Below are 57,671 nucleotides of genomic sequence, written 5' to 3'. Positions count from 1 at the left end.
CGGGACGAAACGTCTTCTACGCGCTGCCCGACTGTCACGTTCGTACCATGCTGACCAACATGATGGACCACGTGCTGGAACCCGAAGATCACGGACACGAGGACTGAAACATGAGCGTCAATGTCGAAATGGTGAAGTGCGCCTGCAATGACTGCGTCTGCGTCGTCAGCACCAGCAATGGTGTCGAGGCCGAGGGCCGCATCTTCTGCGGTGAGAATTGTGCCAATCATCACCAGCAGTCGGCGGGCTGCGACCATGCCGGTTGCCCCTGCCACGGCTGATCCGCGATATCCTTATCGCCTAGGAAGGGACCGGTGAAAGCCGGTCCCTTCTTCGTTGGCGAGGCCCGCACACCGCCGCGGCGATACTTGCGCGGGAGCAAGGCCCGTTGGTAGGACCAGAAAGCGGCTCATATAGATCGACCGGCTTGACGCGCAGGCCACCCTCTCGGACATAGAAACGATCACGTACCGAACTGGTCCGACCAGGCTGGTGTGCATCTTGAGTTACGAGCGCGGGGCATGATCGGTCGTACGACATCAGGGGGTTTGGCTTGCCGTCGCGATCACCATGCGTCCGATGGCCGCTGTCGCCTGCCGCGCGTGGTGATCCCGTGAACTTCCCGTCCGAACCAGCGCGCGCGTCGAAGCCGGTGGACGTCGCCCTTGAGGCATTGATCGCCCGCCGCAAGCTGTTGCCCGGCGCACGGCTGCCGTCCGAGCGGGCCCTGGCGGAAGCGCTGGGCGTATCGCGGAACAGCCTGCGCGAAGCGATGAACCGACTCGCGGCGCGGGGGCGGATCACCATTCGGCCCCGCGCCGGCGCCACCCTGGCCGAGCCCCCCGCGCAATGGACCGAGCGGATGATCGCGGCACCACTGGCGCCGCTGATGAAGGTCGATCCCGGCTATGACCATGATATCTTCGAAGTGCGCGAAGCGCTGGACGGCACCGCCGCCTATCATGCGGCGCGGCGCGCCGATGGGGTGGACAAGGACCGTATCCGCCGCCGGTTCGACGCCATGGAGAAGCTGCACGGTGAGGGGGATCTGCTGGCGGCGTCCCATGCCGATGCCGCCTTCCACCTCGCCATCGCGCATGCCTCGCACAACGCCGTGCTGACCCATGTGATGTCCAGCCTGTTCGGACTGTTGCACACCAGCATCTCGCAGAGCCGGCAGAAGATCTATGCGGTGCCGCTGACCTTCGACGCACTGTCGGTGCAGCACCGCACGATCATGGACCGCATCCTGGCCGGTGACGCCGATGGCGCGCGCGATGCGGCCGATGTCCATCTCGCCTTCGTGCGCGACACGGTGCGACGGGTCGAGGAGGACCTGGCCCGCGACGCGCGCGCCGCCGCCGCCCGTGATGTCGGCGACATGCTATAGCCCCTGGGGAACGTGCCGATGATCATTTCCGCTACCACCGACTATCGCGAAGCTGCCCGCCGCCGCCTGCCGCCGTTCCTGTTCCACTATATCGATGGCGGGGCCTATGCCGAACATACGCTGGGGCGCAACGTATCCGACCTCTCGGAGGTGGCCTTGCGCCAACGCGTGCTGCGCGATGTCGCGGACATCGACCTGACGACCACATTGTTCGGCCAGGCGGTCGACATGCCGGTGGTGCTGGCGCCGGTCGGTCTGACCGGGATGTATGCGCGGCGCGGCGAAGTGCAGGCGGCGCGCGCGGCGGCGACCAAGCGGGTGCCCTTCACCCTGTCGACGGTGTCGGTGTGCGCGATCGACGAGGTGCAGCGGCAATCGTCCGCGCCGATCTGGTTCCAGCTCTATGTGCTGAAGGATCGCGGTTTCATGCGCGACGCGCTGGAGCGCGCGCAGGCGGCGGGGGTGACCACATTGGTGTTCACCGTCGACATGCCGGTGTCCGGTGCGCGCTACCGCGATGCCCATTCGGGCATGTCGGGGCCCTATGCCCCATGGCGGCGCATGATCCAGGCGATGCTGCATCCGCGCTGGGCCTGGGATGTGGGCTTGCGCGGCCGCCCGCACGATCTGGGCAACATCTCGGCCTATCGCGGCGCGGCGACGGGCCTGAAGGATTATATCGGCTGGCTGGGCGCCAATTTCGATCCGTCGATCAGCTGGCGCGACCTTCAGTGGATTCGCGACGTCTGGAAAGGCGCGATCGTCATCAAGGGTATCCTGGATGTCGAGGACGCGCGCGAGGCGGTGCGGTTCGGTGCGCAGGGTATCGTCGTGTCCAACCATGGCGGGCGGCAGCTGGACGGCGTGCTGTCGTCGGCGCGGGCGTTGCCGGCCATCGCCGACGCGGTGAAGGGACAGATCGCGATCCTCGCCGACTCGGGTATCCGCTCGGGCCTGGACGTGGTGCGGATGCTGGCGCTGGGGGCCGACGCGACCCTGCTGGGGCGTGCGTTCATCTATGCGCTGGCGACCCATGGCGAGGCGGGCGTCGCCAACCTCCTCGACCTGTTCGCGCGCGAAATGCGCGTGGCGATGGCGCTGACCGGCGTAAGGAGGATCGCCGATATCGACGCCACCATCCTCGCAGGGTGAGCGCGCGGGTGAGTGCGGACGACCGATGGTCCGTACGAACGTTGGTGGCGGCGGCCGGAAACGGGGAAAGCTTTGACGCTTCGCACTGTCTTCCATAATATGGGCGTCAATTCCATAATAAGGAGAGTGCGCCGATGCCCGATTGGAGCCGCAGGACCTTCCTGATGTCGAGTTCGGCGGCATTGGTGATGCCGTCAACCGGTGCCCCGGCCGCCAAGCCCGTGATGTCTGCCGACCCTGATGCGGTGACCCCCGGAGCCGCGCATTGGCTCGAAGCGGTGCCCCCCGAAAGCCATGAGGGGGTGACATGGGGCCAGCCCTGGCCGCGTGGCACGCGGATGGCGCGCGAATATCGGCTGGCGGGGAGCGGCGACACGCAGGCGTTGCAAAGCTGGCCGCTGGCCTGGTGGCCGGACGGGTCGATCAAATGGACGGGCCACGCCGCCCCGGCCGACGCCGGCCGCACCGGCGGGTTGCGGGTGGAGGCGGGGCGCGGTCGGGCCGCACCTGGCGCCGTCCGGCTGCGCCAAACGGCCGATGCGATCAGCGTGTCGGTCGATGGGACCGTCTGGACGATCGGCCGTCAGGGTGGCGCCATCATCCGTACCGCGACGCGTGGGGGCAGGGTGGTGATGCGCGACGTCGGCCTGACCGCTACCGCGCTCGGCCATTCCCAGGACGATGACGACGGCCGGCAAGCGACGCGGCTGTTGCGCTATGCCGGGCGGATCGCGCGGACGGTCGTCGAGCAGGATGGGCCGATCCGCGCCGTCGTCCGGGTCGAAGGCATGCATCAGGGCGAGGGCGAACAATGGCTTCCCTTTTCGCTTCGTCTCTATTTCCATGCGGGATCGGATTCGGTCCGTATCGTTCACAGCCTGATATTCGATGGCGATCCGGCGCACCGCTTCGTCCGGGGGTTGGGGCTTGAGGGCGAGGTGCCGATGGTGGACGCGCTGCCCGATCGGCATGTGCGGTTCGCCGGCCAAGATGGCGGCCTTTGGGCGGAGGCGATCCGGCCTCTGACGGGCCTGCGTCGCGATCCCGGCAAGGCGTTCCGCCAGGCCCAGACCGAGGGCAGGGCGATCCCCCCGCTTGCGACCATGGCACCCGCCGTGCGTGACAAGCTGGACTATATCCCCGCCTGGGGCGATTTCCGTCTTCGGCAACCCAATGCCGGTGGCTTTGCGATCACCAAGCGGACAGGGCCCGGCCATGGCTGGATCGAGGTCGATGGTGGAGGCCGGGCGGCGGGGCTGGGCTATGTCGGTGGGGTGAGCGGGGGCGTCGCCTTCGCGATGCAGGATTTCTGGCAGCGTTGCCCCGTTGGGCTGGACGTCAGCGGCGCGGCGGGCGATGCGGCGCGCTTCAGCCTGTGGTATCACGCGCCCGACGCCCCCGCGATGGACCTGCGCTTCTATCACGATACCATGGGCATGGCCGATTATGCCCACCAGAATCTCGGCCTCGACATCACCTATGAGGATTTCGAGCCCGGCTGGGGCGAGGCGACCGGTATCGCCCGGACGACGGAATTCCGGCTCTGGGCCTTGCCCGCCACCCCGCCGCGCGCGCGCCTTGCCCGCATGGCCGCACAGACCGTCGCGCCGCCGCGCATCGTGCCGGCGAATGCGACGATCCATGCCGCCGGGGTTTTCGGCATCTGGAACCAGGCGGGCCCCTCGGGGCCCGGGCTGCGCGGCGCGATCGAGGCGCGGGCGACGCGCGAACTGGACTTCTATATCGGGCAGGTCGACCAGCGGCGTTGGTACGGCTTCTGGAACTACGGCGATGTCATGCACAGCTATGACGGGGACCGGCATGTCTGGCGCTACGACATCGGCGGCTACGCCTGGGACAATAGCGAGCTGTCGACCGATTTGTGGCTATGGTACGCCTATCTGCGCACCGGCCGGGCCGACGTGTTTCGCATGGCCGAGGCGATGACGCGCCATACCAGCGAGGTCGATGTCTATCATCTCGGCCGGTTCAAGGGATTCGGCACGCGCCACGGCGTGCAGCATTGGGGCGACAGCTCCAAGCAGCCCCGCATTTCCAACGCCGCCTTCAAGCGCATCTTCTATTATATCGCGGCCGATGAGCGCTGCGGCGACCTGATGCACGCGCTGGTCGATTGCGACCAGACGCTGCGCAATGTCGAGATCGGCCGAAAGGTCGAGGCGCGCCTGGACGGCTCGAGGCCGCCGGGGGGGACGGGTGCGGTGCTGCCCGACCAGCCGTTGCCGCCGGGCCAGGTCTTCGTGCAATTCGGAACGGTCTGGGGGCCGCTGGTGGCGGCGTGGATGACCGAGTGGGAGCGGACGCGGGATCCGCGCTGGCGCGACCGGATCGTGGCCGGCATGCAGTCGCTGGCGGCGTTGCCCAAACAATGGTTCGCGGGCGGCGCGCCGTTCGATCTTGCCACCAAACGGTTCGTCGGCGGCGGCGACCGCGTCAGCATGAGCCATTTGAACGGCGTTTTCGGCGTCTTCGAGACGATGGCCGAACTGCTCGATCTGCTCGACGTACCGGCCTATCGGGAGGCGTGGCTGGATTATTGCGCCTTCTATAATGCGTCCGAGACGGCCTTCGGCGCCAAGACGGGTGACGTCGGCAAGGGGCGGGGGCTGACCCAGGCGCATTCGCGCTTTACCGCCTATGCCGCGGTTCAGCGCGACGACCCGTTGCTGGCGAGACGCGCCTGGGCGGAGTTCAACGGCACCGGCGACCGGGCCGGACGCGATCAGAAGAAGGGCACGTACCGGATCATGCCGCCCGCCGTGCTCAATCCGGTCGATGAAATGGACGATGTGTCGACCAACGATGCCGCGCAATGGGGACTGGCGGCGACCGCCAACCTCGTACTGCTGGCACCCCTGCTCGATCGCGCTGGCGCATGATCGCCGTCATGCTGGCGGCGTTTGTGGCGGCGACGGCCGCGCCCGCTTCCCGGCTGGCGGACGAATTCAAGGCGAACGACCTTTCGCGCTGGCGGATCGAGGCGGAGCCGGGCGCGCATGTCACCGCGAAGGACGGTGTCCTCGACATCGAGGCGGCCGATGGCGTGACCTTGTGGTATCGCCATGCGCTGACGGGCGCGGTCGCGATCGAGTATGACGTGATGGCCGTGCGGGCGGGCGGCCCGTATGACGCGGTCAGCGACGTCAACGCCTTCTGGATGGCGCATGATCCGCATGTGCCCAGCGGATCGGTGCTGGCGCGGCGGCGGAACGGTGCCTTTGCCGCCTATGACGACCTGCGTACCTATTATGTCGGGATCGGCGGCAATCGAAACACCACCACCCGGATGCGGCGCTACGTCGGGCAAGCGGGCGTGCGCCCTCTGCTGCCCGAACATGATCGGCGCGATGCGGCGGCGATGCTCGTGCCCAATCGATGGACGCATATCCGCCTGATCGCGTGGGGGCAGGATATAGCGGTGGAGCGCGACGGCCGGCGATTGTTCACCCTGCACGACCCCGCGCCCTATCGGCGCGGCTGGTTCGGCCTGCGCACGACCCGGAGCCATTTGCGGGTGCGCAATGTGCGGATCAAGCAATTGGTTCGATAAAAATATGGGCCGGATCACAGTGATCCGGCCCGTCATAGTTGGAGGGAAAACGTCGCAGGGATACGGCTCAGAACTTGAGCTGGAACCCGGCGAAGAAGCGCTGGCCCGGATAGTAGAGATCAACCGGCATCGACTTGTTGATATAGAGTTGCGAATACTCCTTGGTGATGTTCTGCATCTCCATGAACAGCTGATAGTGCCATTCCGGGAAGCGGAACACGACCTTCGCATCCAGATATCCTTCACCCCGGCGATAGAGCGGATTGTTGCCGTTGGGCGCACTGACGACCGTATCCAGCCAATCGGACCGGTAATTGTAGCTCAGTCGCGCGTTCAACCAGCCCTTGTCGTAGAAAACGCTGGCGTTCCAGGTCCATTTCGACAGGCCCGGATATTCGCGCAATTCGGCATTGGTCGCATTGTTGATCAGGTTGGTTCGGATGGCACGCGCGAAGGTGGCGTTGGCACTCGCGCCGAAGCCGTCAAAGGGTTGGGGCAGGAAGGTGAACGCCGTCTGCGCCGTGGCCTCAATCCCATCCAGCAACGCGCCCGCGCCGTTCGTCGGCTGACGCACGGTATAGGTGATGCCATCCCGGAACAGATCGACGCCGCTGCGCGTGATGTTCTGGATGACGAAGCTGGAAATATCCTTCTTGAAATAGCCCAGGCTGACCATCGTATCCTTGTTGGGATACCAGGCCAGGTTGGCCTCCCACTGATTGACGCGATAGGGTTTCAGGTCGGGGTTGCCGGCGGTGCATACGTCGTCGGTGCCCGTGACCGTCTGGTCGTCGAGGCAGTTGATGTTGGGTACCAAGTCGAGCGGGCGGGGACGTGCCATGTTCTTGGCCCAGTTGCCCCGCAGAACAAGGTCCGGCGTGATTTCCAGCAAGGCATTGAATGTCGGCAGGATGTCGACATAGCTGTTGCTGAGCGAGAGTTGCTGTGCAGCGAGAACAACCTGCTCGGTTCCGCCCGTGGCGGTACGACGGTTGACGCGGCTGACATTGGTGCCGGTCCCGACATCGCGGGTATAGACATAGCGTACACCGGCATTGCCGCTCAGCCGCATGCCGAGAACGGTGGTCTCCACGTCCGCCTGTAGATAGCCGGCCGCAATCGTTTCCTTGATCTTGGCGCTGGGTATCTGGGGCAGGCCATCGGCGGTCAGCACCAGATCCTGATCGAAGCCCGACAGATCATAATATTGCGACAGCGCGCCCGAATTGAATTCGGGAATGGCAAGCCGCGATGGAATGTTCGAGGGCGCTCCCTGCAGGCCGGTGAACAGCGGTGCGCCGCCGGTTTGCGTCGAATTGCCGTTGACCAGCGCGACATATTCGGTCGGGGTCAGGAAGAAGGTATTGCCGTTACGCCGCGTGGTGACGTTGTTGGTGATATTGGTGTTGAACGACACGTTTGCCGAGGACTGGTACTTCGCCGGCGTCGATCCGCTGGCCGGGGTCAACAGGCGCGACCCGCCGCCACGATAGCTCACGAAATCCAGCCAGCGTAGCTGCGCGCCATATTCGATGGTCTTGAGGAAGGGCAGCCCGGTATCCCAACGGGCGTCCAGCTTCAGCTGGTCTTCGCTATTGGAATCCTGGCCAGGGCGATATTGCAATGTGGGGCCGACTGGCACGAGCAATTGCCCGTTGGCTCCACGCCGCGTCAAGTCGGTGTAGATGCTGGGGTCGGCCGGGTTGACGTTGGTCGGGAAGTTGAAGACCGGAATGCCTTGCGCGTTGCGGCGGTCCACGGTCACGCCGGCGACGCCGGTGCCGTAGGCGAGAAGGTTGGTATCCAGGACGCCCGACGCGGTGGCACGCGATGCCAGGAACTTCAGATTCAGGCGATCCAGCTTCCAGTCGAAACCAGTCGTGTAGTATTTCGAATCCAGGTCGTAGCTGAAGTTGCGACGTTGGACGCCAAGAATACCGCTCGCCCCGTTATAGACCGGCGCGGCCGCTGTCCCGATATTCACCGCGTTGTCAGCCGTGCGGAAACTGGTGACGACGTGATCCGCGCCAACGGTGGCGGTACCGGCCGTGATCTGGGGCCGCGACGTCGCGCCATTCAGTCCTGGCGACAACGGCGCATCATAGTTGAACCGTTCGAAGCGGCCCATGTCGAGCGAGTAATTGGCATCCTGAAGTTTCTGATTGCGCTTATTGATCTGCGCGCCCGCAAAGGCACGGAAGTTGTTGGCGAATTCATATTGAAGCTGAAAGTCGCCGGAAATGCGCTTGTCGTTGCGGACCCAGTTGCGATAGCGCGGGACGGTCGGAGCCCAGTCGAAGAACTGCGTCTCACACGCCAGACGGCGTGCCGTTGCAGCGGCGGTCGTGGCGCCGCCGACATTCGCGCAACTGGCATAGGTGTTGAAGTTCGCATAATTCGGGTCGGCGACCGTCTTCTGATCGGAGCGGTCGAAATCGGCGATGCGCTGCCAATTGGTGTTGCTGATATAATCCTGACGCGTCGTCTTGTCGTCATAGGTGACGTTGACCAATATGCCGAGCCCGTCGACCAGGAAATGGGGGGTGCCGGCAATGAGGGTCAGGCGCGGGCGCCAGTTCTGCGTCGTGTCGAGATGTTGCGCCGACCCGACCAGCGACGCCAGCGCCTTCTTCAGTTCCAGCGGCCGACGGGTTTCGATCGACACGGTGCCACCGAGACCGCCTTCGGTGAGGTTCGCGGCATAGCCCTTGTAGACATCGATCGATTTGACGAGTTCGGTTGCCAGTTCGCGAAAGTCGCCCGAGCGTTCGCCGGTGGCCGACATCTGGCTGACGCCGTTGATTTCGACGCAGTTGAGATCGGGCTCGACACCACGAATCGAGACTTTCACGCCTTCGCCGAAATCGCGGCTCAACTGAACGCCGGTAATCCGCGCCAGGCTGTCGCCGACATTCTTGTCGGGGAAGCTCGCAATGTCATCCGCGACGATCGAGTCGACAATGGTATCCGCCTTGCGCTTGCGGGCGATCGCCGATTGAAGCGACGCGCGTGTGCCGACAACGATGATGTCGGCGGGGCTGACGCCATCGATCGCGTCAGTGGTTTTGCCCCCTCGGGTGGACTGGCTGGCCCCCGATGACGATGCGCTGTCCTGGGCAAGAGCAGGCGAACCGAACATCAGTCCGGCCGCCAGCACGCTCCAGGCAGAAGTACGCAGCATCAGCCGGGCGAATCCCCGATCCTGCGCCTCCGATGATACAGTGGTCGCGGCGAAACCTGTCATGGCATCCTCCCTCTCACCCGACCGTCCTGCCGCTATTTTACGGCTCGTGACGGTGGGGCCCTCCAATGGAATAAACTGTATATAACCACATTGTGGAATGCAATCATATAGATTGGAATTATCTGAAGCGCTGCTATGATCGTCGGCGTCCGGCCAAGTCGGCGACAAGCAATTGAGAAAAGAAGAAATATTGGATGGGAGGGTGGTGTGATCGGTAAGCGGGCGTTCAATTCTGGGATGGCGCCGTGTGCATTGCTCATCGCAATCAATGGACCCGTGGCCGCGAGTCCGGCGCAGGAGCAGGCGCGGCGGGTAGAGCATCTGGACCGGGGAGTGGTCGCGGTTCCCGCGAAGGGGGGCGGGGTGCTAGTCAGTTGGCGTTCGCTCGCCACCGATCCTCGAAGCGTCGGCTTCGAGGTCTTTCGCGACGGCCGCAAGATCACGCGGCGGCCTGTCACCGCATCGACCAACTTCCGCGACGCTGACGGGACGGCCGCCAACCGCTATGCCGTGCGCATGATCGCATCCGGGGCGGCGGGCGCGACCAGCCCTGCGGTGTCGGTCTGGGCGAGGGGCTATGCCTCCATCCCGCTCGATCCGCCGCCCGGCGGTACGACGCCCGATGGCGAGGCTTATGGCTATACCGCGAACGATGCCGGGATGGGCGATCTGGATGGGGACGGGCAGCCCGATCTGGTGCTGAAATGGGATCCGACCAACAGCCACGACAACAGCCAGGCGGGCTATACCGGACCGGTCTATCTCGACGGCTATACGCTGGCGGGCAAGCGGCTGTGGCGGATCGACCTGGGCCGCAATATCCGCGCCGGCGCCCATTACACCCAGTTTCTGGTACAGGATTTCGACGGCGACGGCCGTGCCGAGGTGGCGGTCAAGACGGCCGACGGCACGGTCGATGGCACGGGCCAGGTCATCGGCGATGCAAAGGCCGACTGGCGCGAGCATGACGGCGAGGTACCGCAGGCGGACAGGACCGGCGCGCACATCACGGCCGATGGGCGCCGGGTCGCGAAGCTGGCGGGGCGCATCCTGACCGGGCCGGAATATCTGACGGTATTCGACGGGCGGACCGGCCGCGCGCTGGCGACTGCGCCCTATGATCCGCCGCGCGGGCCGCGCAACGACCCCGATTTCGCATGGATGGCGAAGCATTGGGGCGATGGCTATGGCAATCGCGTCGACCGGTTCCTGGCGGGTGTCGCCTATCTGGACGGCCGGCACCCCAGCATGATCTTCGGGCGCGGATATTATGGCCGGACCGCCATCGCCGCCTGGGACTATCGAGCGGGTAAGCTGACGAAGCGCTGGCTATTCGATACGGATCAGCCGGGCAATCAGGATTATGCCGCGCGGGGCAATCACCAGCTCAGTATTGCCGATGTGAATGGCGATGGCCGGGACGAGGTGATCTACGGCTCGATGGCGGTCGATGCGGACGGCAAGGGGCTATGGACGCAGCCGCTCTATCACGGCGATGCGATGCATGTCGGCGACCTCGACCCGACGCGTCCGGGACTGGAGAAATTCGGCGTGTTCGAGGAAATTCCGCGCAATGGCGGGATCGGCTCGGCCCTGCTCGACGCGCGGACCGGCGAGATTTTGTGGACCACGCCGGCGGCGCACGACACCGGGCGCGGCCTGTCCGCCGATATCGATCCGCGCCATGTCGGCGAGGAGATGTGGGGATCGAACCAACCCGACCTCTATGACGTCCATGGCAAGGCGATCGGGCCGCGTCCCCGCCAGACCAATTTCGCGATATGGTGGGACGGCGACCTGCTTCGCGAGCTGCTCGACGGCACGACCATCTCGAAGTGGAACTGGAAGATGGGCAAGGCCGAGCCGCTGCTGGTGGCCGAGGGCGCGGCGTCGAACAACGGGACCAAGGCCAATCCGGCGCTTCAGGCCGACCTGATCGGCGACTGGCGCGAAGAGGTGGTGTGGCGCAGCGCCGACAATCGCGAACTGCGCATCTACACCACGCCGTGGCCCACGACGCACCGGATCACGACCTTGTTGCAGGACCCGGTCTATCGTGCGGGCATCGCGTGGCAGAACACCGCCTATAACCAGCCGCCGCACACCGGCTTTTATCTGGGCATCACCAAGCCGTCCGACACGGCGGAGTGAATGGACGGGCGTGACCCGGTCAGAGGACCGGGTTACGTCCCCAAAGCTGATCGTAGCGCCAGCCCGACAGATCCTCGACCACCTCGCGGGTCATCGGGCTGGCGGGTTCGCGTTCCCCGGCGCGCAGTCGTTCGATCTCGTCCATCAGCACCGCATGGCTTGCCGGGTCGAGCCGGAAGCGCAGCGAGACCCACAGGCCAAAGGCGAGCAGCGCCAGCGTGCCGCCGACCATCACCGCGACGATGGCGTGGACGGTCGCCGAGGATTGGCTGGCCGCGCCGGTAACGAATCCCGAGGCTTGCAGGATCTGCCCCACCGCGATCAGGGCGGCGGCCTGCGACATCTTGCGCACGAAGGTCATGACGCCGGCAAAGGCGCCCTCGCGGCGACGGCCGGTGACGATCTCGTCGACATCGGCCATGTAGTTATAGGTCGCCCACGGGATATAGTTGAGCGCGCCGCGTCCCAGCCCCGCAAAGGCGACCGGCAGGACGAAAATCCAGCCGCTCGCCCCCTGGCCCGTCCACCACAGCCCCAGGAACAGCAGCACCCCCAGCGCGAAGCTGCCCACCGCGATCCGGTAGGCGCGGGCCGGCGAGGCGCGCAGCGCGAAATTGATCGCCAGCAGGACCGCCACGGTCTGCACGGCATAGGTCAGGCCCGCCAGGTTCGACACCGCCAGCGTCGTGCCGCCCAGCGCGAAGACCACGAAATAGGCGAAGGCGGCGTTGAAGATGTCCTGGCTGATATAGCCGCCCAGATACATGCCCAGATGCAGGCGGAACGCGCGGATGCGCAGCGTCGAGAACAGGTTGCGGTACAGGTCGCGGATCGCGGCCAGCGGCGTCATGCGCTCGCGGGCCAGCGCCATGGTCTCGGCCGAGCGCGGCCGCTCCCAGCTGAACAGATAGAGCATCGTCGCCGACAGCATGAACAGCGCGGAGAACAATATGCCCATATACAGATAGGTGTCGGGCGAATCCTTGCCCAGATGCTCGATCAGGCGGCCGGGCAGGATGGCGGCGAGGATCGCCGAAATCTGGCCGCACATGATCCGCCACCCGGCGAACTTGGCCTTGGTCCGGTAATCGCTCGCCATTTCGGCGGCCAGCGTCTCGAACGGAATGATCTCGAGCGCGTAGACGAGCTCGAACAGGACATAGGTTACGAGATAATACCAGAAGCTCTGGCCTGCGATCCACATGATCGCGAAGGACGGCAGCAGCGGGATGGCGGCGAGGATGAAGGCGCGCCGCCGCCCGAACTTCCGCCCCGCCCAGGTGTTGCCGAACCGATCGGAGATATAGCCGATCGTCGGGCTGGCCACCGCGTCGAGCACGCGGGCGATGCCGAAGATCAGCGTCGCCTGCGCCGCCGACAAGCCGCAAAAGGTCGTGTAGAAGAACAGCACCCATGTGCTGATGACCGCCATCGAGCCGGCGCCCAGAATGTCGTTCGATCCATAGGCGGCGAAATTATACCAGCGGACCGGGCGGGCCGGGGCGGGCGCGATGGCGGGGCCGGACATCAGATATAGGTCCGCAGGAATTCGCCCAGCGCACAGATCGCCAGGCTCTGACCATAGGGCATCGAGGTCAGCGCGATGTCCTTGTAGAACTGCATGGTGTCACCCATCGCCGTGCCGAAGCTGACCTGCTTCAACTCGCCTTGCTCGTCGATATTGGCGAGCACCGCGCGGATCGCCTTGATCCCCACCGCCTCATAGTGGCGCGGCAGATAGCCCTTCCGCACCGCCTTCAGGATGCCATAGGCGAAGCCGGCGGTGGCCGACGCCTCCAGATAGCTGGTCGGATCAACGATCAGCGTGTGCCACAAGCCGCTCTCGTCCTGATGCTCGGCCAGGGTCTTCACCTGCGCGGCCAGCGTATCGATCAGGAAGGTGCGGAACGCGTCGCCCGGCGGCAGATCGAGCATCTCGATGATCTCGGGGATCGCGATCGTGACCCAGCAATTGCCGCGCGCCCATAGCGCACCCGCGAAATTGTGGCGGCCGTCGAAGGTCCAGCCGTGATACCAAAGCCCGGTCTGGCGATCGAACAGATATTTGATGTGGATGAGGAACTGGCGCTTGGCCTCCTCGATATAATGCGGGCGGTCCAGGATCTGGCCGATGCGGGCGAGCGGCAGCACGCTCATCATCAGCGTGTCGTCCCACATTTCCTGCGGGTTCTCGTCATTGAAGACGATATGCTGGAAGCCGCCTTCCTCGGTCTTGGGCAGGCCGTCATCGGCCATCAGCCATTCGGCCCAGATGTCGAGATAGGGCAGATAGGTCTGGTCGCCGGTCTGCTCGTACAGGTTGGCGAGCGTCAGGAAGGGCGACATGGTGTTGATGTTCTTGGTCGGCGTGCCGGCGGCGAACCGGTCCTCGAACCATTTCAGCATGACGTCCCACGCCTGCTCGTCGCCGGTCTGCTCACAATAACGGTACAGGCCGAACAGGCCGATGCCGTGCGTCCATTCCCAGTCGTTCCACCCCTTGGTGTCGATGACGCGTCCGTCGTCCAGGCGGAGCAGGAACTCGCCCGTCTCGTCCTTGATGTTGACGAGGTTGTCGATCAGCTTGGTGATCTGCGCCGTCACCTCGGCGCGCGGGATGTCGTGATTAAGGGCTGCCACGGGAAATCGTCTCCGAAAGATCAGTGCGTTGGATAGAGGTCGCGATAAACGGGTGCGGCCAGGTCGGTGACCGGCACACCGCCGCGCGTGTGATGCAGGGTGACGAGGCGCACCGGCTCGATGGTGTTGCCGGCCGCGCCATCGCTGGTGACGGCGAGCGCCAGGGTGTTGCGGCCGCGATGATGCAGGACGCCTTCCGGGATGGGGAAGACCCGCTGCGGCCCGACATTGGCCACGAACTGGCCCATGTTCCATCCGTTGACGAAGATCAGCACGCGGTAGCGGGTCGGCGAGCGGGGCGTTGTGGCGTCCCCGATCTGAAGCCCGATGGTCGCATCCTCGCCCTTGGCAACGGAGAGGTCGAAGTCGGTGCGATACCAGCTGGTGCCGGCATGGGGCCGGGCTTCGCCCAGCGTCACCTGTTGCCAATCGGCGTCGGCGAAGCCCGGCAATGTCCAGCCCATCCGCTCGCCATACAGGCCGCCATTGTTGCTGGGGCCGCGCGCGACATCGCGCAGGTCCTCGCCACCCGCACGGCCCTGGATCTTCCAGGCGATCGGTACCGCGAAGCTCTCGCCCCCCGGCCGATCGAGCGAGACGGATATCAGGCCGCGTGGTTCCTTGTGCGCGTCATCGACGTCCAAGTCCCAGTTATGGCCGTTTACCCGCACCATCGCCGCCAGCACATGCTCGCCCGGCGCCTGGGCCGCGGCGGGCAGATCGAACGCCGCAACCCCGGTCGTAATCGGTCGGGGCAGGCCGCCCGCCAGCACATGCTGGCCGACCAGCTTTCCATCGAGGAAGAGTTGCAGCATGCCCGCGCCGCCCGCGCCGTAATGCATGGTGACGGTCCGTGCCTCGGCCGAGCCGGTGAAGCGCCCGCGATACCAGACATCGCCGTCGTGGAAGCCATAGGCATCGGCCCCCAGGTTGGGCTGTCCCGTCGGTGGTCGAATGGTGGCGACGTTGCGCGCGCGCCCGGCGACGGTCCAGCCGCTGTCGTCAAAATCCGCCCGCGCCTCGGGCGAGCCCGGCGCATAACGCCACGTCCCCGCCATCAGGTCGGGCAGGGGGAGATCGCCGGGGCCGGGCAGGGGGCGCCTGGCGACAAGGCTGCCGCTCGGTGTGGAGGTGACCGGCACCGCCTGCCCGTTCCAGCGTACCGAACGGATCGTCGCGGACCCCCAGATTTCGAGCGGTGCCGCGGCCTCGGTATCCCCGGTCAGGTCGAGCATGCCGCCGCGCACCGTGGCGCGGCGAACCAGCGCCGGTCCGCGCTCCAGCAGGCCGTCCTGCCGGAAGAAGGACTGGCCGGCGGCCACATCGCCGATCAGCAGCAGCAACGGCGCCCGGCCGCCGCCCTCTATGCGCACGCGGGCGAGGCCGCGATGCGTATAGGTCAGGCGAAGATCGCCCCGCGCGGCATCGAAGTCGCTGGCGACCTGTCCGTCGATCACCGTGACCTTGGGCGCGGTGGCATAGCGCAGCATCGTCTCACCCGGCTCTCCGCTACGGCCATAGAAGAGCGCGACATCCTCCGCGCCGTGACGGATCGAGGTTTGCAGTTCCGAGGTGGAATAGACCAGACGCTGGCGTTCGAGGTTCACCCCCGCCACCAACAGCTTGGCGTCGCGGCCATGCAGTTCGCTGGTAAAGCTGTAGCGCCCATCGGGCAGGTCGGCCGTGACCGTGAAACGTGCGTCGCCGGTCGCATTGGACGGCTTGGGCGCGACGAACAGCAGGCGCGCGTCGGTGTCGGGATTACGGTCGTGATAGACCTGCACCGCGTCGCTGCCCGCAATGGTGACGGGCGGCGCCTTCTCCAGCCGGGCCAGATCGGGCACGGCGGCGAGGAACTGGCCGATCTGCTTCAGCTCCAGCGCCTTGGGTCGCAGGTTGCGCGCCTCGTCGATCGCCGAGCCATAGTCGTAGGAGGTATAGACCACGGGCGCGGGCAGCCAGCCCCAGCTGGTGCCGCCATAGCCCATGTAAATGCTCTGGATGGCGATGCCGTTGGCGATGTTGGTGCCGTAGAAGACCCGCTGATAGCCGCTGCCGCGCTGGATCGCGTTGCACGGATACATGCCGTTCGACCCCCAATAGTCGAACCAGCCGCCGCCGAATTCCGCGATGAAGCCGGGCGTCCTGGGCGAGGCGCTGGCACCGCCCTTCGCGCCGCCGGGGCCGTACAGGCCCCAATCGGGGGCGGGGGCGCCGCGCGTGGGCTTATTGTCGACACCGCACACGCCGCCGGGATAACCGTCGAACGCATAGAGTTCCTGCGGCCCCTCGACCGTCAGCGGCACGTTCGAGCTTTTGGGCACCCAGTAGCCGTTGCGCCCCTGATCGTTGTGGAACATGGGCACGGTGATGCCCTGGCCACGCGCCTTGTCGTACAGATGCCGCATATAGCGGCTCTGCGCGGGCGTGGTGAGCGCCAGTTCGTTTTCGATCTGGTGAAGGATGACGGTCCCACCGCGCCCCAGCTGGTGGCGCGCGATGATCGGATTGATGCGGCCCAACCACTCGTCGACCGCCGCCAGATATTCGGGATCGTCGGTGCGCGCCTTGCCCGACTGGTTGACCAGCCATCCCGGAAAGCCGCCCCGCGACAGCTCGGCGTTCACATAGGGCCCGGCGCGGGTGATGACATATAGCCCTTCCTCCTGCGCCATGGTCAGCAACCGGTCGATGTCGCGGATGCCGCTGAAGTCGTACACGCCCTGTTTCGGGCTGTGGAATCCCCAATCGATATAGATGGCGACGGTGTTGAAGCCGCTGGCCTTCATCTTCTGGAGGATGTCGCGCCACAAATCGGGCGAGGGCAGGCGGAAGGGGTGGAATTCGCTCGACCAGATCAGCGTCGGCTTGCCGTCGATGCGCAGCGAATGGCGGTCGAAGGTCACGCGCGGTGTCGGATCGGTCGGCGCGGCCTGCGGCATGGCCGCCCCCGCCAGCAACAAGGCGGCGATCATGCTCATGCGAAATGGAACATCGGCGTCAGGGGCGCTTCGACCGGGCGATTGCCCGGCTGCACCTCCATCAGATCGGCCATATAGTCCCACCAGCGCTGCATGACCGGCTGACCCGGCAGCATGTCGCGCCGGTCGTCGGGGCGTAGCCGCAGAACGGCGAACAGGGCGTTCGTCTCTTCGTCGAGGAAGATCGAATAGTCGTAGATACCCGCCTCGCGCAGCGCCTCGGCGAGATCGGGCCAGATCGTGTCGTGACGGCGGCGATATTCCTCCGCCATGCCGGGCTTCAGCATCATGCGAAAAGCGATGGGCTGGCTCATGCGTCGTCTCCGGGGATGTTGAGGCCGTGGCGTCGGGCGAAGGTCGCGAAGCGCGCGAGCCAGGGATGCGGCTTGCCATCCGCGTCGATCAGGCGGGGGCCGTGCCCGCCCGTCTCCACGATGTGCAACTCGGCGGGGCGGGGCAGGGCGTGGACCGCCTGGAACATCGCGATGCTGTTGGCGACCGGGACGACCGGATCGTCGGCGGCATGGCCCAGAAAGGTCGGCGGCATGTTGGCTGGCAGGTTCAGCTCGGCGGAATAGCGCGCGGCCTGCGTCGCGTCGGCATCGCGGCCGAGCAATTCGCGCTTCGACTGGCCATGGGTGAAGGCTTGGGTCATCGTGATGACCGGGAAGAACAGCCCGACGACTTGAACGCCGGTCGCCTGCGCGTCCGTCGCATCGACCGGCCGATAGGTCGCCAGCATCGATCGCGCGGCGAGGCGCGCGGCCAGATGCCCGCCGGCCGAAAAGCCCATCGCCGCGATATTGTCCGGGTCGATCCCCCATTCGCCGGCCCGCGCGCGGATCACGCGAAGCGCGCGCTGCGCATCCTGAAGCGGTGCGTCCGGGCCCGCCGCCCAGCCGTCATGCGGCAGGCGATAGAGCAGGTCGAACGCGGTGACCCCTTGCCCGGCGAACCAGCGCGCGACGGGGGACGGCTCACGCCCGACCGCGACACGGGCATAGCCACCGCCCGGGATCAACAGCACCGCCGCACCGGTCGGCCTGGCGGCGGGGCAGACGGTGAGCATCGGCGTGGCGACATGCGGCCAGGCGATGTCGTCGGCGGGGCCGGTGGCCGAACGCCTGACGAAGCCGTCGCTGACCGGCGGGGTCGGCATGCCCGGCGGGGTCGCGGGCCAGATCGGAAAGCGCTGCGCGGGCGAGGCGGCCATGGCGACGCGCGGGGCGGCGGTCAGCGATAGTCCGGCGGCGATCAGGGTTCGGCGGTCGAGCGTCATCGTCAATTCCCCGCAGGTCGTTCGCTGCTGCGCATGGTGCTGGCCGCCACATCGACGGTCTCGGGGGCTGGCGGCCGGCCCGCGTCGAAGGCAGTCAAGTCGCGTCGCACGAACCCCGCCAGCGCCGGGATCGCCCGCATCCACTCCGCCACGTCGCGTGCCAGGACCCAGGCGCCGTAATTGTCGTGATGCGTCGCATCCCGGCCCTGGTCATTGAACGCGAGCGGCGCACGCGCCGGGCCCAGCGCCTCGTAGAAGCGGACCGAGTCGGCGTTCAGGTCGATCACCGGCACTCGCTCCTCGGTCCCGACCGCGCGGACGGCGGCGGGATAGTCGCCCAGGGTCGGCCGGATATGCCCGTCCGCCGTCCACTGCCGCCGCTCGGGCGAGGTGACCAGGATCGGCGTCACCCCCCGGTGCCGAAGCTCGGCGATATACGTGCGCAGATAGGCGGGGTAGGTCGTCGCGGCATCGGCATGGGTTTGCGGCCACTGCACCTTCTGGTCGTTATGGCCGAACTGGATCATCGCGAAATCGCCGGGCTTCGCGCTGGCCAGCACCTTGTCGAGACGCAGTTCGGTCAGGAAGGATTTCAGCGTCTCGCCCGACTCCGCATGGTTGGCGACCGCGATGTCCGGCGACAGGAACACGGGCAGCATCTGACCCCAGCTCGCGGCCGGCTCGGCGGGCTGATCGGTGACGGTGGAATCGCCCAGCAGGAACAGCGTCGGCACGGTCGCCGGCGCGATCGTCACGCCGCGCACGGCGGGGGCGGGGCCGATGATTTCCAGGGTCAGCCGGTCGTCCCAATTGAACGATCCGATCTCGCGGGGCTTCAGCCGCACCGCATGGCCGCCCGGCGCATTGGCGGGCGGCGGAGTCAGGGCGGGCGTTCGGACATTGACGACGAACCGGCGCGTCACGATCTCGCCTGGCTTGGTCCGCACCGCCGCCAGCATCAGGCGGCGGCTCTCCGCCTTGATCGTGGTATCGCCCGCGCGGGCCGGATCGCCCAGTGTCACGGTCACCGCATAATTGCCGGGCGGCACCGCGACCGAGAAGAGATGCGGATCGGCCTCATACCCATGGTCGCGGTCGAAGCGATGATCGGCGGGAACCCGGACGGCGCCAGCTTCCCTGACATCGTCCGCCAGGACGAAGCGGCGCGTCGGGCTCGGGTCCGGGGAGCGATCCGGCGCGGGGGACCGGGCCCCGGCGGACGTGGCCATGCCCAGCGCCAGCGCCACGATCAGCCGACGCATGCCGGCCCGCCGGCGGGCGTCATACGGGTCAGGGCGGGGCGATTCTTCACGATATGGCGGGCGATCGGCAGATCGGTCTTCGCCAGCCCGCCCGCGACCAGATCGGCGATGCGACGCGCGCCCAACTCGCTGAAATGAGTGTCGTCGTCGACGGCGTCGGTATAGCCGGGCAAGCCCTCGCCCTTGGCATAATGCAGGTAATAGACCCGCGACCCCTCCAGCCCCTGTCGATCGATCCAGCGTTCGGACAGTGCCGCCAGGTCGATCAGCGGAACGTGCTGTTGGGCCGCCACGCGCCTGGCCGCCGCCGAATAGGTCGGGAAGCTGGGGACGACATGCCCGTCCTTGAACGCGCGGCGGGTGACCGGGGTCAGCAGGACGGGCCTTGCGCCGGCGTCGCGCGCCACGGCGATGAAGCGCTTCAGATTGTCTTCGTAATCGGGGATCGGCGTATAGCGTTCGGCCTTGGCCTGATTGGCATCGTTATGGCCGAACTGGATCAGCAGCGTATCGCCCGGCCGCAGGTCCCGGGCGATGGCATCGAGCCGCCCCTCCGCCATGAAGCTCTTGGTGCTGCGTCCACCGATCGCCCGGTTCACGACGGTGACCTCCGGCCCGAAGGCGCAGCGGATCATCGAACCCCAGCCCGACAGCGGATATTTACCGGGCTTATAGTCCTGCGCGGTCGAATCGCTGGCGATGAAGACGCGCGCGGGCGGCAGGGTTCGGGGAGCGGCGCCGGCGGACAGAAATGGCATGGATGCCATCAAAAGCCCGACAGCCGCCAAATGACGCTTCGCCATGCATCCCCTCCCTCGCCATGTCACGGACCTCCGACGATCCGCTTTCCCGAACTATGCGCGTATATCCCACATAGTGCAAGTGACGTTTGGCATTTGGGATGGAATTACCGACGATCCTTTTCCCGCCATCCCAAATCCCGGCTGATCGCGTGCGCGGTGCCCAGTACGTCGCTGGTCAGCGCCGTCATGCGTTCGTCCGCCATATATTGCGCCGCGCTCGACACGCTGATCGCCGCGACGATCCGGCCGCTGGCGTCACGGATCGGGGCCGCGACGCAGCGTATCTGATCCTCGTTTTCCTCAAGGTCGTAGGCGATGCCGGTGTCGACATAGCCACGCATCCGATCCAGCCACACGTCATAGTCGGGCGCATTGGCGTCGCCGCTGCGCTCCTCGTCGAAACGCTGGCGCCATTGCCGGGCATCGTCGTCCAGCATCAACGCCTTGCCCAGTCCGGTGGAGGTCATCGGCTGGCGGTCGCCCACCCGGCTGGAGATATCGACGCGGCGGCGGCCGGGGATCTTGTCGAGATACAGCGCGCGGTCCCCGTCGCGTACGCCCAGATGCACCGTATCCTCCGACGTGGCGGCCAGCGCCTCGATATGGTCGCGACCGATCTGGACGACATCGGCCTGTTGCTGGGCCAGGAAGCCCAATTCCAGCAGCTTCGGCCCCAACCGGTAACCCTGGCGCGGCGTGAAGATCAGGAAGCGCCGGTCGATCAGCGCGCTCGCCAGCCGATGGGTCGTACTGCGCGTCAGGCCCAGCCGCTCGGCCAGTTCGGCCAGCGCGATCGGGCGGTCGGCGACCTCGTCGATCAGGTCCAGGCCGCGCAGCAGGGTCTGGCTGCCGGTCGGGCCCTTGGTTTCGCCCGCGTCGGGCTTGGGGGATTTGGCGGATGCGGGCATGACGGGACTCTCCTGATACGCGACGAAATTTGTCGGTCCGTATCATATTGTGGAAGTGTTTGCCTGTCCCGAGCCGAGCTGTCGAGGGCAAAGCGTCGGGCGATCAGCGGGTTTGCGGCCAGAACGATGTTTCGCGCGCCGTGATACGGGTGACATCGTCGAGGACGACGGGCGCGCGTGCGTCATCGCCATCATGGTCCAGCGTCAGTCGATCGACGCGCAAGCCATCGACATGCCGTGCCCAAAGGCCCCAGGCGGGCATGGTGCCGAACATGCTGGGTTCGGGATAGGCGTGCGCCAACTCCTCGGGCAGACGCGCGGCGTCATCCCCGGTGCCGCCGCCGCGATAGTGGAGCGATACGCGTGCGACCGTCACGTCACGGATCGGATGCCCCGTCAAACCGGCCAGGATCAGCGGATAGTTGTGGTCGATTCCCGTCGCGACGATATCGTTCAGCATGATCCCCCGCATCGCGCCGACCGGCACGCCCGCCGGCCCGCGCCCGCGATGGCCCAGCCGCAGGAAGACCGGGGCGCTGGTCACGTCGTGGAGGGTCAGGCGGCGTGCGATGACGTCCTCCATCACGCCGCCATCGACCGTCTCCAGCGCCAGGCCGCGCGACCGTTCGAAGCGGCAATCCTCGATCAAAATATTGCGGAAACCGCCATTGCTCTCTGTCCCGATCTTGATCCGCCCGGTCGGGCCATCGCGGTCGGGGGCGAACCACCGGCGCGTGCCATAGGTGCCGTCGAGCATGGTGCCGCGGTCATAGCCCGACACGATACAGTCGCGGATGACGATGTCCTCCACCCCGATGGGCCGCCCCATGGCAAGGCTGCTCTTGATGACGATGGCGTCGTCATTGGGCGTGTTGACACGACACCGCGTGACGCTGGCATGGCCTATGCCGTCCAGGTCGATCCCGTCACGCTCGCTGTCGATCGTCAACCGGTCGATGGCGATTCGGGTGCACCCGGTCAGCAGCACCGCGATATGCCCGCCGCGATCGATGGTCAGCCCCTCCAGCACGACGCGGTGACAGTCGCGCAGGGCGATCGCCTTGTTGCCTTGCCCCCGCATCGCGTCGATCTCGGGTTCCAGCGCGGCGATGGCCTCGGCGCTCATGCCGCGCATCGACAGCGGGCGCTCGCCCGTCTGCGCCCGCCAGCGCGAACCGGGGCCGTTGCGGGTCAGGCCGATGCCCTCGATCCGGCCGGGGCCGCCAATGGCGATGTCGTGCAGTCCGTCGCCCCAGATCAGGCTGTTATGCCAATGGCTGTGGCCGAAATCCTGATAGAGCTGCGCCCCGCGCGGCTCGGGATCGTCATAACGCCCGCCATGACGGGCGGGATCGGCCGCCTCGATCACCGCACCCTCGGCCAGCCAGAGCGCGACGCCGCTCGCCAGCCGTATCGAAAAGCACAGATACCGTCCGGCGGGCAGCACCACCGTGCCGCCGCCGCCGCGCGCGACCTGGGCGATGGCGGCATTGATCGCATGATGATCCAGCGTCCGCCCGTCACCCCGCGCCCCGAGCCGGCGCACGTCGAGCGACTGCCGGGCATGGACCGGCGCTCCGGCGATGATGCTCAGGGGGCCGCCTTCGCCACCTCGACGGCATAGACCTGGTTCCCGCCATGCATGTTGGAGCGGAAGACCAGCCATTTGCCGTCCGGCGTGAAATTGGCGTTCGGCTCCAGGCGGTAATCCTGCGCCTTCATGTTGACCAGCTTCTCCGCCGCGAAGGTGCCCGGCTGGATCAGCGTGTCGGCGTCGGGCGCGCGAATCCCCGCCACGTCGGGAATGGTGCGTGGATGGAAGAGGTACAGCCATTTGCCATCGGGCGCGTGGGCGACCATCTCGCTGTCGCCGCCATCGCCGGAGAACAGCTTGCCGTCCGGCGAGCTGTTGAAATGCACCGACCATTCGTTGCGGTTCAGGTGATACCAGGTGCGCTTGCCGGTCGCCACATCATAGCCCGCGACCCAGAAATCCTCGCCGCGCGGGGTCTGCAGATCGTACCAGACGGTGCGGCCGTCATGGCTGAACCACTCATGCCCGGCTATCTCCATGTTCATGGTGCGCGTGTGGATCTTGCGCGGGCTGTCGCCCGGCCGGTCGATGCGCATCAGCCAGAGCCGGTCGACCTTGTGCCACGGCCCTTCATGGCAGAACATCAGCAGGCCCGGATCGGTCGGCGAGAATTGCAGATGGTTCAGCCAATCGGTCGCGCGGTGGACGATGCGCTTCTGCCCGGTGCGGGTATCGATGACGAACATCGCCATGGGTACGCGCGCGTCCAGCCGCTCGTTCATCCGCACTTCCTTGGCCTCGGCATAGGTCAATGCCTTGCCGTCGGGGCCGGTCGCCCGGTAATCCGCCTGATCGTAGCGCTGGTCCTTCTTGGCGAACAGCGCCAGCGTATCGGAGGCGGCGTTCGGATCGGTCTCCACGCCGCCCAGCAGCGTCTCGTCGGCGTTGATCGTCTGTATGTCGCCTTGCGCGATCGTGGCGACCTGGCGCACCTTGCCGCTGTCGATATCGGCGGCCCAGATCGTCTTGGCGCCCCGCCCGTCCGCCATCTGCGTCTGGTAATAGACGGTGCGGGTGCGATGTCCGGTGAACAGCAGGCGGAACGGCCCCGCGATCGGCACGATGGTCGTCAGCGCCCGGGTCTTCAGATCGACCGCGGCGATGCCTTTCGGGGTCGAGATAAGCAGCTTGTCGTCCTGCGGGGTATAGCCGTTATAGTTGAAATACAGGCTGGAACTGCCCGGTTCGTCCGACAGGCGGACGATGCGATGCCCGGTGTCGGGATCGATCCATTCGCGCGGGGGCGACGTTTCCGCCGCCATGATGGCGGATGGAACCGCCATCAGCGCCAATATGGCCGCGCGAAGCGTCATTGCAGGTTCACGAAGGCGCCGCCGTCGACCAGCAGCGCCGCGCCGGTGACATAGCGCGCCATGTCGGATGCGAAGAAGACGGCTGGCCCCGCCATGTCCTCCGGCACGCCCAGCCGGCCGAGCGGCACGCGGCCCTCCATGTATTTGCGCTTCCCCTCGTCGGCGAGGTCGTCCTTGTTGATCTCGGTGAGGATGGTGCCGGGGAGGAGCGAGTTGCAGCGGATATTGTGCCGCCCCAGCGCGATCGCCGCCGACTGCATCAGCGAATGCAGCCCCGCCTTGGTCGGGGTATAGTGGGTCTGATACTCGCCGCCGACCAGCGCCGAGATGGACGATACCGCGATGATCGACCCGCCATGGCCCTGCTCGACCATCTGCCGCGCCGCCGCCTGGCACATATAATAGCCGCCGTGCAGGTTGACCCGCATCGTCCGCTCGAACGTCTCGACCGGCATGTCGAGAAAGCTGTGGAACGGACAGATGCCGGCGTTCGACACCATCACATCGACCTTGCCGAACGCCTGCACCGCGCGGGCGATGAAGTCGGTCGCGGTCGCCGGGTCCGCGACGTCGCCCTGGATGGCGACCGCGCGGCGGCCATGCGCCTCGATCCCCGCCACGCATTGCGCGGCGCCGTCCGAATCGCGCGCATAGTTGATCGCGACATCGGCGCCATGCTCGGCCGCGCCGATGGCGATCGCACGGCCGATCCCCGTCGAGGCACCGGTGACGACGACGGTTTTACCTTCCAGCAGCTTCACGGCCTTGCTCCTCGTCCTGTTCGTTCGCTCACTTTGCCAGCCGGTTTTCTCAAAACAACCGATTGACGTTCAGAGTCTCAACAATTAGCATACTATTCCATAAAGTGAGAAAGTAAAGCCGGGAGGAAGGGATGCGGGGCGGTTGCCAGGCGGTGCGGGCGAGCGAGGGTGGGCGATGACCCTGTCGCGTATCAAGCACGTTCGCGCCTTTGTCGCGCGCGGGGCGGGGGCGGATTATCACGATCAGGGCGCTGGCCACTGGATCGACGATCACATCGCCACGCCGATGAGCCGCTACCCTGAATATCGCCAGTCGCGGCAGAGCTTCGGCATCAACGTGCTGGGCACCCTGGTCGTCGAGATCGAGGCGGAGGACGGCACGATCGGCTTCGCGGTCACGACCGGTGGCGAACCCGCCGCCTATATCGTCGAGAAGCATCTCGCCCGCTTCCTCGAAGGTCGCTCCCCGGTCGAGGTCGAGAAGATCTGGGACCAGATGTATTTCTCGACCCAATATTACGGCCGCAAGGGCCTGGTGGTGAACGCCATTTCCGGCGTCGACCTGGCGTTGTGGGATCTGCTCGGCAAGCTGCGCGGCGAGCCGGTCTATCATATGCTGGGCGGCGCGGTGCGCGACGAACTGCAATTCTACGCTACCGGCGCGCGGCCCGACATCGCCAAGGAACTGGGCTTCATCGGCGGCAAGCTGCCGCTCCATCACGGCCCGGCCGAGGGGCTGGAGGGGATGGAGAAGAACATCGCGCTGCTCGCTGACATGCGCAGCCGTTGCGGCGACGATTTCTGGTTGATGTACGACTGCTGGATGTCGCTCGATCTCGACTATGCCACTCGCCTGGCGCATCGCGCATGGAACGAGTGCGGGCTGAAGTGGATCGAGGAAGCGCTCTCGCCCGACGACTACTGGGCCTATGCCGAGCTTCGCAGGAAGGCCCCGCCGGGCCTGCTGGTCACGACCGGCGAGCATGAGGCGACCCGGTGGGGATTCCGCATGCTGATCGACATGGGCTGCTGCGACATCATCCAGCCCGATGTGGGTTGGTGCGGCGGCGTGACCGAGCTCATCAAGATCGCCAACTATGCCGATAGTCGCGGCGTGATGATGATCCCGCACGGATCGTCGGTCTACAGCTATCACTTCGTTATCACCCGGCACAATTCGCCCTTCGCCGAATTCCTGATGATGCACCCCGGCCCGACCGAGGTGGTGCCGATGTTCGCGCCGCAGCTGCTGGGCGAGCCGGTGCCGCAGAACGGCCGCATCCGCGCCAGCGCGCTCGACAAGCCTGGCTTCGGCGTCGAGCTGAACGCCGACGTGCCGTTGCATCGCCCCTATACCCATTGAGGATGTTCGCATGAAACTCTGCCGCTATGGACAAAAGGGCGCGGAAAAGCCCGGTCTGGTCGATGCCGATGGCCGCATCCGCGACCTGTCGGGCGTGATCGACGACGTCACTCCCGAGACACTGACGCCGGAGGCGCTGGACCGCCTGCGCGCCGTCGATCCTGAAACCCTGCCACTGGTCGAGGGCGATCCCCGCTACGGCGTGCCCGTCGCCGGGATCGGCAAGTTCATCGCCATCGGCCTCAACTATGCCGATCATGCGGCGGAATCCGGGTTGCCGGTTCCGCCCGAGCCGATCTTCTTCACCAAGGCGATCTCGTGCCTGACCGGCCCCAACGATCCGGTGATGATCCCGAAGCACGCCGAGAAGACCGACTGGGAGGTCGAGCTGGGCGTCGTGATCGGCAAGACCTGCCGCTATGTCGAACAGGCCGACGCGCTGGACCATGTCGCCGGTTACGTGCTGGCCAACGACGTGTCCGAGCGCGCCTTCCAGAAGGAACTGGGCAGCCAGTGGGACAAGGGGAAGGGGTGCGACACCTTCGGCCCGGTCGGCCCCTGGCTGGTCACGGCGGACGAGGTGGGCGACTGCCAGGACCTCGACATGTTCCTCGACGTCAACGGCCGGCGGATGCAGACCGGCAACACCCGGACGATGATCTTCCCGGTCGCGGAATGCATCGCCTATGTCAGCCGTTTCATCACGCTGCATCCGGGCGACCTTCTCATCACCGGCACCCCGCCGGGCGTGGGCGAGGGGCAGAAGCCCGACAAGATCTTCCTGAAGGCGGGTGACACGATGCATCTGGGCATCGCCAAGCTGGGTGAACAGCGCCAGACCTGCATCCCCTTCGCGATGGAGTTGCCCGCGTGACCATTTTCGCGGGGCGTTTCGCGGGGCGATCCGCGATCGTGACGGGGGCGGCGTCCGGCCTGGGCTGCGAAGTCGCACACCGCATCGTCCAGGAGGGGGGCTCGGTCGCCCTGTGGGACGTGGACAGCGACAAGCTGACACGGGCCGCCGCGCATGTCGGCGCCGTGCATCACGCGGCGTTCGACATTTCCGACCTGGCGTCGGTCGAGCGCGCGACCGCCGCCAGCGTCGCGGCGCTGGGCAAGGTCGACATCCTGATCTGTTCCGCCGGCATCACCGGCGCGACGGCCAGCGTCGAGGATTATCCGGTCGACAGCTGGCAGCGGGTGGTGGAGATCAATCTGAACGGCGTCTTCTACTGCTGTCGTTCGGTGGTGCCCCACCTGCTGGCGGGCGGCTATGGCCGGATCGTCAACGTCGCATCGGTCGCGGGCAAGGAGGGCAATCCCAACGCCAGCGCCTATTCGGCGACCAAGGCGGGGGTGATCGGCTTCACCAAGAGCCTCGGCAAGGAGCTGGCGGGCAAGGGGGTCATCGCCAACGCGATCACGCCCGCGACCTTCGAAAGCCCGATCCTCGCGCAGTTGCCGCAAAGCCAGGTCGATTACATGCGCAGCAAGATCCCGATGGGGCGGCTGGGTCAGGTGAGCGAGACGGCGGCGATGGTGTGCTTCATGGCATCGGAAGAGTGCAGCTTCACCACCGCGTCGACCTTCGACACATCGGGTGGCCGGACGACCTTCTGATGATTCCGTTCGTCGACGCACATATCCATCTGTGGGATCTGGGGCGGTTGCGCTATCCGTGGCTGACCCCGCCCTTCGCCGATGACGGGCCGAACGGCTCGGTCGAGGCGATCGCGCGCACCTATCTGCCGGCCGATTACCGGGCGGAGATGGCGCGGTGGAATGTCGTCGGCGCGGTGCATGTCGACGCCGGGGCGCATCCGGGTGACGCCCTGGCGGAGACCGGATGGCTGGAAGGGCTGGCGGAACGGGACGGGCTGCCGAGCGCGATCGTCGCCTTCGCCGCGCTCGACGATCCTGATCTGGACGTCGCGCTGGCGGCGCAGGCCAGCCATCCGCGCGTCCGGGGTATCCGGCATATCGTCAACTGGCACGGCGACCCGCGGCGGACCTATACCCCGCATGATCTGACGCGAAGCGACGCGTGGCGGCGGGGCTTCGCCCGGCTCGCGGCCCATGGTCTGTCATTCGATCTGCAATGCTATCCGGGGCAGATGCCCGCGCTCGCCCCGCTGATTGCCGCGCACCCGGACATTCCGGTCATCGTGAACCATGCCGGCATGGCGGTGCCCGGCGATCCCGACGGCATGGCCGAATGGCGCCGGGGGCTGGGCGCGCTGGCGGCGTGTCCGCACGTATCGGTCAAGCTGTCGGGCTTCGGCTTTGCCAGGCGCGACTGGACGCCGGGCTTCGTGCGCGACACGGTCCGTACGCTGATCGACCTGTTCGGCGTCGACCGCGCCATGTTCGCCAGCGACCTGCCGACCGACCGGCTGTTCGGCGGCATCGATGCGCAGATGGAAGCGTGTCACGCCGCCGTCGCGGATTTCGGCGAAGAGGATCGCCGCGCGCTGTTCGGCCGCAATGCCGACCGCATCTATCGCTTGGGACTGGGCCTCTGACCGCGCCACGCTATTCAGACAAGATCATGGGAGTTTCCGACATGTACGACCGCACCTACTACGCCACCCATCCCGACATGATGGAGTGCGTCTCCAACGACGAGCTGCGCGACCGCTATCTGATCCCGAACCTGTTCCGGGACGGCGAATGCGTCCTGAACTATACCCATGCCGAGCGTTTCGTCATCGGCGGCGTCGCTGTGACCAACACGTCAGTCAAGCTGCCGGATCAGGCCGAGCCGGCATCGGCGGCGGGGCACCCCTTCCTCGAACGCCGGGAACTGGCGATCGTCAATGTCGGCACGGCCGAAGGCACCGTGACCGTCGATGGCGAGGTCTTCAGCTTGAGCAACAAGGACTGCCTGTATGTGACGATGGGCGCCAGAGAGGTCGTGTTCGACGGGCAGGGCGCACGCTTCTATCTGGCGTCCTGCCCGGCGCATAAGGCGTTCCAGACCCGCAAGCTGGGCATCGCCGACGCCAATGCGCTGGAGCGCGGCAGCCTGGAGGAATCCAACGAACGCACCATCTACCAGCTGGTGATCCCCGGCGTCTGCGACAGTGCGCAGCTGGTCATGGGCCTGACCGTGCTCAAGCCCGGCAGCGTGTGGAACACGATGCCCCCGCACATCCATGAGCGCCGCAGCGAAATCTATTTCTACTTCGAACTCGACAATCTCCAGGCCGACCGCGTCATGCACTTCATGGGCGAGGGGGAGGCGACCCGCCACATCGTCGTCCAGAACGAGGAAGCGATCATCTCGCCGCCCTGGTCGATCCATATGGGCGCGGGCACCAAGGCCTATGCCTTCATCTGGGCGATGGCGGGCGAGAATCAGGACTATACCGACATGAACGTCCTCGACATCTGCCAGCTGGCGTGAGCGCCGTGAACAATCCCTTCGATCTTTCGGGACGTGTCGCGATCGTCACCGGCGCCAATACCGGCATCGGCCAGGCGATCGCGGTCGCCCTGGCGGCGGCGGGCGCCGATATTGCCTGTGTCGGGCGCACGCCCGCGCAGGAGACGGTCGAGACGATCCGGGCGCTCGGCCGCCGGGGCGAGGTCGTTTCCGCCGATCTGTCGACCATCGAGCCCGTGGGCCGCATCGTGGCGGAGACCCTCGACACGCTCGGGCGCCTCGACATCCTGGTCAACAATGCGGGGATCATCCGCCGCGCCGATGCGGTCGACTTCACCGAGGAAGACTGGGACGCGGTGGTCGACACGAACCTGAAGTCGGCGTTCTTCCTCGCCCAGACGGCGGGGCGGCACATGATCGGGCAGGGGCGGGGGCGCATCATCAACATCGCCTCCATGCTGACCTTTCAGGGGGGCATCCGCGTACCCAGCTACACCGCGTCGAAGTCGGGTATCGGCGGACTGACGAAGCTGCTCGCCAATGAATGGGCCCGGCACGGCGTCACGGTCAACGCGATCGCGCCGGGCTATATCGCGACCAACAATACCGCCGCGTTGCAGGCCGATGCGGCGCGCAACACCGCGATTCTGGACCGCATCCCGGCGGGGCGGTGGGGCGACCCCGCGGATCTCGGCGGCGCGGCGGTCTTCCTGGCGTCCGATGCCGCCGCCTATGTCCAGGGTCATATCCTGGCGGTCGACGGAGGCTGGCTGGCCCGATGAGCGCGCGGGTGCTCACCTTCGGCGAGGTCATGCTGCGACTCTCGCCGCCGGGCCGCGAGCTGCTGATGCAGACGCCCCGGCTCGACATGTGGGTGGGCGGGGCCGAGGCCAATGTCGCGACGCAGCTGGCGCGGCTGGGCATGGATGTCCGCTTCGCCAGCTGCGTCCCGGACAATGACCTGGGTCGCGGCGTCGTCGCCACCCTGCGCGGACACGGGGTGGACGTCAGCGGCATCCATCATGCCGGCGACCGGATCGGTCTGTATTTCGTGACGCCGGGCGCCGGTTTGCGGGCGACGGACGTATTGTACGATCGCGCCGGTTCCGCCTTTGCCGAGGCGCCGGTGGAAAGCTGGAACTGGGACGCCCTGTTGGACGGTGTTTCCCGGTTGCATCTGTCGGGCATCACGCCCGCGCTGGGACCGTTGCCGGCACGATGCGCGCTGGCGGCGGTCGAAGCGGCGACCGCGCGCGGCGTCGCCATATCCTTCGACGGCAATTGGCGCGGCAAGCTGTGGGCCCGCTGGGGCGGGGATGCGCGGGCGATCCTTTCGGGGATCGTCGCGCATGTCGATCTTCTGTTCGGCAACCACCGCGACATCGCGCTTCTGCTGGGCCGTGATGACGTTGCGAACGATCGGCCGGACAGCGCGCGTGCGGCCAGCGAAGCCGCCTTCGCGGCGTTTCCGCGTCTGCGGACGATCGCGTCGACGGAGCGAAGGGTCGAGCATGTCGACCTCCATCACCTGTCCGCCCGGATCGACACACGCGACGATCAGGTGCAGACGGAGGCCGTGACGCTCGCCGGCATCGTCGACCGGATCGGCGGGGGCGATGCCTTTGCCGCAGGCGTGCTTTACGCGCTCGAACGCGGCGAGGAGATCGCCGACGCCGCACGTACCGGTCTGGCGCTGGCGGTACTCAAGCATTCGCTGCCCGGCGACGCGTCGCTGTTCCGGCAGGCGGATATCGACGCTTATCTGGCCGAGGGGTTCGACGTCCGGCGCTGATCGCCCGGCGCCGCATGCCGGCGCGCCGGCTGCGATCGGCTATTCCAGGCCCAGCGCGACGCGGTCGGCGGTGGCCGCTGCCAGTTCGGCACGCGCCGCCGCGATCCGCGCCTGCGCGTCGATCAGGCGGACGCGCGCGTCATTCGCGGTTTCCTCGCGCTGGTTGACCAGGAAGAAGTCGCTCGACCCCAGTTCGAAGCGGCGGCGCTCGGCGGCGGCGAGCCGCTCGGCGAGCTGGCGCTCCTGCTCGGCGATGGTGGCGAGCTTTTCGGCGGCGGTGACGCCGATGGTGATGCCCTCCACCTCGACCGCGATCTGATCGCGCAGGAAGCGGCCGCGCGCCGCCAGCGCATCCATCTCCGCGCGCGCCTCGACGATCTTGCCCTTCGCCGCGCGGTTCTGAAGCGGTACCGAGAAACGGAAGCCCACCGCCGCCTCCAGCGGCGTGCGTGAGGCGCCGCCAAGTCCGACCGGGCCGACATCCTTGCCCACCTCGCCGCGCAGGTCGAGGCGCGGGCGAAGGTCGTTCTGCGCCAGCGCCAGCCGTGCCGAGCCCTGGTCGATGCGGGCGAGCAGGACCTGCAGGTCGGGCCGCCGCTGGGCGAAATCGCCGCGCGCCACCGCCGCCACGCCCGCCAACGCTTCCGCATCGGCCGGCAGCCGCTCGGCGCCGACCGTCAGCGGTTCGCCGTTGGCGTCGCGATAATAGAGCGACAGGGCATTGGCCGCCGTCTGGAAATCGCCCTCCGCCCGGACCACCAGCGCGCGGCGGCGGACGAGGTTCTGGTCGTTCTCGGCGATCAATATGTCCGGCCGCGCGCCCAGTTCGACCTGCCGCGTCAGGCCGCCGCGACGGCTTTCCGAAAGCTGGAGAAGATCGCGATAGGCGCGCAGGCGCAGACCCGCCGCGACCCAGTTCTGATAGGCGTCGATCGCGCGCCGCTGCACGCCGATGGCCACCGCCTGCCGCTCGAACTGCGCGATGTCGATATCGCCCGACGCCAGGGTGCGGCGCGTCCGGCGCTCGTCGATCAGGCGGTCGCGCAACAGCGAATACAGCGCCCCGACCTTCACCTCGCCCAGGCGATTGGTGTAATTCTGATCCTCATAGATGGGGAAGTCGCCCCGGCTGACGCGGTAACCGCCATAGACATAGCCGCCATTGTCACTGAGCGGGCGGGTCGCGCGGGCGGACGCGACGGTGCCGTCATAATAGCCGAGCGCGCGCGAGCGGCCATCGGCCTCGAACACCGTGTCGAACGCGCCGTCGGCGGTGATCGCGCGTCCCTCGGCCGCGCGGATCTTCGCCAGGGCCTCGACGATCTGGGGCGCGGCGCGGGCGGAGGCGCGCAACACCTCGTCGAGGGTCAAGGGGGCCGAGGTGGATAGGGGTGCCGGCGGCGGCGGGTTGGCGCGGATGCGTTGCGCGCTCGCCGGCGCGTCGAGAACGGGGACGAGGAGCAGCGCGGACATGAGGAGCAGCGGCCGGATCATTTCGGCTTGCCCGCCTTGGCCGCGATCTTGCGGTCGCTTTCCTTGTCCGCGCTCGCGCCGCCATCCTTGTCGGCGGCCCCTATCCCGAATTCCAGCGGGAAGTCGTTGAGCTGGCGCCAGAGTTCATAGCCGACCGTGACGGTTTCACCCTGCACCCAGCCATAGACCTTGCCGCCCAGCCGGACGAAGCGCCGCTCCGGCCAGGCGGGCTTGCCGGGCATGGGTTCGACCAGGATGCGGAACAGGCCCTGCGCATTGGCATTCGGATCGATCGAGCGGACGCGTCCGTCGAAAAAGCCATAGGCGACCGACGGCCAGCCGCTGAACTGGATGGCGGGCCACCCCTCGAACTCCAATCGGACCGGGCGGCCGGGGCGCAGCAGGGGCACGTCGCGTCCGTCGATCATCAACTCGACCGCGCGCTCGACCTGTTCGGGGGCGACCACCGCCAGCGTGGTGCCGGCCGACACATAGGCGCCGCCCGTCGCGGCGTTCAGATTCTGGATGCGGCCGTCGCGCGGGGCGCGCACCAGCTGCGCCGACTGGCGGTTGAGCTGAACGTCGATGCGGTTCAGTTTCGCGCGCGATTCCGCCAGCTTGGCGCCCGAGTCCGCGACCTTGATCTGCGCCTGTTCGTAATCGCGGCGTGAGGCCAGCCCTTCGGAGAAGAGCTGCCGGGTACGATTGACGTCGATCTGCGCGACCGCCTGCGACTGGCGGACCGAGGCGATCTCGGCCTCCACCTGCGCACGTTCGGCCGCCAGGCGCGACAGCAGGTTGGGATCGAGGTCGATGATGCGGGCGATGGGGTCGCCGCGCTTCACATGCTGGCCGTCATGGACATACCAGCGCTCGACCCGGCCGGGGACCAGCGCGGTGACGTCCTGCGCGCGGTCCTGCGGATCGAGCGAGACGACCTGCCCGCGTCCCTGCGCGGTTTGCAGCCAGGGGACGAAGAACAGGATCAGCCCGGCGACCACGACCCCCACCGTGACCATCCAGGCGATGGCGACGGTGACGCGGGGCGGACGCAGCGACGCGAGCGTGCGGAAGTGCGCGAGATGTTCAGGCTGATGCGACATCGGCGCCCTCCTGGCTGTAGGCGGTCTGAAGATCGGCCAGATCGTCGAACCGGCGCTGCCGCGTCAGGCCCAGATAGATATATCCGTCGAGCGTCAGGTCCTCCGGCCGGCCGGTGCACAGCAATACGGTCGTGCCATGCGCCTTGAGCTGGCGCAGCGCGGCCAGCAGCCGCTCGGGCGGCAACAGGTCGAACAGCTGGCCCAGCAGCAGCAGCTTGGGCCGGACCAGCAGCGCATTGGCGAGCTTGAGCGCCATCGTCTCGCCGACACTGAGCGGATAGCCGGTCGAACCGAGCGGCGTATCCAGCCCCTGCGGCAGGCTGGCCAGACGCCGTTCCAGGCCGACCGTCGCCAGCGCGTCCATCGCCGTCTCGTCCAGGTCCTTCGCGGCGAGACTCAGATATTCGCGGACCGTCACCTCGACGATGGTGGAACGGTCCAGCACCGTCACGTCCGAGCGAAGCCGATACATGTCGAACGACCCCGGATCGCCGCCGCCGATGCGGATAAGGCCGCGCTCGGGCACGGCGTGCCGCTTGAACAGCATGGCCAGGCGACGCTCCATGCCCGGCTCCGCGACCGCGACGAGCTGTTCGCCCGCCGCCAGCGTCAGGTTCAGATGGGCCTCGTTGAACGTGACGTCGGTCAGTGTCACCGCGCCGTCGCGCGGGCCGTTCCCGCCATGCACCGGTGTCTCCTGCGGTATGCCGAACAGCAACGACATCTCCTCGGAGCTGGCGACCAGGTCGTAGAAGGTGTCGAGATACCAGCCGAACTGGGAAATGCCGTAGAAGACACCCGACAGGATCAGCTCGGCGGCGACCAGCTGGCCCAGCGACAACTGCCCGCGCAGGATCAGCATGCCGCCGAGCAGCAGCAGGCCGGCGCTGGCGAAGGCATAGATCAGCAGGAAGGCGATCGTCTGCGCGAACTGATATCGGAAATAGCGGCGATGCGTCGCGACATAGGCGGCTGTCATCGCCTCCGACCGGTCCATCGCGAAGTTCAGGTGCCGCGCCGACTTGTAGAAGCCGTTCGATCCGCCCACGCTTTCCAGCCAGTCGGCGGCATTGTGCTTGGCATGGCTCAACGCGACCGCCCCGCTGATCGCGCCGCGCCGCCACAACAGCCAGACGAGCAGGATGGCCGCCACCAGCACCGCGTTGAAGGCCAGGAAGACCGGGTGGTAGAAGCTGGTGATGGTCAGTCCGATCACCGCCTGCAACACGATGGTGAAGGCGCCGATGATCAGGCTGGGCACCGACTTCTGGACGACGACCAGGTCGAAGAAGCGATTGAACAGGTCACCGCGCTTGCGATCGGCGAAGAACGGGTCCTGCGCGTGCACCGCGCGCAGCGTGACTTCGGCCACAACGCGCGCAAGCAGGCGACGCTCGAACACCGCCATCACCCACACCCGAAGCGCGCTGAGCCCGGCCACCAGCAGCAGCAGGACGAGAAGCACCCCGGACAAGGCCCATAGCGGCGCGGGCATCGCCGTGTTCGCCACGCTGTTGATCAGCAGCTGGACCGAGATGGGCGTGGCCAGGGCCAGCAGGCTGATCGCGATGGTATAGACGATGCCGAGCCGCACATAGGCCCCATCCGGGCCTATGATCTGCGACAGCCAGCCCAACGCATCCCGAAACCCCAATCGTTCCGCCGCCAAGATCGTCCCCTTTTGCGCTCAAGGCCCGCCGCGTCGCCCGATAGCGCCGCCGCCGCCCGTCCACGGACCGGATATACTGATCCATGTGATATGGGTGTACCGACATATCATGCGCGATGCCAATCGGATTTGACACGACCCGGCTATAGGCATGGACTATAGGGGGGCATGCTTACGTTGCGTCAGCTCGAATATCTGGTCACCATCGCCGATACCGGGTCGTTCGCGCTCGCCGCGCGTGTAGCGAATGTCTCGCAGCCCACCCTCAGCCAGCAGGTGCGCGCGCTGGAGGAGCGGCTGGGGGCCAAGCTGCTCGAACGGAGTGCGACGGGCGCGATGCTGACCCCTGTCGGCCGCAGTATCGTGGCGACGGCGCGGCGCATGTTAAGCGATGCGAGCGATATCGTCGCGCTGGCGGCGGGATCGTCCGACAATCTGACGGGTACCTTGAGGCTGGGCACGACGCCGACGCTAGGGCCCTATCTGCTCTCCCCGATCATCGCCGAGCTGCATCGCATGGCGCCGCGCCTGCGTCTACATGTGCGAGAGGGCATTCCCGACGAACAGGTGCTGGAGCTGTCGCGGGGCAATATCGATGTCGTGCTGGGGCCGATGCCGATGACCGGCGACGACCTGACGGTGGAGCCGCTGTTCCGCGAGCCGCTGCACCTGGTCGCGGCGCTCGATCATCCGATCGATGCGGATGTCGCGGCGGGCCGGGATGCGCTGGTCGACAGTCCGCTGCTGACGCTCGATCCGCGCCATCATCTGGCACGGCAGGCCGCCGAGGTCGCCGAGCGCTATGGCATGACGATCGCGCCGGACTATTATGGCACCAGCCTGGAAAGCCTGCACCAGATGGTGGCGAGCGGGCTGGGGCTGGCGCTGCTGCCCAGCCTGTACCTGCGGTCCGAGGTGGGCGGCGCGACGGGGCTGAAGGTTTTGTCCGTCGAGGGCTGGCGCGCCCATCGCTCGATCGCGATCGCCTGGCGGCGGCAGTCGCCGATGGGCGCGGCCTTCGCGCTGATCGCCGACCATGTCCAGACCTGCGCACGCCGGTTGCTGGCATAGCCGCCAGCCTTCACCGCATTGGCCGGATCGATGGGCGCGAAGCCTCGATGGCCTTGGTCCTGTTGTCTGAAGCCCGACCCGCCTTCCTTCTCCCATGTAAAGGGACGGGGCACGCGAAGCATGGTGGAGGGCGTGGGCGGCGGCAAGGTGAGAGGAGGCTAATCGCTCCTGCGGAGAGCCCTTCGGCCCTATGTCGCCGCTCCCGGGGAAGCCGCCATCTCTTGTGCGCGGTCGCACACCTTCTGCCAGATCGCCCGCTCCTCCATCGCATCGGCCAGCGCACGGTGGGCGGGGGTGCTATCCTTGATCGTGTGGGACCATGCCACGAGTTCGTCGACCCGTGCCTCCAGCGATCCCGGCGACAGGGTATCCCGCAGGATGCGGGTCGCCGCGTCGCGCAGGGCGATGTCGGTGTCCTGCAGCCGCAGCGTATGACGCGGAAATCCCGCCGCGCGCAGCAGGACGCTCATCCATTTGCCGTCCCAGGATGGCGCGCTGGCGAACAGGGCGTGGCCCGACAGTGTCTCCACCATCTGTCGCGCGACGCTGTCATGGGAAACGCCGTCACGGATCAGCATGTCGCGCGACAGCCCGTGGATCCGCTCGGCTTCCGCGTTCCAGTCGTCCCAACCCGGCGCGGGCGCGATCAGGTGGCTTTGCGCACGTCCATCTTCGAACACCCAGGCGATCTCTATCGGATAGCTGTGGTCCGACAACGACGACGCCTCAAAATCCAGAAAGACGTTCATGACCGGCTTTCCCTGTTCTCATACCAGTCCGCATAGGCGGTGTTACGGATCATGCGGCGGTTGAGATCGGGTACGCCGTCGCCCCACCAGACCGGGCCGCGCTCGCCCAGCGCGACCTTGGCGGCCTGAACCCGGTCGCGCGCTTCGGCCAGGGCGGCCGCGTCGCCTGTCGCCATCGCGGATCGTACCGCGCGCCGGGCTTGCATCAACTCGTCGACCAGCGCCTGGCGCGCGTCGGGCGACAGGGCGGGGTTGCTCTTGCGCCATAATCGCCCACGCACCACGATGTAGCGGCCGTCGGGCGTGGTCTCGGGCGGGCGGCTTAACGGCGCCGCCACCGCATCGCCCCTAGGGCCGCCAGTCCCAGCACCGCGACGCCCGCGCCCGCTGCTGCCGCCTTGCGCCGCTGGTCCGGGCGACGCCGGCCGCCATCGACGCCGCTGGGGGCGGGGGGCGGATCGTGCAGCGCACCGGTGCCGTCCACGCTGGGATCGGCCTTCTTGCTCCAATGGTCCATGAAGCCGTTCATCATCGCCGCACCCAGATTGGGCACGAAGAACTGGTTGAGCTTCAGCGCGATGGCGGGTGCGCCGACCGCGGTGGTATTGCGCGGGTGATCGGCCAGCCGCACCACGGCCTTGGCCACCGTGTCGGGCGACAGTGCGCCGGGGGGCAGCGACAGGGCCGCACCGGTGTAATTGCCGGCATGATCGATCCCCGGCGTGTCGACGAAGGTCGGATAGACGTCGCAGATGTGGATGCGCGGATGTTTCGACACCTCGCCGCGCAGCGCCTCGCTGAAGCCGCGCAGCCCGAACTTGCTGGCTGAATAGGCGGCGGCATAGGGGGTGGCGATGAAGCCGCCGACCGAGATCATGTTGATGAAGATGCCATGATCCTGCGCCAGGAAGATGGGCAGGACGGCATGGGCATCGTTCATATGGCCGATCAGATTGGCGGCGATCACCTGGGCATGATCGGCGATCGGCACATCCTGATATTTGCCGACCACGCCGACGCCGACATTGCTGAACCAGATGTCGATCCCGCCCAGATCATCGCGCGCCCGCGCCGCGAGCCGCGCGACGGCGGCGGCATCGGTCACGTCGACGACCTCGACGCGCGCCTCGCCACCCGCCGCGCGGCATTGTTCGGCGATGTCGCCGAGCCCGGCCTTGCCCCGCGCGGCCAGGACCAGCCGTGCGCCCCGTCGGGCGAAGGCGATGGCGGTGGCGGCGCCGATCCCGCTGGAGGCGCCGGTAATGACGATGCGCTGGGCTGTCTTGCTGCTGGTCACGCTGTGTGCCTCGAAAATACGAATAAAGGACAGACGAATGCCGGGGCGTGTCGTTCCGAACGGCGGAGTGCCGCGCTCACGGGCAAGGACGATGATCGTTCTTGCGGGTGGGCGCGAAAGCTTTAGGTTGCCGCCATGGCCGCTTTTGACGACAGCTTCGATCCAGACCTCGGTGCCGCCTGCAACCGCCTGGCGGCCTGGGTGGAGACGTTGCCCGAGGGTGCGTCGATCGACCCGGCCTCCAGCCTGACCGAGGATGATCTGGCGCTGATCCTTCGGCACTTGTACGCCACCCGGCATATGGCGCAGGAGGCGCCGCCGGCCGATCATCCGCCGACTCCGGCCGCGCGGGCATCGGTTCCCGTCACCGCCAAGAGTTGACGCCACCAGCCGCTGCGGCGCTGGCGCGCGATGACACCGCGTCGAATCGACCCGAGCGCTTCGCCTGAAGGGGGCACCGTCTAACGGGTCGCGACACCATCGCCGTCACGCCTCGCATGGTTGCCACCCCCTTAGGGAGAACGGGAAGCATCTCGCGCTGACCAGACCTCGGGCCCGGCGGACATGTTGCCCCGGGGAAACCGGATGTCGGGATTGGCGGGTCCCCTTCCGCCGATCCGTCGCATCATCGGTCCTGTTTGGACGGGGTGGGGGCTCAGGGTTGCGTGGTGCCTTCCTCCACCGCCACCACCGCGATCGATTTGGCGGGCAGATCGAAGCTCAGGCGATTGGCGTCGCTGCGGCCCGCGAAGGGGACGGGGCGCACGACATCGGGGGCATCGAAGTCGTTATGGTCGTCGATGCGCGCGGCGGTCAGCAGGCGGCCGCTCGCCTGTCCGGCCAGGTTGGTGTTGACGCGTGCGGCGCGGGTCGGATCGACATTCACCAGCGCCAGGTACAGCCTGCCATCCTTCCCGCGCGCGGCGGAGACGTCGATCATCGGCATGGACGTGTCGCCCTGTCGATAGTCGGGAGCCGCCACCGATGCCGGGAAGGGCGTCGCATCCATGAACGGCTGATACATATCGAACACGTGATAGGTCGGCGTCAGGATCATCTTCTCCTTGTCGGTGAGGATCATGGCCTGAAGCACGTTCACCATCTGCGCGATGTTCGCCATGCGCACGCGCGCGGTGTGACGGTGGAAGATGTCCAGCGTCAGTGCGGCGACCATGGCGTCGCGCAGCGAATTCTGCTGGTAATGCGCGCCCTCGGGGGCTTCGGGCGGTTGCAGGTACCAGCTGCCCCATTCGTCGACGAACAGGCTGATCTTTCGCTTGGGGTCCGCGCGGTCCATGATCGCCTCGGTCCGGGTGACGAGCGGCTCCATGCGCCGCGCCAGCGCCAGCTCGGTCGCCCAGGCGGCCTCATCGAACCCCACCGCCGGTCCCTTGGGGCCATCGGGCATGGCGTAATAATGGAAGGACAGCGCCTGGGTCTGCCCCGGATGCGCCATCATCGCCTCGGTGAACTTCTCGAAATCGCCGCCACCCTGGACGCTGGCGCCGCTCGCCACCTTGACCATCGGATAGCCCGCCGGCGCGCGCGCGAATATGGCATAGCGTGCGTTGACGTCGGCGGCATATTCGGGCCGCATATCGCCGCCGCAGCCCCAGGTCTCGTTGCCGATACCGAAAAAGGGCACGCGCCACGCCTTGTCGCGGCCGTTGCGCTTGCGCTGCTGCACCAGCGTGGATTCCGGCTGGTCGGACGTCATATATTCGATCCACTGCGCCATGTCGCGCGGGGTCATCGACCCGACATTGCCCGAGACATAGGCGTCCGCGCCGATCAGCTCGGCGAAGTCCAGAAATTCATGCGTTCCGAACTGGTTGGTGTCGATGCTGTTGGGCCAGTTCATCGTCACGCGGGTCGGCCGGGACTTTCTGGGTCCGATGCCGTCGCGCCAGTCATAAATCTCGCTGAAGCACCCGCCCGGCCAGCGGATCACCGGCACATGGATGTGGCGTAGCGCCTCGACGACATCCTTGCGATAGCCCCGGATATTGGGGATGCGGCTCTTCTCTCCGACCCATATGCCCTCATAGATGCCGCGCCCCAGATGCTCGGCGAACTGGCCGTAGATGTGCCGGTCGATGACGGGGCCGGGGGCGTTCACATTGACGATGACGTCCGCCGTCACCGTCGCGGCGGGGCTGGCGACCTGCGCCCGCACGGAGGACGCCGGCGGAAGCGCGACCGCGCCGGCGGTGGCCGCGAGGGCGCAGAGCAAATGACGAAAACGGGATCGCATCATGACCTTTCGGGAAAGACGAGCGCGGCGGCGCCGGCGAAGAAGGTGGAAGGGGGCGGCGCCTTCGATATGGTGATCGCCTGGAGCACCAGGGTCGGGTCGATCATCGCCAGGGTCAGCGTGTGCCGTCCCGGCCGGTCGGCGGTCAGCTGCACGCTCATGATGCGCGCGTTCCGGGCGGCGTTCACCGCATGCGCGGCGCCGAGGAAATCCTGATTTTCGCGGTCACGCGGCGTGAAGACAGTGGCGATCTGTGGCGGCTGGTCGTCAAGGCCGACCGCGATGCTGAGTTGCCGGCCCGGAATGACCTCCAGCGTCGGCCCGGTGATCAGGTCGATCCGGTATTTGCCCGCCTCGGCCAGGAAGACGTCATATTCCAGTCGCGGCGACCGGCGGGGATCGTGGAACGACGGAGCGTCGACGGGAAAGACCGACATCGCCGCCTCGACCCACCCATAATCGGGAATGGGGGCCCAGCCGACGCCATCGACCGGAATGTTGCGCGCATGACCTGTCACCGGCACCGCGAAACGGCCCGACAGGCCCCCGAAGGCCCCCTGCGCCGCGCGCTCCTGCTCGGCGGTGGCGCGCAGCGCGGTCAGGCGGATCGTGACGCTGTGATCGCCCTTGACCATGATCTTTGCGCTGGACCGACCGACCGGCGCCTTGGCCCAGTCGATATCGACCAGATAACGCCGATCGCGTCGCGATATGCTGAAGGCGTCGGTTTCGCGGATCGTGACCCAGGGTTGATCGGCCGAAACCGACACCGCCGCCGGACCGGTGCCGCGCGGGAACACCTCGAAATAGGTGCCGCGCCCGCTCACGCTGTCGATCACGGGCAGTTCGGGGGGCAGATAATAGCCCGGCCAGGACTTGCTGCTCCCCTCGACCGCGACACCGAAACCGGTTGCGCCGTCCAGATCGATATCGGCGACCGCCGGCATGATGTCGGTTTCCGGCGGGTACCAGTCGAAATAGCCGATATGGGTCTGGTCCATCATGTGGTTCCATTTCCCGCCCGCCATGACGTGGTTGTAGGTGTCGCGCAGTTCGTGATCGTAGCGGAACCGGCGGCGCACCTCGGCCGCCTCGTCGCGCGTGCTGGCGCGGGCCTGCTGCGCGAAGCGGGCGTTGCGGGCGGCCGCGATCTGCAACTGCGCCGCATTGGCGGAGGCGCGGATCGGAAAGAGCACCAGCTGGTAGAAGGCGTCGCGCTGGTCGGGACGCAGCCGTTGGTTGACGCGGTCGGCACGGGCGACGAGCGCGGTCCAGGCCGCGTCGACACGCTCGGCCTCGCGATCATGTTCGATGCTGAACGTGCCGGTCCGCAACTGTTCGGGCTTGGGCATGGCGTTGTACTTGCCATAGCGCGCGACCAGCTGCGCGATCTCGGTGGCGTTGTCCGGGCCGAACTGGCGCGCGGCCCAGTCGCGCGTCCAGGACGCGATCCTGCCCCGGTCGACCGATGAGGGCCGCCACGCCATGGCGAGGAAGAATTCGACCGGCAGTTCCAGCGGCTTGAGGTCGCCGACATTGGCGATCCACATCTCGTTCGCGCCATAGACGTTGGCGAGGTTCATCTGCTCCCAGATCTTGGGCAGCGGATTGGAGTTGATCCATTGATAGGCGAACGGCCCGCCGTGCATGTCCATGTGGAAATACACGCCGAACCCACCGCGCCGCTTGCGCTCGGCCGCGCCGGGCAGGCGGCGCAGATTGCCGACATTGTCGTCCGCCAGCATCAGCGTGACGTCGTCGGGCAGCCTCAGTCCGCCGTCATAATATTTATAGACCTCGGTGAAGAGCACCCACACCTGCGGCACCTGTTCGGCCGGGCGGCCCATGCCCTTGGCGATGATCCGGCGCTGGTCCGCGATCACCGTCTCCAGCAGGCGGATGTCGGATTGCAGCCCGCCCGTGCTTTCCAACGCCACGTCGCCATCGCCGCGCATGCCGACCGTGACGACGACCTCCTTGTCCCGGTTGCGGGCGATGCCTTCCTCGAAGAACCGCGCGACGCCTTCGCGATTGGTCGCATAGTTCCACTGGCCATTGCCATAGTCCTGGCGGTGGCTGGTCCATTCCTTGTGGGCGCGCATCATCGGTTCGTGGTGCGAGGTGCCCATGACGATGCCATATTCGTCCGCCAGCGGCGCGTTCTTCGGATCGTCGATGGCGAAGGCGTTGTTCCACATCGCCGGCCACAGATAATTGGCGCGCAGCCGCAGCAGCAGCTCGAACAGCCGGCCGTAGAAGGCGGCGTTCATCCCCCCGAACTTCTCGGTAGTCCAGCCGGTCAGGCAGGGGGCTTCGTCGTTCAGGAAGATGCCGCGATACCGTACCGCCGGCGACGCCTCGACATAGCGGCCGCGCGCGATGCCGAGATGCGATTGGCGGGTGACCGGCACGTCCGCCCACCAATACCATGGCGACACGCCGATCATGCGCGACAGGTCGTAGGCGCCATAGATCGTGCCGCGCTTGTCGCTGCCCATGATCACCAGCGCCTCGGCGACGCCGGGAAGGGGGTTGGCGACGGTCTGTACCGCGAACGCCTCCCACATATCCCGAACGCCGGTCGCGTCGAGCCGACCGCTGGCGATGAGCCGGTCGATGAGGGGGCTGCGCCCGATCGTGCCGACGATGATGACCTGCCGGGGCAGCGTAGCCGCGTCCGACACGAGGGCGGCCGGCGTCCCCGTCACCCGGCCGATATCCTCCGCCAGATCCTTGGCGGCACGGCGCACCCCCGGCCAGTCCGCGGCGTCGACGAAGACCGGCGTGATCCCGCCGCCGGCCAGCGTGATGTCGAAATTGCCCTTGCGCGGGGCAAAGCCGATGGCGGCCTTTAGCGGGGAACTCATCAGGCCGCCGATCAGCGCAACACCCACCAGATCACGTCGGTTGATCGTCATGCCATTCTTCCCTTCCTGCCGCCGCACGATGACGCGACCGGTCGTTGTGCCCCGCGACGGGGCGAAGGAATGAGGGCGGGGGCGGCCCGCATCCGTTCCGTTCGCGGGGGCCCGACCCGCAAAGGGGCATGCGGCCGGATGGCAACCATTCCCACTATCCTCTCCCACCAGCTGCCGCGGCGTTCGCGCGGTATACGCTATATCGACGCGGGCGCCGCGGCGTACCGGGGCGGATCGGCCCCTTCCTCTGCACCGTGAGGTCGCGCGTCGCTCGCAAAAACGTCGATCCGCCGGTCCGGCATCGTTGTTTCCTGTTGTCGCCGATGCTTCCGCTAGATTGGCTTGGCAGTCAACCTATTTTGGTAAGGCCGAATCGCATTGCCGTTCATCGAAGATGGCTATCGATTGCAAATTGGTCATATTGAAAACGACGTGCTGAACAGGCCCGGTCGACTCGATCGGGCTGAATAGACATTAGCGAATAGTGTCGCCGACTTTCTCACGCGACACCACAATACCATGGGCTATAAATCGTTTGTAGTAGAGCCAGGTCGGTCTCTTCCCGACAAATCTATTGCGTGACTTGTCGCTCGCGAAGAGATTGCGCTTGCATGAACACAGTATGACATGCAAGATTGGTCAGGCAGGCTTAAGCATAATAGGCCAGATCAATCAGGAGAGTGTGTCATGCGGGCAAGCAGGGGGCAATTGCGTCGTCGGGCCAATTTGCTGGCTACCACGATGTTGGGGTGCAGCATGGTCATCGCCGCGCAGCCGGCCTTCGGCCAGGATCGCGCGCCTCGCGCGGCAGCGGGCCGATCGGGTAAATCACAGTCGACCTCGGGTGTGCAGGCGGCCCCGGTGCCGACCGATCGGAACGGGACGGGGGTGGGTCAGAGCGGGAGCTCTACGACGCCGCCCACGGATGCCACGACCCAGTCCGTCACCGGCCAGTCGACGGGTGGCGGCACCGCCGCCGACGACGGCGGCGCGGGCGTCCAGGGCGCGGGCGCCCAGGCCATCCAGAGCGGTGAGGTCATCGTGACCGGGTATCGCCGTTCGCTGGAGGACAGTGCCAACGCCAAGAAGAACGCCACCAACTTCATCGACTCCATCTATGCCGAGGATGTCGGCAAGTTCCCCGATCTCAATCTGGCGGAGTCGCTGCAGCGCCTGCCCGGCGTCCAGATCGACCGTGACCGCAGCGGTGAGGGCACGACGATCAACGTTCGCGGCCTGAGCGCGGGCTTCACCGTCACCACCATCAACGGCTTCAACACCACCACCTCGGCTTATTCGGGCAATGAGGGGCGGGGCTCCGGGCTCGACGTCCTGCCGAACGAGATTTTCCGCCGCCTGACGCTCAGCAAGTCGCCCACGGCCAACACCGTGGAGGGCGGCACGGCGGGCGTCGTGGACCTGCAACCGGCGCGCGCCTTCGATCGCAAGGGTTTCCACGTCAGCGTTCAGGCGCAGGGGCAATATCAGGATGCCAATGGCACCACGACACCGCGCGGCGCGCTGATCGTCAGCAATACCTGGAAAACCGGCATCGGCGAATTCGGCGTGCTCGGCTCGGTCGCCTATGCCCAGCGCGACTATCGCAGCGAGAGTTTCGACACGATCGGCTGGACCACGCTGAACGTCAACGCCTTCTGTCCCGCCGTGCCGACCGCGACGATTTCGGGTTGCAACACCCGCAGTATTCCGACCGGTGGCTATGGCGGCGGCGCGGGCATTCCGACGACCGTGCCGGGCAATATCCCCGCCTCCCTGAACGTGGGCACGCCCGGATCGCGGCTCGTTCCGTGTCTCAACAACGCGCCCGGCGGAACCTCGGGGCTGAGTTGCCAGGATCTCAGCTATTTGCTGGTGCCGCGCCTGATGCGCGCCGAACAGACGACCGGCAACCGCAGCCGTCTGGGTGGTTCGTTCAATGTCGAATATCGTCCCTTCCCGGAACTGCGCTTCCACGTCGACACGCTGTTCAGCGACGTCAAGAACCAGTTCCGCCAGAACCAGTTGATGATGGTCGTGCGCAGCTACAACAATCTGGTGCCGATCGGTTTCGAACAGAATGACGATCGCGTCCTGACGTCGGGTACGTTCGGCAATACCTATTTCCTCAACCAGGCACAGCAGGGCAATACGCCGTCCAAGCTGTTCTACCGGTCGGGCGGCGTCGAATGGGACGTCGCGCCGAACCTGCGTTTCTCGGCCTCGGGGATGCGCAACAGCGGTCGGCTGTTGAATCAGACGACCGAATATACCTTGCAATCGGCCCCCGGCCGCGTGCCCAACGGTACCGCCAACGGCGTACCCGTGCCCGGCGGGTTCAGCCCGGCCGGCCGGCCGCAGGTCGCCATCACCGGCATCGACCTGACGCCCGTCGCGACCGGCCAATATGGCATCTACAAATATGTCGCCGGCGATCTGACCCCGTCGATCGAGAGCAATGTCGATTTCTCGAACTTCACCGGCTATTCCTGGAACAGCGCCAGCATCGGCGTGGCGCGCCAGCGTCTGGAACAACAGGCCTATCGTTTCGACCTGGTCGGGGGTAGCGCCGACACCTTCCAGCTTTCGACCGGCTTCATGAAGAATATATTCGACCGCCGGATCGAGGCTTATGGCGGCGGCCTGACCGGCGGCTGCTTCCTGCGCGGCACCTGCGGCAGCACGTTCCTCAACACGCAGAAGTCGATCCTGGAGGCCATCCCCAACAGCGATATCGCCAGCATCCTCAGCCCGCTTCCCTCGATGACGCTGTTCAAGGGCGCGCCGTTCGATGCCGGCTTCAACAAGGGCTGGCTGGTCCCCGACTTCGACAAGATCGCCGGCCGGGTCGACACCGAATATTTCCGCGAGGGCATCGATCCGGGCAAGACCGCTGCCAATTACCTTAATTCCTATGCCCGCCGCGACCTCAAGGAGGATACGACGTCGGGCTATCTGATGGCTGACGGGCGGCAGGATATCTTCGGCCGCGAATTGCGGTTCAACATGGGTATCCGGTACGCCAGCACCTATCAGAATGCCAATGGTCGCATCAACGACTTCATCCTTTTGGGCGGCACCGGCACGAGTATCCAGAGCTTCAGCAACAGCTATGACAACTGGCTGCCCAGCATGAACCTGGCCTATTTCCTGACGCGCAGCCTGGTGCTGCGCGGCGCGGCGGCGCGGACCGTGACCGGCGTGAACCCCTCCGACCTGCTACCCGGCTTGGGCGTGTCCGTCGATGGCAGCACCCTGACCCGCGGCAATCCCAAGCTTCAGCCCTTCTATGCCGACAATTTCGATGTCGGTATCGAATGGTATCCCCGGTCGCGCACCGTGCTGACCTTCAACGCCTGGTGGAAGAATCTCTTCAACTATCCCTATATCCTTCGCACGCAACAGCCGCTGTCGCGCACGGGCCTCGACTTCACCCGCCTGACCGAAGTGCAGCGCAACAACATTCAGAATTCGGTCGGCCTCAACAGCGATCCCTATAGCTATATCATCAATGTCGAGCAGCGGGCCAATACCGACCTGATCATCAAGCTCGCCGGGCAGGAGTTCCAATGGGTTCAGCCCACCGACTTCATCCTGCGGGGAACCGGGTTCAACGCGAACGTCACCCATATCAAGCAGTCCCTGAAGGGCAGTATTCCGCCGGGGCTCAATCCCAATGCGCTGCTTTCCGGGCTGGCGCCATGGACCTATAACCTCTCGGCCTATTATGAATCGCGGCTGTTCCAGTTCCGCATGTCCTATGTCCATCGTGACGAGAACATCAATACGGTCTGTCCCTGTGACAATGTTCCGGGCGATCGCTATTCGGTGGCCACCAACTATCTGGACGCACAGCTGTCCATTCCCCTGCCATTCTATCGAAAGGCCGTCCTCACGCTTCAGGCGCAGAACCTGCTCCAGCAGGTGACCCTTTCCCGCTACGAAAAGCAGGAGGCGCGTCCGTACAACGCGCAATATGCGGGCCGCAATTACGTGGTCGGCCTGCGCGCCAACTTCTGATCCCTTCCTCCCCCTGGGACGGCGTCTTCGGATGCCGTCCTTTTTTTATGCCTTGCGTGCGAAGGCGATGACGCTCCGATCGCGCGAGGATCTATGGTTGCGGCGCCGCGTCGCCCCGATCACCGCGTCATGGTCGATCGGCTAGGGGGTGGATTTCCGTGCGCGCGGGCAACGCCACGCTTACCCGGATGAACAAGCGGCGGTTAGGATAATATCGAGGGCGCCGGCGCTTGTGGATCGCGGTGCGGGTGGCAGCGTGTCATCTCGCCACTGCCACGACGATCTGCCCATTCCGTTTCCGCCCATCCCAAAGATTCGATCGCGCCGTCAGGGGCGGGATGTCATCCGCCCCGATTGCGATGTGCGACCTATCCACCGGTCATTCCACGCGAAATCGTGAAGCAACATTTTGTCGCAGATCGGGAAGGGACCTCGGGCGCATTGCGGGAGTTAGCGACCGAAAAGGGGGCGCAATGATCGATTTTATAGGCAGCTATTGCGGAAGCCCGCCGACCGCGGCGACATGGGCGTTACGCTGGAATGGGGACGTGTTCCTCATTGCCGTGCTGGTACTCGGCGCGATGGGCATGGTGCGACTGAACGTGCCCCGGCGCCGCGCCGGCCTGATCGCGGTCGGCGTGCTGGCGATCGCCTTCCTGTCACCGCTTTGCGCGCTGTCCGTGGCGTTGTTCTCGGCGCGTACCCTGCACCATCTGCTGCTGATCGGTGTCGCGGCGCCTCTCCTGGCGATCGCCGTGCCGACCCGTTCCACGCCGCCACCGGCCATCGCCTTCGCGCTTGCCACGGTCCTGCTATGGGTCTGGCACCTGCCCGCCGCCTATGACGCCGCCTTGGCCAACAAGGCGCTCTACTGGGTGATGCAGGCCAGCCTGCTGGGCAGCGCATGGGCCTATTGGCTGGCGGTGCGCCGTGCCGATCCGCCGGTGGCGCTGGCGCTGATCGGCGCGGGGGCCGCGCAGATGGGGTTCCTAGGCGCGATCCTCACCTTCGCCGCGCGCCCGCTCTATGCGAGCCACCTTTCGACCACCGTGCCGTTCGGGATCGGGCCGCTCGCCGATCAACAACTGGCGGGGCTGGCCATGTGGGTGCTGGGGCTGGTGCCCTATGCCGTGGTCGGCGCGACGATCCTGCGGACATCATGGCGGTGGAGGCTGGCGATATGATCCTGAGCATCGTCAAGGGGGTACATATCGCCGCGCTGATCCTGTGGTGCGCCGGCCTGATCGCGCTGCCCCTGTTGCTGGCCAAGCACTCGGTCAGCGAGGTGCAGACCACCTATACGCGGCTGCGGCTGCTGACGCATGACGGCTATACGATGATCGTCACGCCGGCGGCGGTGATCGCGATCGCGGCGGGCACCGTGCTGATCTATCTGCGCGGGGTATTCGAGCCGTGGATGTTCGCCAAGCTGGTCGCGGTCGGATTGCTGGTCTGTCTCCATGCGCTGGTGGGTCATACCGTCGTGCTGATGAGCGAACGGCGCGGCGAATATGCGCCGCCCTCGCCGGTGCCGCTGGTCGTCGGCAGCATCGCGACGATGACCATCGTCCTGCTGCTGGTGCTGGCCAAGCCGGTCGTTCCCGACATCGCGCCGGCCTGGCTCAAGGCACCGCAGAACCGTCAGCTTCCGGTTGAAGAGACACCGATTTGATACTCGAACACCAACTTGCCGCCGTGCCACCCGGTGAAGCCGGTGAACCCGACCGCGAACAGCGAAAGGAGCAGGCCATAGGGCAGCACCGCCTGTTCGTAACCGGTCAGGCGAAAGCCCCAATTGGCGCCCAGGATCGACAGCAGCATCACGGCGATGATGAAGTGCGTCCAGCTGGCCGACCGCGCGCGGATGCCGGGGACCAGCAGCAGCTCGACCGTGCCGGCGACGCCCGCCAGCACGCCGAACAGGAACCCCGCGCCCGACGCCCACAGTCCCGCACGCGCCCAGAAATTGTCGCCGGTCCACCAGTAGAGCAGATCCGCACCCAGCGTGCAGGTGGTCAAGGCGATCGGGAATGCGACCAGCATCGCGTGGATCGGATGGCCGGCGACCGCGATCTTCGATTCGGTGCGGTGAAACGCCTCCTTTTGCTCGACGGGGTCGACAAGCCGCGTTTGGGCCAGGTCTTCGCGGGCAAAATCGGTCTTCATGGGGTTGCACGTCTCCAGACCGGGGCGGGCCGCGCCGGCATGAGCGCGACAACGCTCATCGCGCTATCCGGTTGCACGGGCGCGCTGTCGACGATCGATCCGGCGGGCCCCTATGCGCGATCGGTCGCGACAATGTGGTGGGTGATGCTGGGCGGATCGGTGCTCCTCGCCGGTCTGGTCTTCGTGCTGCTGGCGCTGGCCTTCCGCCGTCGCGGCGAGACGCGTCGGGAGGCGTCGGGCCGGTTGTGGATCGGCGCGTTGGGCCTCGCCATGCCCGGTGTCGTGCTGCTGGCGCTTGTCGGCTACGCGCTGACGGTCGGCATCGGCACGCTGCCGACGGCCGATCCGGCGGCGGTGGAGGTCCGGGTGACCGCACGTCAATATGCGTGGGATGTGGAGCATCCGGGCGGGATACGTACGCAGGATGTCCTGCACATCCCCGCCGGCCGTCCCGCCGACCTCGTCATCACCTCGACCGACGTGATCCACAGCCTGTGGGTGCCGCGCCTCGCGGGTAAGATGGACGCGATACCCGGCCATACCAACCGGCTGCGCGTGATCGCCGACAGACCCGGCACCTATCGCGGCGAATGCGCCGAATATTGCGGCGTCGGACACAAGGACCACGACCTGACCGTCATAGCGCACGACGCCGCGGGATGGGCCGCCTTCACGAGGGGGAACCGATGAACGCGCTGAAACTGCACCGCGAACTGACCGCGATCTGGCGCACCGAGCCGGGCTGGCGCGGGCATCTGCGCTCGGTGAACCACAGCGATCTGGGCAAGCGGTTCATCATCGCCGCCTTCGTCTTCTTCGCGATCGGTGGCGTCCTGGCGATGTTGATCCGCGCGCAGCTGGCGACGCCGCGCAGCGCCTTTGTCGGGCCGGAGGTCTATAACCAGCTGTTCACGATGCATGGCAGCATCATGATGTTCCTGTTCGCCATCCCGATGTTCGAGGGGCTGACCATCTATCTGTTGCCCAAGATCCTGGGCAGTCGCGATCTGGCCTATCCCCGCCTGACCGCGCTGGGTTGGTGGTGCTATCTGTTCGGGGGCACGATCATCATCCTGGCGATGCTGGCCGGCGTCGCGCCGAACGCGGGCTGGTTCCTTTATCCGCCCTTGTCGGGCAAGGCATATACGCCCGGCATCAATTCCGACGTCTGGCTGCTCGGCATCACGTTCGTCGAGATTTCGGCGATGTGCGCCGCGATCGAGATCACGGTCACGATCCTGAAGTTCCGCGCGGCCGGCATGGGGCTCGACCGGATGCCGATCTTCGCCTGGTATCTGCTGGCGACCGCCGGGATGATGGTGTTCGGCTTTCCGCCGCTCATCCTGGGCTCGATCCTGCTGGAGGTCGAACGCGCCTTCGGCTGGCCCTTCTACGCGCCCGAACTCGGCGGATCGCCCTTGTTGTGGCAGCATCTGTTCTGGCTGTTCGGCCACCCGGAGGTCTACATCATCTTCCTGCCCGCCGCCGGGGCGGTGTCGACCATCCTGCCGGTGATGGCGCGCACCCGCCTGCTGGGCCACGGCGCGATCGTCGCGGCGATCATGGCGCTCGCCTTCCTCAGCTTCGGGCTGTGGGTCCACCACATGTTCACCACCGGCATCCCGCACATGGCGCTGGGCTTCTTCTCGGCCGCATCGGCGCTGGTTGCCGTGCCGACGGCGGTGCAGGTGTTCGCCTGGCTGGGCACCCTGTGGCAGGGTCGGCCCGAGCTGCGGCTGCCGATGCTCTACCTCATCGGCTTCTTCATCGTGTTCGTCATCGGCGGGCTGACCGGGGTGATGCTGGCGATGGTGCCGTTCGACGCGCAGGCGCACGACACCGCCTTCGTCACCGCGCACCTGCATTATGTGCTGGTCGGCGGGTTCGTGTTCCCGATGCTGGCCGCCGCCTATTACTGGTTGCCGCACATCACCGGGCGAGAGCGCGTGATGCGGATCGGCGAGGCGGCGTTCTGGCTGATCTTCATCGGCTTCAACCTGACCTTCTTCATGATGCACCTGACCGGATTGCTGGGGATGCCGCGCCGGATCGATACCTATGCGGCGGGGATGGGCTGGACCTGGTTGAACCTCCTGTCCTCGGTCGGCGGCTTTCTGCAGGCGTTCGGCTTCGCGCTGTTCCTGATCGACGTCGTGCTGCAGATCTGGCTCGGACGCCTGCACCGGCGCAATCCCTGGGGGGCGACGACGCTCGAATGGGCGATGCCGACGCCGTCGCCCGATTATAACTTCGCCAGCCTGCCGACCGTCACGTCGCGCGATCCGTTGGCGGACGCGCCGGACCTGGGGGTGGCGCTGGCGCGGGGCGACGGGCTGCTGGCGGGAAGCCGCAACGGATGGCGCGAGACGATCGCGGTCGACATGACCAGCGGTGCGCCCGAACACGTCGCGGTCCTGCCGGGCAATAGCTGGTCGCCGATCGCGACCGCCGGCATGCTCGGCGGCTTCTTCCTCGCGATGCTGGCCGGCCTCTATATCATCACGCCGATCTTCATCCTCGGCGTGGTGTGGCAGGGCTGGCGCTGGGCATGGAGCAACGGCATCCGGCGCGACGTCGGCCAGGTGACGGTCGGCGATGGCCTGTCCTTGCCCACCAGTTTCGAGGCGACCCGCACGACCGGATGGTGGGGCAGCGTGTTTGCGCTGTCCGCCAGCGCGACGCTCTTCGCCTCGCTGCTGTTCGGCTATGCCTTTTTGTGGACGATCGCGCCCAACTGGCCGCCGCCGGCACTGATCGCACCGTCGCTGGTGGCGCCGCTGCTCGCGCTGGCGGGCGCCGCCGTCGCCTTCCATGCCGGGCGCGGTGGGCGCGGCATGCGGGGCCTGGTCGGACAGGTGACGATCATCGCCGCGCTGGGCTGGCTGCTGACCGGCGCGCCCGACCCTGCGAGCCACGCCTATGCCGCCACCAGCGCGATGCTCGCCGCCTATGCGATCTTCCATGCCGGACTGGCGGCGATCATGTACGCCTTCCTGCTGGCCCGCGCACGGCACGGCTTTCATTCGCCGGCGCGGGGCGGGGAGGCGCGTATCATAAGGCTGTGGAGCGACCATGCCGCCGGGGTCGGCGCCTCGGTCGCGATCCTGCTCGTATTGCCGGGGTGGTTCGCATGATCATGCTCCTGCGCCTCTCGGCGGGATTAGCCGGATGGGCCATGGCCTTCTGCCTGATCTATGCGCTGCACGGGATGGGCTGCGCGGCCGGGTGGGATACGCTTCGCACCAGCGGATTCAGCGTCCATCAGGCGGTGCTGCTGGCGGCCTGGGCGCTGTCGCTCGCGGCGACGTTGGCGATCGCGCTATGGTTGCGGCGGTACCGCGCGACGGCCCTGGATCGCGCGGCGGCGGCGCTGGGCTGGGTCGGCTTCGCGGCGACGCTCATCACCTTCGCCCCCATCGCCATCGTGCCGGCCTGCACCTGATGCGAGGCGATGCGCCGGCACCCGCCGCGCATCACGCCATGGCGCCGCGGGGCCGGGCGCGCGGGTAGGACCAGCATTCGACATATCCCATCATCCGCAAGGGGGCGTCAGCATGATCGGTACGCGCATCCGTCGCTCGGTGTTTCTGGCGTTGCAGAGCATGACCGGCGGCGGGCGTCGACGGCGCGGCCCCATGCGCGCAGCGGATCTTCGTCGCGGTCGCGGACGGCCGGCTGATCGCGCTCGACGCGCGGACCGGACGCCCTTGCGCGGGCTTCGGTCGCGACGGGACGGTCGACCTGACCATCGGCATGGACCTGGGCGAGCCGGGCCATGCGTCAAGCAATTCCGGTCCGGCGGTGATCGGCGACATGGTCGTCGTCGGCCAACAGGTGAGCGACAATCAGCGCCGCGATGCCCCGTCGGGCGTCGTCCGGGCCTATGACGCGACCACCGGCGCGCTGCGCTGGGCCTGGGATGCCAAGCGGCCTGACGCGCAGGCTCCGCTGCGCGCAGGCCAAAGCTGGCCGAAGGGGGCGCCCAACGTCTGGAACGTGATCTCGGGCGATGCGGGCCTCGGGCTGGTGCTGCTGGCGACCGGCAACGCGGGCAACGATCACTGGGGCGGCAATCGCGATCCCGAAGACGATCGCTTCCGCAGCGCGGTGGTCGCGGTCGACCTCGCGACGGGCGCGACACGCTGGGCCTTCCGCACCGTGGAGCGGGATCGCTTCGACTATGACCTCGGCGCGCAGCCGGTGCTGACGACCCTGCCGGTCGGGGGCGTGATGCGCCCCGTGGTCATTCAGGGGACGAAGACCGGATCGATCTTCGTCCTCGATGCGCGCAACGGACAGCCGGTTGCACCGGTCGCCTATCGCAAGGTACCCACCGACGGCATGCCGGGCGACCGACTGTCGCCGGTACAGCCGCAGTCGGTGGCATTTCCCAACCTGTCGGGACGGCCCGGCCGCAATCCCGAACGCATCGATGCGCGGCATAGCTGGGGGCTGACGCCGCTCGACGCGGCACTGTGCCGCATCCAGTTTCACCGAATGCGATATGACGGCATTTACTCCCCGCCGACCGACAAGGGCCTGGGCACGCTGCTGTTCCCCGGCACCGTCGGCGGCATGAACTGGGGCGGGATCGCGCTCGACCCCGCGCGCGGCGTCATCATCAGCAACCACAGCCGCCTGCCCAATCGTGTGGAGCTTATTCCCCGCGCCGAGGTCGGCGATCCCGCGATCGGTGATGGCGGTCGCCGCCCCGACCAGGCGGTCGCACCGCAAAAGGGGGCGCCTTACGGGGTCGATCGGCCCATGTGGCTGTCGCTGTTGGGCGTCCCGTGCATCGCGCCGCCCTGGGGCTATATCGCCGCGACGGACATGCGCAGCGGACGGCTGCTCTGGTCGCACCCGCTCGGCACCGGGCGCGACAGCGGGCCGATGGGGATCCCCTCGCTGCTGCGCGTGGTCATCGGTACCCCCAACCTGGGCGGCGCGGTGACGACCGCCAGCGGCGTGACCTTCATCGCCGCCGCGCAGGACAATTATCTGCGCGCCTTCGAAACGGCGAGCGGCCGGCTGCTATGGTCGGCGAGGTTGCCGGCGGGCGGTCAGTCCTTGGCGATGACCTATATGCATCGCGGGCGACAATATGTCGCGATCGGCGCCACAGGCCATGCCCGGTTCGAAACGAAGATCGGCGACACGCTGATGGTATATGCCTTGCCGGAGTGAGGGGCTACCGCCCATGCCGGGACCAGCACCACCCGTCCGCTGCGCACGGCAATACTTTGTTAGGATATTCAGCCCCCGCCGAAGGTTCTTCAACGCAGTGCGCAAGACGGTTCCGACCGGCCCGCGCCTGGATCGACATCATGGAGCTTCGACGATGAGCGAACATGCGCCGCAACCTGAATTGACCGAAAAGGCGGTCGACCTGAAGGCGGAGCGCGATGCGGCGACGCATCGTCCCGAGAATGACGATCACGCCCATGAGGGGATCGTGTCCACCCCCTTCGAGGATCAGGCGCCATCGGGCGCCTTTGATGCCGAGGGGCATCGACCCGTCCTCGAACGTAGCCGGAAGGTGCGCTGATGCTGGTACAGATCAATACGGATAACCGGGTCGAGGGCTCGGAAGCGACCAATAAGGCGATCGAGGAGCGGGTACGCGAACGTCTGTCCCGCTTTGCCGAACGTCTGACCCGGGTGGAAATGCATCTGCGCGACGTCGATGGCGACCGCAACGGTAGCCAGGGGATCGAGGCAAAGCTTGAGGCCCGCCCGGCCGGCGGGCAGCCCATCGTGGTCACCGACCAAGCCGGATCGACCGACAGCGCGGTTGCCGGCGTCGTCCGCAAGGCCGCAGACGCGTTGGACCGGGCGTTCGGCAAGCAGGACGCCGTACGATAGACGAAAGTGGGGGCGCGATGAACGCGCCCCCCTTTTAAGCTGACGTTTGCTGGACCCGCCAGCCGGTGGGGTTCATGCCGAATCCAGAATTCCAGACGGCCGTGACCAGCTGGGTCAACCCATCGAGACGACCCTCAATTTCGCTGGTTTGCCAAGATGTGTTCGACGATGTGCCGCTATGCGGGCGGCCAGCCACGACCTTGCGCATCCGAACCCGTGCAGCATGCCGCCAACCAAAAAACTTAGCGTCGAACGCGGTCCTCGCGCCGGCGCGTGCGGCGTTATCGCAAGCCTTTTCGACGATCGGATTTCAGGATACCCCAAACCGCTAAAGCCGTGCGTACACAGGCCAACTAGGAAAACCCAATGTTTCCTGCAGCTTGAAAAAGCTGGTGACCCCTACGGGAGGCGTTATTCCAGCGTAAAAAGCACGTATTTCCGCAGTTTTCGTGGGTCGCTTGCCCATCGGTTTGTACACACGGCCTGTACCCGCGTGCGGCGTCATTTCAACCTGGCATGGGCAAGCCGTCAAGCGATAATACACAGGTCCTATGGGGTGCTTTCGCCCGGGTTGGTCGGTAGTATGTCGAGAGCCGGAAGGGCGCGGACTATCTTCATCGTCTCCAAGCTCACAGTGATTATGCGCTGGAACAGCAGCAGCGGATAGGCCGGGTCGCCGACTGTCTCGATCGCGTAGCGGTTCGCGTCGTTGATAATGCCGCTGGCCTTGTCGACCTTTACACACTGACGCTCCATCACCCATTCCAGCGCGGACTTACCGTTGACCACATAGTCGTAGGCGTCGAGCGGAATGCCAGCGATGGTGATGTTGGCATTGTAGATCAGAGACGTTTTATCGAGGTTCGGTCGCTTGCCCGCGAACCGCATCTGCTCGACGCGATAAAAGCTTTCCGGGTCGGGCGGCGGGACGAGCGATGTGTCGCCGCGCGTGAAGACGACTGGGTACGGATCGACCTGCTCGTAATTGACGTGATATCCTGCCAAGGCGCGTCCGGCGTTGGAGAAGGCCCAGAAACTGCCTGCGGACCGGACCCGGGGGATACGCGGCAATTCCTTCGCGAGATTGTCGGCGAAGCGGGCGCGATAGTCCTCCGAGTGGAGCAGGCCGTAGATATAATAGAACAGGTCGCGCTTGCTGATCGCCTCGCCAGGATAGGCCGACTGGAAATGGGCGAGCCCGGCATCCGTAATCGCTTCTCGGCGGGTCACGATCGGGGCCTTTGGCGCGGCGTCTTCAGCGAACAGGTCGCCCATAGCTCCCGCCTTCATGCCATCTCCTCCACGGTGTCGTAGAGAAACATCGGAAAGCACTGACTGCCGTCGATGTCCGCCATGTGCAGGCTGGGCAGGGCGTTGGTCATCAGTGCGGTAAAGGGAACCTTCTGTCCCCCGCCCGACACGCAGATCACCAAATTTTTCTCTTGACACTCGGTCAGCCGAGGAAAATTCTCGCTCGCTCGCTCGCTCGCTCGCTCGCCCGCC

48 protein-coding genes (1 of these 48 running past the window's edge) are annotated in these 57,671 nt (G+C 66.5%); 25 read left to right on the top strand and 23 right to left on the bottom strand.

The annotated features are described in order from the left end of the window. The 6 genes from ACQKJZ_RS01410 to ACQKJZ_RS01385 form a co-directional block, all read left to right on the top strand. Positions 1-107 carry the 3' end of an ArsR/SmtB family transcription factor gene (locus ACQKJZ_RS01410; protein ID WP_427729746.1) on the top strand. 199 nt of this gene lie to the left of the window's left edge, so only the last 107 of its 306 coding nucleotides appear in the window; the start codon falls outside the window, past its left edge; it ends in the stop codon at positions 105-107. Positions 108-110: 3 nt separating this feature from the next. Continuing rightward, positions 111-281: a metallothionein gene (locus ACQKJZ_RS01405; protein WP_082458494.1), complete on the top strand. Its 171-nt coding sequence runs from the start codon at positions 111-113 to the stop codon at positions 279-281. Positions 282-652: 371 nt separating this feature from the next. Further along, a complete protein-coding gene (locus ACQKJZ_RS01400) occupies positions 653-1,390 on the top strand; it encodes an FCD domain-containing protein (protein WP_427729745.1) in 738 nt (245 codons plus the stop codon). An 18-nt stretch (positions 1,391-1,408) separates the two neighbouring features. Then, the gene (lldD, locus tag ACQKJZ_RS01395; protein WP_427729744.1) at positions 1,409-2,542 is read left to right on the top strand and encodes an FMN-dependent L-lactate dehydrogenase LldD; all 1,134 of its coding nucleotides are present in this window, start codon (positions 1,409-1,411) and stop codon (positions 2,540-2,542) included. Between the two features lie 134 nt (positions 2,543-2,676). Beyond that, positions 2,677-5,442 carry a Tat pathway signal sequence domain protein gene (locus ACQKJZ_RS01390; RefSeq protein ID WP_427729743.1) on the top strand — a complete coding sequence of 922 codons (2,766 nt, stop codon included), beginning with the start codon at positions 2,677-2,679 and terminating at the stop codon, positions 5,440-5,442. Continuing rightward, positions 5,439-6,113 (top strand): DUF6250 domain-containing protein, encoded by a 675-nt coding sequence (locus ACQKJZ_RS01385; protein ID WP_427729742.1) that lies wholly within the window; start codon positions 5,439-5,441, stop codon positions 6,111-6,113. The genes ACQKJZ_RS01390 and ACQKJZ_RS01385 overlap by 4 nt, the downstream gene beginning before the upstream one ends. A 67-nt stretch (positions 6,114-6,180) precedes the next feature. Here ACQKJZ_RS01385 and ACQKJZ_RS01380 read toward each other — a convergent pair whose 3' ends face one another. After that, positions 6,181-9,357, bottom strand: coding sequence for a TonB-dependent receptor (locus tag ACQKJZ_RS01380; protein ID WP_427729741.1), 3,177 nt, complete (start codon positions 9,355-9,357; stop codon positions 6,181-6,183). Between the two features lie 237 nt (positions 9,358-9,594). Between ACQKJZ_RS01380 and ACQKJZ_RS01375 the strand changes: the two genes are divergently transcribed. Further along, positions 9,595-11,508: a rhamnogalacturonan lyase gene (locus tag ACQKJZ_RS01375; protein ID WP_427729740.1), complete on the top strand. Its 1,914-nt coding sequence runs from the start codon at positions 9,595-9,597 to the stop codon at positions 11,506-11,508. Between the two features lie 19 nt (positions 11,509-11,527). Here ACQKJZ_RS01375 and ACQKJZ_RS01370 read toward each other — a convergent pair whose 3' ends face one another. From ACQKJZ_RS01370 to ACQKJZ_RS01320, 11 genes are all read right to left on the bottom strand, one after another. Continuing rightward, entirely contained in the window at positions 11,528-13,036 is a 1,509-nt protein-coding gene (locus ACQKJZ_RS01370) for an MFS transporter (protein ID WP_427729739.1), read from the bottom strand. Next, positions 13,036-14,148: a glycoside hydrolase family 88/105 protein gene (locus ACQKJZ_RS01365; protein WP_427729738.1), complete on the bottom strand. Its 1,113-nt coding sequence runs from the start codon at positions 14,146-14,148 to the stop codon at positions 13,036-13,038. Before ACQKJZ_RS01365 ends, ACQKJZ_RS01370 begins: the two co-directional genes overlap by 1 nt. Before the next feature lie 20 nt (positions 14,149-14,168). Then, positions 14,169-17,129 carry a beta-galactosidase gene (locus ACQKJZ_RS01360; RefSeq protein ID WP_427729737.1) on the bottom strand — a complete coding sequence of 987 codons (2,961 nt, stop codon included), beginning with the start codon at positions 17,127-17,129 and terminating at the stop codon, positions 14,169-14,171. Next, the gene (locus ACQKJZ_RS01355; protein ID WP_427729736.1) at positions 17,126-17,443 is read right to left on the bottom strand and encodes an L-rhamnose mutarotase; all 318 of its coding nucleotides are present in this window, start codon (positions 17,441-17,443) and stop codon (positions 17,126-17,128) included. Before ACQKJZ_RS01355 ends, ACQKJZ_RS01360 begins: the two co-directional genes overlap by 4 nt. After that, positions 17,440-18,408 carry an alpha/beta hydrolase gene (locus tag ACQKJZ_RS01350; protein ID WP_427729735.1) on the bottom strand — a complete coding sequence of 323 codons (969 nt, stop codon included), beginning with the start codon at positions 18,406-18,408 and terminating at the stop codon, positions 17,440-17,442. The genes ACQKJZ_RS01355 and ACQKJZ_RS01350 overlap by 4 nt, the downstream gene beginning before the upstream one ends. 2 nt (positions 18,409-18,410) lie before the next feature. Beyond that, a complete protein-coding gene (locus ACQKJZ_RS01345) occupies positions 18,411-19,670 on the bottom strand; it encodes a rhamnogalacturonan acetylesterase (RefSeq protein WP_427729734.1) in 1,260 nt (419 codons plus the stop codon). After that, on the bottom strand, positions 19,658-20,473 hold the full coding sequence (locus ACQKJZ_RS01340) for a rhamnogalacturonan acetylesterase (protein ID WP_427729733.1): 816 nt from the start codon (positions 20,471-20,473) through the stop codon (positions 19,658-19,660). Before ACQKJZ_RS01340 ends, ACQKJZ_RS01345 begins: the two co-directional genes overlap by 13 nt. Before the next feature lie 104 nt (positions 20,474-20,577). Then, a complete protein-coding gene (locus ACQKJZ_RS01335; RefSeq protein ID WP_312489702.1) occupies positions 20,578-21,381 on the bottom strand; it encodes an IclR family transcriptional regulator in 804 nt (267 codons plus the stop codon). A gap of 103 nt (positions 21,382-21,484) precedes the next feature. Continuing rightward, the gene (locus ACQKJZ_RS01330; protein ID WP_427729732.1) at positions 21,485-22,927 is read right to left on the bottom strand and encodes a rhamnogalacturonidase; all 1,443 of its coding nucleotides are present in this window, start codon (positions 22,925-22,927) and stop codon (positions 21,485-21,487) included. A gap of 44 nt (positions 22,928-22,971) precedes the next feature. Further along, positions 22,972-24,288, bottom strand: a complete 1,317-nt coding sequence (locus ACQKJZ_RS01325; protein ID WP_427729731.1) for an oligogalacturonate lyase family protein — start codon at positions 24,286-24,288, stop codon at positions 22,972-22,974. Next, on the bottom strand, positions 24,285-25,049 hold the full coding sequence (locus tag ACQKJZ_RS01320; protein WP_427729730.1) for an SDR family NAD(P)-dependent oxidoreductase: 765 nt from the start codon (positions 25,047-25,049) through the stop codon (positions 24,285-24,287). Before ACQKJZ_RS01320 ends, ACQKJZ_RS01325 begins: the two co-directional genes overlap by 4 nt. A gap of 175 nt (positions 25,050-25,224) precedes the next feature. Here ACQKJZ_RS01320 and rhmD point away from each other — a divergent pair, with 175 nt between their 5' ends. The 7 genes from rhmD to ACQKJZ_RS01285 are packed head-to-tail and all read left to right on the top strand — an operon-like array spanning position 25,225 to position 31,589. Beyond that, positions 25,225-26,412 carry an L-rhamnonate dehydratase gene (gene rhmD, locus ACQKJZ_RS01315; RefSeq protein ID WP_427729729.1) on the top strand — a complete coding sequence of 396 codons (1,188 nt, stop codon included), beginning with the start codon at positions 25,225-25,227 and terminating at the stop codon, positions 26,410-26,412. Between the two features lie 10 nt (positions 26,413-26,422). Next, complete coding sequence (locus tag ACQKJZ_RS01310) at positions 26,423-27,286, top strand: fumarylacetoacetate hydrolase family protein (protein ID WP_427729728.1); 864 nt, start codon at positions 26,423-26,425, stop codon at positions 27,284-27,286. Next, the gene (locus ACQKJZ_RS01305) at positions 27,283-28,032 is read left to right on the top strand and encodes an SDR family NAD(P)-dependent oxidoreductase (protein WP_427729727.1); all 750 of its coding nucleotides are present in this window, start codon (positions 27,283-27,285) and stop codon (positions 28,030-28,032) included. The genes ACQKJZ_RS01310 and ACQKJZ_RS01305 overlap by 4 nt, the downstream gene beginning before the upstream one ends. Then, the gene (locus ACQKJZ_RS01300; protein ID WP_427729726.1) at positions 28,032-28,934 is read left to right on the top strand and encodes an amidohydrolase family protein; all 903 of its coding nucleotides are present in this window, start codon (positions 28,032-28,034) and stop codon (positions 28,932-28,934) included. The genes ACQKJZ_RS01305 and ACQKJZ_RS01300 overlap by 1 nt, the downstream gene beginning before the upstream one ends. Before the next feature lie 41 nt (positions 28,935-28,975). Further along, on the top strand, positions 28,976-29,818 hold the full coding sequence (gene kduI, locus ACQKJZ_RS01295; RefSeq protein WP_427729725.1) for a 5-dehydro-4-deoxy-D-glucuronate isomerase: 843 nt from the start codon (positions 28,976-28,978) through the stop codon (positions 29,816-29,818). A 5-nt stretch (positions 29,819-29,823) separates the two neighbouring features. After that, positions 29,824-30,579, top strand: coding sequence for a 2-dehydro-3-deoxy-D-gluconate 5-dehydrogenase KduD (gene kduD / locus ACQKJZ_RS01290; protein WP_427729724.1), 756 nt, complete (start codon positions 29,824-29,826; stop codon positions 30,577-30,579). Then, positions 30,576-31,589, top strand: coding sequence for a sugar kinase (locus tag ACQKJZ_RS01285; RefSeq protein ID WP_427729723.1), 1,014 nt, complete (start codon positions 30,576-30,578; stop codon positions 31,587-31,589). The genes kduD and ACQKJZ_RS01285 overlap by 4 nt, the downstream gene beginning before the upstream one ends. A 39-nt stretch (positions 31,590-31,628) precedes the next feature. On the opposite strand, the gene ACQKJZ_RS01280 is transcribed toward ACQKJZ_RS01285, so the two are convergent. From ACQKJZ_RS01280 to ACQKJZ_RS01270, 3 genes are read right to left on the bottom strand one after another with little or no spacing between them, the layout of a single operon-like run. Further along, complete coding sequence (locus ACQKJZ_RS01280; protein WP_427729722.1) at positions 31,629-33,083, bottom strand: TolC family protein; 1,455 nt, start codon at positions 33,081-33,083, stop codon at positions 31,629-31,631. Then, positions 33,080-34,165 (bottom strand): efflux RND transporter periplasmic adaptor subunit, encoded by a 1,086-nt coding sequence (locus tag ACQKJZ_RS01275; RefSeq protein WP_312490519.1) that lies wholly within the window; start codon positions 34,163-34,165, stop codon positions 33,080-33,082. Before ACQKJZ_RS01275 ends, ACQKJZ_RS01280 begins: the two co-directional genes overlap by 4 nt. After that, positions 34,149-35,834 carry an ABC transporter transmembrane domain-containing protein gene (locus ACQKJZ_RS01270; protein WP_427729721.1) on the bottom strand — a complete coding sequence of 562 codons (1,686 nt, stop codon included), beginning with the start codon at positions 35,832-35,834 and terminating at the stop codon, positions 34,149-34,151. The genes ACQKJZ_RS01275 and ACQKJZ_RS01270 overlap by 17 nt, the downstream gene beginning before the upstream one ends. Before the next feature lie 168 nt (positions 35,835-36,002). On the opposite strand from ACQKJZ_RS01270, the gene ACQKJZ_RS01265 reads away from it, so the two are divergent. Further along, positions 36,003-36,905, top strand: a complete 903-nt coding sequence (locus tag ACQKJZ_RS01265; protein ID WP_427729720.1) for a LysR family transcriptional regulator — start codon at positions 36,003-36,005, stop codon at positions 36,903-36,905. Between the two features lie 188 nt (positions 36,906-37,093). Here the strand turns inward: ACQKJZ_RS01265 and ACQKJZ_RS01260 are convergent, their stop codons facing one another. The 3 genes from ACQKJZ_RS01260 to ACQKJZ_RS01250 are packed head-to-tail and all read right to left on the bottom strand — an operon-like array spanning position 37,094 to position 38,951. Further along, on the bottom strand, positions 37,094-37,654 hold the full coding sequence (locus tag ACQKJZ_RS01260; protein ID WP_427729719.1) for a transcriptional regulator: 561 nt from the start codon (positions 37,652-37,654) through the stop codon (positions 37,094-37,096). Further along, positions 37,651-37,992: a hypothetical protein gene (locus ACQKJZ_RS01255; RefSeq protein ID WP_427729718.1), complete on the bottom strand. Its 342-nt coding sequence runs from the start codon at positions 37,990-37,992 to the stop codon at positions 37,651-37,653. Before ACQKJZ_RS01255 ends, ACQKJZ_RS01260 begins: the two co-directional genes overlap by 4 nt. Next, positions 37,977-38,951 carry an SDR family oxidoreductase gene (locus tag ACQKJZ_RS01250; RefSeq protein ID WP_427729717.1) on the bottom strand — a complete coding sequence of 325 codons (975 nt, stop codon included), beginning with the start codon at positions 38,949-38,951 and terminating at the stop codon, positions 37,977-37,979. The genes ACQKJZ_RS01255 and ACQKJZ_RS01250 overlap by 16 nt, the downstream gene beginning before the upstream one ends. Positions 38,952-39,086: 135 nt before the next feature. Here ACQKJZ_RS01250 and ACQKJZ_RS01245 point away from each other — a divergent pair, with 135 nt between their 5' ends. After that, positions 39,087-39,332 carry a hypothetical protein gene (locus tag ACQKJZ_RS01245; RefSeq protein WP_427729716.1) on the top strand — a complete coding sequence of 82 codons (246 nt, stop codon included), beginning with the start codon at positions 39,087-39,089 and terminating at the stop codon, positions 39,330-39,332. A gap of 274 nt (positions 39,333-39,606) precedes the next feature. Here ACQKJZ_RS01245 and ACQKJZ_RS01240 read toward each other — a convergent pair whose 3' ends face one another. Continuing rightward, complete coding sequence (locus ACQKJZ_RS01240; protein WP_409529634.1) at positions 39,607-41,205, bottom strand: alpha-N-arabinofuranosidase; 1,599 nt, start codon at positions 41,203-41,205, stop codon at positions 39,607-39,609. Beyond that, complete coding sequence (locus tag ACQKJZ_RS01235; RefSeq protein ID WP_427729715.1) at positions 41,205-44,123, bottom strand: glycosyl hydrolase 115 family protein; 2,919 nt, start codon at positions 44,121-44,123, stop codon at positions 41,205-41,207. Before ACQKJZ_RS01235 ends, ACQKJZ_RS01240 begins: the two co-directional genes overlap by 1 nt. Positions 44,124-44,879: 756 nt before the next feature. Here ACQKJZ_RS01235 and ACQKJZ_RS01230 point away from each other — a divergent pair. From ACQKJZ_RS01230 to ACQKJZ_RS01220, 3 genes are all read left to right on the top strand, one after another. Further along, entirely contained in the window at positions 44,880-48,140 is a 3,261-nt protein-coding gene (locus tag ACQKJZ_RS01230; RefSeq protein ID WP_427729714.1) for a TonB-dependent receptor, read from the top strand. Positions 48,141-48,613: 473 nt separating this feature from the next. Next, complete coding sequence (locus ACQKJZ_RS01225) at positions 48,614-49,324, top strand: cytochrome c oxidase assembly protein (RefSeq protein WP_427729713.1); 711 nt, start codon at positions 48,614-48,616, stop codon at positions 49,322-49,324. Beyond that, the gene (locus ACQKJZ_RS01220) at positions 49,321-49,812 is read left to right on the top strand and encodes a CopD family protein (RefSeq protein WP_427729712.1); all 492 of its coding nucleotides are present in this window, start codon (positions 49,321-49,323) and stop codon (positions 49,810-49,812) included. The genes ACQKJZ_RS01225 and ACQKJZ_RS01220 overlap by 4 nt, the downstream gene beginning before the upstream one ends. Here the strand turns inward: ACQKJZ_RS01220 and ACQKJZ_RS01215 are convergent. Further along, positions 49,782-50,306 (bottom strand): DUF2231 domain-containing protein, encoded by a 525-nt coding sequence (locus ACQKJZ_RS01215; RefSeq protein ID WP_312490009.1) that lies wholly within the window; start codon positions 50,304-50,306, stop codon positions 49,782-49,784. The two genes, ACQKJZ_RS01220 and ACQKJZ_RS01215, sit on opposite strands and share 31 nt — an antisense overlap. Before the next feature lie 39 nt (positions 50,307-50,345). On the opposite strand from ACQKJZ_RS01215, the gene ACQKJZ_RS01210 reads away from it, so the two are divergent. From ACQKJZ_RS01210 to ACQKJZ_RS01185, 6 genes are all read left to right on the top strand, one after another. Then, a complete protein-coding gene (locus ACQKJZ_RS01210; RefSeq protein ID WP_427729711.1) occupies positions 50,346-50,996 on the top strand; it encodes a cytochrome c oxidase subunit II in 651 nt (216 codons plus the stop codon). Continuing rightward, complete coding sequence (gene ctaD / locus ACQKJZ_RS01205; protein WP_427729710.1) at positions 50,993-53,440, top strand: cytochrome c oxidase subunit I; 2,448 nt, start codon at positions 50,993-50,995, stop codon at positions 53,438-53,440. The genes ACQKJZ_RS01210 and ctaD overlap by 4 nt, the downstream gene beginning before the upstream one ends. Further along, positions 53,437-53,748: a hypothetical protein gene (locus ACQKJZ_RS01200; RefSeq protein ID WP_427729709.1), complete on the top strand. Its 312-nt coding sequence runs from the start codon at positions 53,437-53,439 to the stop codon at positions 53,746-53,748. Before ctaD ends, ACQKJZ_RS01200 begins: the two co-directional genes overlap by 4 nt. 311 nt (positions 53,749-54,059) lie before the next feature. Continuing rightward, a complete protein-coding gene (locus tag ACQKJZ_RS01195; protein ID WP_427729708.1) occupies positions 54,060-55,490 on the top strand; it encodes a PQQ-binding-like beta-propeller repeat protein in 1,431 nt (476 codons plus the stop codon). A gap of 154 nt (positions 55,491-55,644) precedes the next feature. Beyond that, the gene (locus ACQKJZ_RS01190; protein ID WP_312488909.1) at positions 55,645-55,851 is read left to right on the top strand and encodes a hypothetical protein; all 207 of its coding nucleotides are present in this window, start codon (positions 55,645-55,647) and stop codon (positions 55,849-55,851) included. Further along, positions 55,851-56,168 (top strand): HPF/RaiA family ribosome-associated protein, encoded by a 318-nt coding sequence (locus tag ACQKJZ_RS01185; RefSeq protein WP_312488907.1) that lies wholly within the window; start codon positions 55,851-55,853, stop codon positions 56,166-56,168. Before ACQKJZ_RS01190 ends, ACQKJZ_RS01185 begins: the two co-directional genes overlap by 1 nt. A 549-nt stretch (positions 56,169-56,717) precedes the next feature. On the opposite strand, the gene ACQKJZ_RS01180 is transcribed toward ACQKJZ_RS01185, so the two are convergent. Next, entirely contained in the window at positions 56,718-57,443 is a 726-nt protein-coding gene (locus ACQKJZ_RS01180) for a type ISP restriction/modification enzyme (RefSeq protein WP_427729707.1), read from the bottom strand. Positions 57,444-57,454: 11 nt separating this feature from the next. Then, on the bottom strand, positions 57,455-57,671 hold a 217-nt coding region (locus ACQKJZ_RS01175; protein WP_427729706.1), incomplete at its 5' end, for a type ISP restriction/modification enzyme.

It is taken from the genome of Sphingomonas sp. NPDC019816 (assembly GCF_050274375.1).
Taxonomy (GTDB): Bacteria; Pseudomonadota; Alphaproteobacteria; order Sphingomonadales; family Sphingomonadaceae; genus Sphingomonas.
Note: the sequence above shows the minus strand (reverse complement) of the source record. Positions and strands in the feature narration are given on the sequence as shown.

Excerpts from the sequence above, each read along its gene's own strand:
- ACQKJZ_RS01405 (WP_082458494.1), top strand. The coding sequence starts at position 111 with ATGAGCGTCAATGTCGAAATGGTGAAGTGCGCCTGCAATGACTGCGTC.
- lldD (WP_427729744.1), top strand. The coding sequence starts at position 1,409 with ATGATCATTTCCGCTACCACCGACTATCGCGAAGCTGCCCGCCGCCGC.
- ACQKJZ_RS01390 (WP_427729743.1), top strand. The coding sequence starts at position 2,677 with ATGCCCGATTGGAGCCGCAGGACCTTCCTGATGTCGAGTTCGGCGGCA.
- ACQKJZ_RS01385 (WP_427729742.1), top strand. The coding sequence starts at position 5,439 with ATGATCGCCGTCATGCTGGCGGCGTTTGTGGCGGCGACGGCCGCGCCC.
- ACQKJZ_RS01380 (WP_427729741.1), bottom strand. The coding sequence starts at position 9,357 with ATGACAGGTTTCGCCGCGACCACTGTATCATCGGAGGCGCAGGATCGG.
- ACQKJZ_RS01375 (WP_427729740.1), top strand. The coding sequence starts at position 9,595 with ATGGCGCCGTGTGCATTGCTCATCGCAATCAATGGACCCGTGGCCGCG.
- ACQKJZ_RS01370 (WP_427729739.1), bottom strand. The coding sequence starts at position 13,036 with ATGTCCGGCCCCGCCATCGCGCCCGCCCCGGCCCGCCCGGTCCGCTGG.
- ACQKJZ_RS01360 (WP_427729737.1), bottom strand. The coding sequence starts at position 17,129 with ATGAGCATGATCGCCGCCTTGTTGCTGGCGGGGGCGGCCATGCCGCAG.
- ACQKJZ_RS01355 (WP_427729736.1), bottom strand. The coding sequence starts at position 17,443 with ATGAGCCAGCCCATCGCTTTTCGCATGATGCTGAAGCCCGGCATGGCG.
- ACQKJZ_RS01350 (WP_427729735.1), bottom strand. The coding sequence starts at position 18,408 with ATGACGCTCGACCGCCGAACCCTGATCGCCGCCGGACTATCGCTGACC.
- ACQKJZ_RS01345 (WP_427729734.1), bottom strand. The coding sequence starts at position 19,670 with ATGCGTCGGCTGATCGTGGCGCTGGCGCTGGGCATGGCCACGTCCGCC.
- ACQKJZ_RS01340 (WP_427729733.1), bottom strand. The coding sequence starts at position 20,473 with ATGGCGAAGCGTCATTTGGCGGCTGTCGGGCTTTTGATGGCATCCATG.
- ACQKJZ_RS01335 (WP_312489702.1), bottom strand. The coding sequence starts at position 21,381 with ATGCCCGCATCCGCCAAATCCCCCAAGCCCGACGCGGGCGAAACCAAG.
- ACQKJZ_RS01325 (WP_427729731.1), bottom strand. The coding sequence starts at position 24,288 with ATGACGCTTCGCGCGGCCATATTGGCGCTGATGGCGGTTCCATCCGCC.
- rhmD (WP_427729729.1), top strand. The coding sequence starts at position 25,225 with ATGACCCTGTCGCGTATCAAGCACGTTCGCGCCTTTGTCGCGCGCGGG.
- ACQKJZ_RS01310 (WP_427729728.1), top strand. The coding sequence starts at position 26,423 with ATGAAACTCTGCCGCTATGGACAAAAGGGCGCGGAAAAGCCCGGTCTG.
- ACQKJZ_RS01300 (WP_427729726.1), top strand. The coding sequence starts at position 28,032 with ATGATTCCGTTCGTCGACGCACATATCCATCTGTGGGATCTGGGGCGG.
- kduI (WP_427729725.1), top strand. The coding sequence starts at position 28,976 with ATGTACGACCGCACCTACTACGCCACCCATCCCGACATGATGGAGTGC.
- ACQKJZ_RS01285 (WP_427729723.1), top strand. The coding sequence starts at position 30,576 with ATGAGCGCGCGGGTGCTCACCTTCGGCGAGGTCATGCTGCGACTCTCG.
- ACQKJZ_RS01280 (WP_427729722.1), bottom strand. The coding sequence starts at position 33,083 with ATGATCCGGCCGCTGCTCCTCATGTCCGCGCTGCTCCTCGTCCCCGTT.
- ACQKJZ_RS01275 (WP_312490519.1), bottom strand. The coding sequence starts at position 34,165 with ATGTCGCATCAGCCTGAACATCTCGCGCACTTCCGCACGCTCGCGTCG.
- ACQKJZ_RS01265 (WP_427729720.1), top strand. The coding sequence starts at position 36,003 with ATGCTTACGTTGCGTCAGCTCGAATATCTGGTCACCATCGCCGATACC.
- ACQKJZ_RS01260 (WP_427729719.1), bottom strand. The coding sequence starts at position 37,654 with ATGAACGTCTTTCTGGATTTTGAGGCGTCGTCGTTGTCGGACCACAGC.
- ACQKJZ_RS01245 (WP_427729716.1), top strand. The coding sequence starts at position 39,087 with ATGGCCGCTTTTGACGACAGCTTCGATCCAGACCTCGGTGCCGCCTGC.
- ACQKJZ_RS01240 (WP_409529634.1), bottom strand. The coding sequence starts at position 41,205 with ATGCGATCCCGTTTTCGTCATTTGCTCTGCGCCCTCGCGGCCACCGCC.
- ACQKJZ_RS01235 (WP_427729715.1), bottom strand. The coding sequence starts at position 44,123 with ATGACGATCAACCGACGTGATCTGGTGGGTGTTGCGCTGATCGGCGGC.
- ACQKJZ_RS01230 (WP_427729714.1), top strand. The coding sequence starts at position 44,880 with ATGGTCATCGCCGCGCAGCCGGCCTTCGGCCAGGATCGCGCGCCTCGC.
- ACQKJZ_RS01225 (WP_427729713.1), top strand. The coding sequence starts at position 48,614 with ATGATCGATTTTATAGGCAGCTATTGCGGAAGCCCGCCGACCGCGGCG.
- ACQKJZ_RS01220 (WP_427729712.1), top strand. The coding sequence starts at position 49,321 with ATGATCCTGAGCATCGTCAAGGGGGTACATATCGCCGCGCTGATCCTG.
- ACQKJZ_RS01215 (WP_312490009.1), bottom strand. The coding sequence starts at position 50,306 with ATGAAGACCGATTTTGCCCGCGAAGACCTGGCCCAAACGCGGCTTGTC.
- ACQKJZ_RS01210 (WP_427729711.1), top strand. The coding sequence starts at position 50,346 with ATGAGCGCGACAACGCTCATCGCGCTATCCGGTTGCACGGGCGCGCTG.
- ctaD (WP_427729710.1), top strand. The coding sequence starts at position 50,993 with ATGAACGCGCTGAAACTGCACCGCGAACTGACCGCGATCTGGCGCACC.
- ACQKJZ_RS01200 (WP_427729709.1), top strand. The coding sequence starts at position 53,437 with ATGATCATGCTCCTGCGCCTCTCGGCGGGATTAGCCGGATGGGCCATG.
- ACQKJZ_RS01195 (WP_427729708.1), top strand. The coding sequence starts at position 54,060 with ATGGACCTGGGCGAGCCGGGCCATGCGTCAAGCAATTCCGGTCCGGCG.
- ACQKJZ_RS01190 (WP_312488909.1), top strand. The coding sequence starts at position 55,645 with ATGAGCGAACATGCGCCGCAACCTGAATTGACCGAAAAGGCGGTCGAC.
- ACQKJZ_RS01185 (WP_312488907.1), top strand. The coding sequence starts at position 55,851 with ATGCTGGTACAGATCAATACGGATAACCGGGTCGAGGGCTCGGAAGCG.
- ACQKJZ_RS01180 (WP_427729707.1), bottom strand. The coding sequence starts at position 57,443 with ATGGGCGACCTGTTCGCTGAAGACGCCGCGCCAAAGGCCCCGATCGTG.